We start from the raw sequence: 57671 nt of genomic DNA, 5'->3' as shown, positions 1-57671 counted from the left end.
CCCTCCTCCATTTTTTTTCAACAACGTCTGAGCGATCACTGCTTGCAAAGACTCAGACAGCATTGAACGAACCATCGCTTTTTCCTCTGCTGGAAAAACGTCAATAATACGGTTAATCGTTTTAGTGGCGGAATTAGTATGCAAAGTACCAAATACTAAATGTCCTGTCTCTGCTGCAGTCATTGCCAGACGAATCGTCTCCAAATCACGTAACTCCCCTACCAAAATAACATCAGGATCTTCACGTAATGCAGAACGTAAAGCTGCATTAAAGCTAAGCGTATCCCGATGGACTTCACGCTGATTCAATAAACATTTTTTACTCTGGTGAAGAAACTCTATAGGATCTTCAACGGTTAAGATATGATCATAACGAGTTGAGTTAATGTAATCGATCATCGCAGCCAGGGTTGTACTTTTCCCAGATCCTGTGGGCCCTGTGACCAATACCAATCCTTTGGGATAACTTGCCATTTCTTCGAAAATAGATGGTAGCCCTAAGTCTTTCATACCTAAAATCAGAGAAGGAATAGTACGAAAAACTGCTGCGGCACCTCGTGATTGATTAAATACATTTACCCTGAAACGGGAGAGATTTTCTATTTCAAAAGAAAAATCAACTTCTAAAAACTCTTCAAACTCTTTTCTCTGTCGATCGTTCATTACATCATAAATAATTTTTATCACCTCTTTATGCTCCAGAGGAGGCAAATTGATTTTGCGTAAATCCCCATCAACACGAATCATTGGAGGTAATCCCGCGGACAAATGTAGATCTGAAGATTTATTTTTGACTGAAAATGCCAATAATTCTGCTATATCCATTGATTAATCCATTCTGATTCTTCATGATTGTTTATTAGATTAACTTACTAACCAGCACTCGGCAAATACTGTTTCTTTTGCTATTGTTGAAATTTTTTCATTTACTTTATTAATCATGAGCCTTCATCAAGATCTGAATCGAATACAACAATTAATCACACAAACTGCCTTGGCTTACGACCGAAAACCAGAAGGCGTATTATTACTTGCGGTCAGCAAGCAACAAGGTGTTGATAAAATTCAAGAAGCTTTTCGTCTGGGCGTCAAAGACTTTGGAGAAAGTTATTTCCAAGAGGCACAAAAAAAAATAACCGCCTTGAAGAATTTACCTATCAATTGGCATTTTATTGGTCCAATTCAGAGCAATAAAACCAAGGGAATTGCTACTCTTTTTAGTTGGATTCATAGTATAAGTCGTTTAAAAATTGCCTCTCAACTTAATGAATATCGAACAAAGGACTTAAGTCCACTTAATGTTTGTATACAAGTTAATTTAATCGATGAAAAATCCAAGTCGGGGATACCTCCAGAACATGCAGCTGAGCTAGCCTTGGCTATCAATAAATTACCTAATTTGAAACTCCGAGGTTTAATGACTATTCCTCCACCAATCAACGATCCAGATCTTCAGTACGATGTCTTTATCCGTCTTAATCAACTCATGCAACAACTCAATCAAACCCTTGATTTAAATATGGATACTTTATCTATGGGAATGAGTGATGATCTAATTCCTGCAATCAAAGCAGGGGCTACAATAGTTCGTGTTGGTAGAGCCATTTTTGGTGAGCGACAAAAATCAAGCAACGCGGTATAATTGCAAAAAATAAAGCTCTGTTTACTATTCTGAGAACAATGCGACGCTGTAAGTCCAATGCTGAACACCAGAAAAGAGAATTACAAACAGATCAATTATAAAATTAGGATAGGGGAAAATATGTCAGGTTTTAGCGCTGTAGCACTGTTTCTTGTTTCTTTGGTTTTTTCGCTCCTTATTTTCAGTTTATGGCTCCGTATTGCTTTACGCTATCTACGTGTTAGCGTACTGCATCCAGTAAGCCAGCTTATTTATAAGATTTCAGATCCAATAGTAAATCCAATTCAACAAATAACACAGCAAAAACACCAGCCAGGACAAAAATACGATATCCCTGCTTTGATTACTCTGGCTCTTGTAGAACTACTAAAAATGATTTGTATCAGTTTACTTGCATTACACGGAATAATGCCTTTTTTATATTTACTTATTTATATTATTGCCGATTTAATCATCCAACCCTGCGACATTCTATTTTATGCTATCCTCGTGCGAGTAATAATGAGCTTTGTCAATCCCGGATGGCAAGGACCAATTGCCGATTTTTTACGTTTATTGACTGAACCTATTTTAAAACCAGGTAGAAAATTGATTTCCAATGTTGCGGGGTTCGATTTTTCTCCTTTTATCATTCTGATAATACTAAAAATTATCACTTTATTTATTAGTGCAAGCCTCCCCTGGAGATTGTTATAAAAGCAACTATACTTTATTTAAACGCTGAGGATTAGTGGGGAAAATTATGAAACTGACTCTTTACAGGTACATTAGTTTAGGGTTATTTATTTTACCTTTTAGCCTATTTGCTGACACACAGTCTTATTATTGTCCCCAAAATCATGGTTACATTAATTTAGGGATGACGCCTGATCAAGTTATTGCGGCATGTGGCCAACCCATAAGTCAACAAGAATCCAACCAACCTGTTTTACAGAAGATTCCCATGCAACAACTTATTTATAATAATGCAGGAGCAAGTAATGCTTATGCAGGAGTATGGCAAGTTCCGGGAACAACACCGGCTGGTTCAGGTTCTGCTTACTATAACGTTTGGAGCATTCCTCAACCAAATAGTGGAGCGCAACTCGAAGTAGATGTAGTGAATCAAAAGGTGAAATACATCAAATTAAATGGTTCCAACAGTAATGCCGTTTCTATCTGCAGTGGCGCTAATATTCAACCCGGTGATCCGATACAAAAAGTATATTATTCTTGTGGGAGCCCCACAGTAACTAATAATACTTACATTAATGAAGTAGTACCAACAGCACAAAAACCACAGGTATGGATCTATCAGCCAGGACAATATCAATCTGCTGTTACAATGACCTTTGTAAATGGTAAACTCTATTCCATTCAGTAGCAGTAGCAGTAGCAGTAGCAGTAGCAGTAGCAGTAGCAGTAGCAGAAACTTTAAATGTAAACTAAAACGCAATTGAAGTGTTGTGAGTTTAACTGTATTTTCAGGTTTAAAGCGAAGTTTAAATCTATCCTTTTTTGTCGCAGAGAAGAATCGCTTTGGTGTAGGAAGAAAATAAGATACACTCTCAAAATTTTAGCGCAAGCAACATCCATAATTAATGTTACTTGTTTTTTTAAATAGAGAGGTAAAGCTCCAAATGACTGCAAGCATTGATGAAATCACTATAGCATTTAACGAAGATGGTACAGAAACCACCAAAGAACTTGATAAAAAAGTCTTAAGCAAAGGAGCCTGGACTACAATTATGTTCAAGTATCAAGACTGGGATAATAGCCAGAATGATTTTGGTCCAGTCAAATATTCAATCCGACGGTATCAAAAACGAAATAATCAATACTGGCTAAAATCTAAATTCAACATTTCCAGTACCGAACAAGCACAAAAAATAGTTGAAATTCTTAGTGATTGGCTAAAATAATTTGAATTCAACAAAAAAGTTATGGCGTTATCAAACTTTATCCCATAAATCTTATCTTGGCGAAGTCAGGGATAAGTAGCATTTGAATCTTAAGAAAACTGTTCGATAAAAAAAGAAGTTAATTTTTATATCGAACAGCATATTAAAATAATTTTTCATTTTCCCAAAAAACATACTATAAATTAATAAGCAATACCCTTAAAAATCATATAGAAAATCATCTATTTTTATAATTGACTTTCTTGCCTAATGATGTACTATTTTTTTAAAACATGATAGTTTAGATTGCATATTAACTTTTTAATAAACTTTTAAGGAATAAACATGCTGCGTTTTATAGGATTTTTTGCTCAACCGACCAAAATTGCAATTCAATCAGGTGCTGGTGCAATGGCTACCGCAGCTATTGCATCAGGGATATATCAAGTGGGTACTACAGTGCATAATAAAGTAAAAGAAAAATATGGGCAGACTCAAGGGGATGATTCACCATTAAAGGACTGTTATTTCCCAAAAATTGATTTTACATCACGCTAGGACTAGAAATTATCTTAAATATAAAAGCCTATTGTTTAAAGGTATAGTCCAGGATTAGCTTTTAGCAAAAAACCGGATTTAAATGAGGCTGGGTAGAATCTTCATCAATAAGCATCCCTACCCTCCACAAAAGCAAAAGTGGAGGATTTAAAAACAACATACCAGCTAGAAACTGTATCCTTCACCCGGATTTTTAAAAACCATAAGATCTAATAGTAGCAAAGAAATAGAGTTGCTGAAGTCCTCGAGGTTTATGTCATTGGGTAACGTACTGAATTAAAAAAATTTTTTAAGAGTAAATACATTTGATGTCTAACCTCCTATATCATGTTGAGATGACATAAGAGTGATCTTTGTAAAAAGACGGTGTTTCATGTTTAACACCGCCCTAATCCTTTAATAAAACGAATGTCAGTTACACCCATTCCAAGACAGCATGCGAGCGTTCAAAGTAGGTTTGGACTAGATCTTCAGTTACCAAATCAAGACGAGCTGGACTCCATTTAGGATTTTTATCTTTATCGATTAATAAGGCTCGCACTCCTTCATAAAAATCATTTCCATGCATAAAGTGACTTACGATATCATAATCCATTTGCAAGCATTGGGCTAAAGTTAATCCTTTTGCTTTTTGCAATTGAGCTAAAGTGACTTTCAAACTAAGCGGGGATTTCTTTGCTAAAGTAGCATCAACACCTTTAGCCCATTCCCCTCCATCATTTTGTAAAGATTCACGAATCATTTCAACTGTGGGTTGTGCAAAACAAACATCAATGAGTGGCTGGTTTATTTCTTCTGCAGAAGACACCATAGTAAAATCCTGAAGGCATCGATCCACGCGTTCAAATGCCTCTTTTGATAAGTCTTCATTCATTAATGCGTCAAACAAAACAGGCATTTGTTCTGAAGATACTATTTTTTTGACTAAACCCGCCTTCATCGCATCCATCGCACCTAATCGGTTCCCAGTCAAACCTAGATAAATACCTAGAGATCCAGGACATCGTGTCAATAAATAACTTGCTCCAATATCAGGAAAAAAGCCAATACCCGTTTCAGGCATTGCAAATACCAATCGTTCACTGGCAATTGGATGACTGCCATGCAGGGAAATCCCTACTCCCCCCCCCATAACTATTCCGTCAATTAAAGAAATATAAGGTTTACTAAAATGATGAATAAAGTGATTCAACCGATATTCATGCCAAAAAAATTGCATTTGCTCTGCATCATTTATTTGCCCGGAAAAATAAAGTGAACGTATATCCCCACCAGCACAAAAAGCATTCCCAGATGCCGCACGTACAACTACAGCATGAACAGTATCATCTTCTTTCCAAAGACTTAATTGCCATTGCATTTTAAGGATCATGGTTAACGTCAGGGCATTAAGTGCACCGGGTCTATTTAAAGTAATGACTCCTAATGAACCCTCTTGTGTAAAAAGTACTTCATCAGTCATAATTACTTCCCTTCAAATTTTGCTACTCGTTTCTCTAAAAATGCAGCTACTCCTTCTTTCTTATCCTGGGAAGCGCAAACTTTAGCAAAATGGATTGCTTCTAAGTGTAAGGCATCATCCAAAGACAAATCGTAGCCATGATCAATGACTTCCATAACCCCTGCTATAGCTAGCGGTGCCATACTCAAAATTCCCTGCAATATGTTTTTTCCTTTTTCTAACAAAGCATCAGGCTCAACAACCTCGCTCACTAACCCCCACTGAAATGCCGTTTCAGCATTAATAAATCGGCCGGTTAAACATAAATCTAAAGCGCGTCCTTTGCCGACTAACCGTGCTAAACGTTGTGTCCCACCATATCCAGGAATAACCCCAAGCTTTACTTCAGGCTGGCCAAATTGTGCCTTAATCGAAGCAATTCTCATTGTCGCAGAAATAGCTAACTCGCATCCCCCACCAAATGCAAACCCATTTACTGCTGCTAAGGAGGGTTTTCCCAAAGTCTCCAAAAGTTTAAACACCTCTTGGCCTCGACATGCAAATTCATACCCGGTTTGCGCGGTACATTCAGCGAGTCGGTTAATGTCAGCCCCTGCACAAAAAGCTTTTCCATTCCCGGTGATCATTAATGCTTTAACCTTTGAATTGGTTCTCGCATCACCAAATGACTCCGCTAAAGCATCTAATACTTCGCTACTTAACGCATTTAATTTTTCGGGGCGATTTAAAGTTAACGTTAAAATTCCCTGATTATCTAACTCGTGTTCAATTAAATTCATAAATTCACTCCTTTCTTATTAGCACAAAAAGTGCTCCTCGTCTAAAGTCGCTTTAGCTACAATTTCCCGCATAATTTCATTAGTGCCTTCAAGAATTTGATGAACTCGTAAATCCCTAAAGATTCGCTCAATCTGATAATCACGTAAATAGCCATAACCACCATGTATTTGCATCGCTTTATCACTAATACGAAATGCAACATCCGTAGCAAAACGCTTAGCCATAGCGCAATACATTGGGACATTAGGCTCATTTTTGTCCATAGCATTTGCCGCCCGATAAACCATTAATCGTGCTGCCTCGTAATCAGTAAGCATATCTGCAAAATAAAAACGCAATGCCTGCATTTCCGAAAGAGGTTTTCCAAATTGTTTACGCTCATGCATGTATGCCTGAGTTAATCGCAAACAAGCAAGAGCACCTCCCAAAGAACAGGATGCGATATTAATTCGACCTCCATTTAATGCATTGAGTGCAATTTTGAATCCCATGCCTTCATCACCAACTCGGTTAGCAATTGGTATACGGCAATTCTCAAAATAAACAATGCACGTAGGTTGACTGCGCCAACCCATTTTTTTCTCTAATTTGCCGAAACTCAAACCTGGAGTATCTTTTTCAATAAGCAAACAGCTTATTCCGTGATGCGATTCATCACCAGTTCGGACCATACATAAATATACATCACTCACCGAACCACCCGAAATAAACGCCTTTGAACCATTAAGAACGTAATAATCCCCATCCTTCACTGCTTTAGTTTTTAAAGAAGCAGCATCTGAACCTGATTCAGGTTCAGTCAAGCAATAGCTGGCTAATACTTCCATTGAGGTTAATTTGGGTCCCCATTGAGTTCGTAATTCAGAATGGGCATATCGATCCACTAGAGACGTAACCATATTATGAATCGAAAGATAAGCACTCGTGCTGATACAACCTGTTGCCAATTGTTCAAACAATAAAGCAGAATCCAATCGTGTTAATTGCGCTCCACCAATATCCTCCCGCGCCATCATTCCTGCCATTCCTAAAGCTGCTGCTTCACGTAAAACCGCAATGGGAAAATAATCATGCTCATCCCAATTATCTGCCATAGGCGCTAATTTCTCACGAGCAAAATCAGCCGCCATCTCCCGAAAAGCCAAATGCTCGGCCGTGAATTTAAAATCCATAAAACTATCCTTAGAAAAGTGGTTTCATATATACTATTATTGCGAATTTTCATCATCCGTGAAAGATATATGTTCCAAAAATTACCCAGAACATTTTATGAGCGCGACACAATTATTGTAGCCAAAGCTCTTCTAGGCAAATACCTAATTCATAATATAGATGGAATAGAATATATAGGAAAAATTGTCGAAGTCGAGGCTTATTTGGGACAACATGATCTGGCTTGCCATTCCTCCAAGGGTATTACCCCAAGAACAAAAGTGATGTTTGGTCCCGCAGGCTATGCATATGTTTATTTGATTTATGGGATGTATTATTGCACGAATGTAGTTACCGAAACCGAAGGCACAGGCTCAGCAATATTACTACGTGCCATCGAACCCATTAAAAACATCCAGGGAAAAACACAAGGCCCCGGGTTGTTATCAAAAGCAATGCATATTGATAACAATTTAAACCAACATGATCTAACGAGTGATACTTTTTATATTGCTGATTCAGGTGCCCCTCAAACTTTTACAATTGTTGAAAAATCAAGGATTGGTGTCCATTATGCAAAAGATTGGGCAGAAAAATTACTTCGTTTTTATATAAAAGGGAGTGCTTTTATTTCCAAACCATGATGATATACTGCGCAAAATATGTCGTTGTACTTCTTTGGCGCTTGTAAGAAAAAAATAAGAATAAGCACATGGAAACTATTGTAGCCCCCATTTCTCGTAATACTTTATCAGTACTCAAAGAGTATTTTGGTTTTGACTCCTTTCGTCCCCCTCAAGAGGATATTATTAAAGATGTCATTGCTGGTAATGATGTTCTCGTTTTAATGCCTACTGGCGGGGGAAAATCTTTATGTTATCAAATACCTGCACTGATAAGACCAGGTGTTGGTATCGTTGTTTCCCCATTAATTGCACTCATGGAAGATCAAGTAACTGCACTAAGATTACAGGGAATCCGTGCTGCTTACTACAATTCTTCCTTAACCAGTATCGAAGCAAAAAATGTATTAATTCAGCTACATCATGGTGAGTTAGACTTGCTATACATTGCCCCTGAACGTCTTATAAACATATCTTTTTTAGATCGGTTAAAGGAGTGTAATATCGCTCTATTTGCAATAGACGAAGCACATTGTATCTCCCAATGGGGACATGATTTTCGTCCTGAATACGCCGCTTTAGGTGTATTAAAAACTCACTTTCCTGCTGTTCCCATTGTTGCTTTAACTGCAACCGCAGATCGACAAACTCGCCAGGACATTGTAGCCAAACTTAACTACATACCCAATAAATACATCGCTTCATTCAATCGCCCTAATATTCATTATAAAGTAGTGCCCAAGACTCATGCGTTAAAGCAATTAAATCAGTTTTTAAGTTCCGTAGAGCAGCAATCAGGAATTATTTATTGTGGAACACGTAACAGTGTAGAAAATACAGTCGAAAAATTACAAAAAATGGGTTTCAAGGCGCGTGCTTATCACGCCGGGCTTTCTCATGCCGAACGTAAAGAGGTGCAAACTTTGTTTAGATACGATCGTATCGACATTGTAGTTGCTACAATCGCCTTTGGAATGGGGATTGATAAACCAAATGTCCGTTATGTAGTACATTATGATTTACCTAAAAATATCGAAGCTTATTATCAAGAAACTGGCCGTGCTGGAAGAGATGGATTACCCGCCCAGGCGCTTTTGCTTTATGATGCAGCAGATAGTGCCCGGCTTCGCTCTTGGATTGTAAATAGCCCACTTGAAGAGCAGCGATTTGTCGAAACCAATAAACTAAATCATATGCTCGCTTTTGCCGAAGCATCGCATTGTCGTCGTCAAATTTTGTTACGTTATTTTGATGAGTCCTTTGAGACAAAATGCGACTATTGTGATGTCTGTGATAATCCACCTGTAACCACGGATGCAACCGAAGATGCACAAAAATTTTTATCCTGTATTTATCGATTACGACAAAATTATGGATTAATGCACACCATAGATGTATTACGTGGTAGTACGTCCGATAAAATAAAACAGTACGGTCATGAACAACTAAGCACTTTCAGCATTGGCAAGGACAAATCCATCTATTATTGGAAACAACTTGCCTGGCAACTTATTCATAAAGAGTATTGTATACAAGACATGGATCATTTTAATGTGCTGAAACTAACAGCTAAGGCCATTCCATTGCTAAAAGGTGAGGAAAAGATTTTTTTAACTTTGCCTAATATGGAGCCTAAACCTGATAAAAAGAAAAACAAGGAGCGACGATCACTCCAATCTACACAGAGTCCTTTATTTGAAATGCTACGTGTTTTAAGACGTAAGCTTGCTGACGAAGAGAACAAACCACCTTTTATGATTTTTAGCGATGCAACCCTACATGCAATGACTGAAATAAAACCTCAAAATATGGAACAATTACTCACGGTACCTGGTGTTGGGCAACATAAACTAGCGCGTTATGGAAGCCAGTTCCTCAACGCATGCAACGAACATACTGAATAAAAAAAGAAGCTTAAGGCATTTGTATATTATTAACTAAGGCCTCCCATTGCTGTTAGGGATAAATTTTTTGCCAAAGTAGAATTTGCCGAACCTTCCTGTCGGACTCCCTCTATTTTTCATACGCTGTACTCAATTTACAAGAGATTGAAATCTAGGGATTCAAATTGCCTTTCTCTTATGAAGAAGAAATGATATTTCTGTTTGAAGGAGCTCTCCGGTCTATACCTTTTAATACAATTTTGGCTTTGTTACTGACTTTAGATCTTCTAAAAAAAAAGCATCCCCTCAATTAATTATTTGGATTTTATTGATTATCGCAAACAGCATTATCCGGTGGTTTTTTTGTCACTATGTCTTAATAAAACATTTGTATGCGACTCCTAAGATTTTAACAGTTTTTGTTCTCTTGACTTTTATTATGGGAACTATTTGGGGATCTGGTTATTTACTTATGTTACATGGCATTTCCATCCTTCAAGAATTTATTATTATTTTGGTATGAGGTGGAATGATTGCCAGAGCAATTGCCTCATTATCAGTTTATCTACCGGCTTACTATACCTATATATTGCCTATATTTTTACCTGTAATTACCTATAACTATTTAACATTTGAATCAGATAGAGTCATACTGGCAACTATGTTTTTACTTTTTGTACTCATGCTTGTCATATCTGCAAAAATTAATAATTTATTGTTAAAACGGGTTTTTAGGTTATCAAGAGAAAAGCAAGTATTAATTGATGATTTACATCAATTGTCCCTAACAGACTCCTTAACAGGCCTAGACAACAGGCGTTATTTTGAATCAATTTTAAAAACAGAATGGGGTATAGCACAGCGTAATCATTATTCATTCGTTTTGATATCAATTGACGTAGATAATTTTAAATTAATTAATGATAATTTAGGACACCCTTATGGTGATCATTTTTTAATTTTCATCGCTGAATTATTAAAGAGTACTTTTCGCCGTTCTAATGACTTCATTTGTCGCATTGGAGGAGATGAGTTTTCAGTAATTATCTTCAATCAATCAGTTCAAAAATCTTTGGCTGTCTGTAATTCGTTCATTAATAAATTCAATCAAAATAAACCTCAAGAAGAAGTTATTATGGACAAAATAACTTTAAGTATGGGAGTCGCATGGATAAAATCAAATTATAGTCTTCAAATTGAAAAACTCATTACTTTCGCTGATGATGCTTTGTATAAGGCAAAAAATAAAGGTAAAAATACAGTAGAGGTCATAGGGTTAGATTAAAGTTAGCTCGATATAAAAATAACGTGATTTTTATATCGAGCTGTTTTTATTTAAAAAAAGCTCTCGTATAAATGCTCTCTTAATAACGACATAATTCTCGTAATACGGCTGTTGCATAAGCGCCGGCAGGAAGAATAAAGGACAACTCTACTACATTGTTGTGAATAATGCATTTAAGTTGTTCCACATGCAGAATATTTGCACGCCAAGCTTCCTCTGCTCCAAAAAGCTCTAAACCATTCAACCATGGTTGCCAATTGGCATAAATTTTATTTATTAATTCCAGAGCCTTGCCCTTTACTTTATTTTTGCTTATTCCTGGTAAAGGGCTCGCCGGGGAAATATCTTTATCTTTGATCCTTTGCAACAGCTCCTCACTAGCCTCATCAATAACAAAAATACTATTGGATCCACTAAGCTGCATTACATCACCAGGAAGAGGTGTATTCCAACAACGCTCTATGACACGTTGCGATAAAATTAAATTATAAAGCCATGAACGGGCAGCAGAACTATATATACCCTTTAAAAATCTATCCTTAACTTTACGGCCATGCACCAACATTTCTTCAGCTTTAGATAAATTTCCAGCTTCTCGACCAAATCGTTGCTCACCAAAATAATTTGGAACTCCAAACTCTTTAATCTGCCCGATACGCTGCACTATGTCTTCTAAATGCGATACTTCACGCAAATGTATAATAAATTGATTACCCGTTAAAAAACCCGGTCTTAATTTTTTATGATGGCGAGTACATTCTAAAACTCGCCAGCCTGGAGCAGCATAGTGCTCAATTCCTGGAATGATTTCTCCTGGGGCATGAACACTTAACCATTGTGTCGCTAGTGCCTGCCTGTCCTTTAATCCAGCATAACCAATTGATTTTATTGGCTTATGAACTAATTTTGCTAATGATTTAACAACTTCCTCTGTTGTCAGACCTCTTTTTTCAATTTTAAGCAGAATATGTTCTCCTTGGCCAGTAAATGGACTATCGAAAAACTCATTCACTTGAAAATCTTCGGGAGTATTTTTAAAAACTGCTATGGACTTAGGCAAGCCATTAACTCGTGACCAATCTAATGAATACATCTAAAACAACCTTCTCTTAAAAAAACTATAGCACTAATTGTCTTGCAAAAAGTATATAAATCAAATGATTTTCAGTGCATACTTAAACAATTGTTATTGAATGGATGAATTAACAATGAATGCGACATTTTCTTCCGTAAGAAAGGCTGTATTTCCTGTGGCGGGTTTAGGAACGCGATTTTTACCCGCAACAAAAGCAGCACCTAAAGAAATGTTAACTGTAGTTAATAAACCCTTAATTCAATATGCTGTTGAAGAAGCTTATGATGCTGGCATACGAGAAATGATTTTTGTCACTTGCCATAACAAAACAGCCATTGAAGATCATTTTGATCTCGCCTATCAATTGGAAAATGAGCTAAGAAACCATGATAAAAATGAACTCTTATCTATAGTTCAATCCGTTACTCCTTCGGATATGGAGTGTTTTTATGTCCGTCAGGCAAAACCGCTTGGACTGGGGCATGCCGTTTTATGTGCCGAGAAAATTGTAGGTAATGATGCATTTGCAGTAATTCTGGCTGATGATTTAATGACTGGACAAATACCGGTTATTAAACAGTTGATCCAATTATACGAAACATACGGTCATAGTATTATAGCAGTAGAAAATGTACCAAAAGAATTAACCGAATGTTATGGAATTATTCAAGGTGTCCCGTGGAATAATAACATTTTAAATGTACACCATTTAGTAGAAAAACCGAAGCCAGATCAAGTTTCATCAAATACAGCTATAGTGGGGCGCTATGTTCTTACACCAGCTATTTTTGATAAAATCAGGGCATTACCTCATAAAGAGCATAAAGAAATTCAACTGACTGATGCAATCAATGCCCTGCTCCAAAACGAATCAGTTTTAGCATGTCTGTATGAGGGAAAGCGTTATGATTGTGGTAGCGTACTTGGATTTTTAAAAGCGAACGTAGATTTAGGAAAAATACATCCAATTGAAGGTGAAAGTTTTTCCAAATGGCTTACAACAGAATAATCAATTAATTTTAAATAGGAAAGTTATGGAACAACTCACACAAAAAAAGGCTTGGAAGAGGCTCGAGAAACTTGCAAAAGGAGACAGTATAGGGAATGTTGAAATTGAAAATTACTCTAAATCTGCGGCTCATATTACTCTTGATTACAGTGGGCAACAAGTAAGTTCTTTAATTATGGACGCCCTTTTTGACCTTGCTAATGAATGTCAGCTGTCTGAAAATATAGATGCATTACTGAGTGGAAAACCTATAAACAATACAGAAAATAGACCTGCTTTACACACAGCGCTTCGAGTCCCAGAAAGTGAAATAATATTGGTTAATCAAAAAAATGTCGTTCCTGAAGTCATTAATGCCCGCAAGCAAATGTATGAAATCTCGACTAAAGTCAGAAATAAAGAATGGCTTGGTTATACTGGAAAACCGATCACTGATGTCATTAACATTGGTATTGGTGGTTCAATGCTTGGCCCCTTCTTTTGTATTCATTCGCTCAGCGATTTAGTAACGGATCAAATGCGATTCCATTTTATTTCTGACATAGACCCTCAGGTTTTTCAGCGCATTACAGCAAAGCTTAATCCAGAAACTACGCTTTTTATTATTTCCTCAAAATCATTTACAACTCCAGAAACTTTTGCTCATTACCAACAAGCATTGAAATGGGGGCAGTTGCAGCAACATCATGAAAAACACTTTATTGCAGTTACAGCCAATGTGAAAAAAGCACAAGAAATGGGTTTTAACACCATTATCCCTATATGGGATTGGGTGGGTGGACGTTACTCTTTCTTCTCTGCGATTAATTTGATTTCCTGTATTGCGATTGGTTGCGACCATTTTTCTGAAATCATTAATGGTGCACATGAAATGGATGTACATTTTCGTTCAGCAAATTTTGCCAATAATCTACCTGTATTATTGGCATTACTTGGCATATGGAATATTAATTTTTTAAACACTAATAACTTGCTGTTGATGACTTATACCCAAGATCTACAACATTTCATTTCTTATCTGCAGCAGCTTGATATGGAGAGCAATGGAAAATCGATTAATAAACAAGGGCGAAGAGTAGATTACGCAACTGGCCCTATTATTTGGGGGGGATTAGGTAATCAAGCTCAACATAGTTACTATCAACTTTTATGCCAAGGCACACATAAAGTAACAACTGATTTAATTAGTGTTCAGACTTACAAGGATGATGTAATAAACAAAATCTGTCTTGCCCATAAAGAAGTACTCACCAAAGGAGGAAACCCAACTGATAATCCTCATAGTAACATTCCCGGACAAATGTCAGTAAATCATCTTTCCTTGGCAGATTGCTCACCAAAGACATTAGGCTCTTTAATCTCTTTATACGAACATAAGATTTTTGTACAAGGGATAATCTGGAATATCAATTCATTTGATCAACCTGGGGTTGAAAGCTCAAAAGAAATAATAAGACAAAATAATTGGATTAGCTAAGCCTTAACCAGCTGGGGTTTATGTTATTCCAAATGTAAACCCCAAACAGTTTCTGGTCTGAAACACCATTGTTTCTATTTTGACACCCATGAAATCTTGACATCAACGTGTTCCTCTTGTATCTTTTCAAAAATACAAAATTTTAGGTCAATATGATTAAAAACAAATCTATTTCTATTATAGGCACAGGCCACTTAGGCAGCGCCTTTGTACGTGGCCTTATTAAAAGCGGATACCCAGCAAACTTGCTCACTCTAAGTAATCGTAATACCCGCAAATCGGAGCAACTCGCTAAAGAATTAGATGCTTTATCTACGAAAAGCAATATTAATGCAGTTAAAGATACTGAAATTATAATTCTCGCGGTAAAACCTCAATTTATGCAAGATGTTTGTCAGGAAATTGCCCCAATAATTCAAAATAAAAATCCTGTAATTGTTTCTTTAGCAGGCGTTATAGATATAGAAAGCATTTCTCGGTGGCTTAACAATAACAAACTAGGAGTTATCCGAGTCATGACAAACACCCCTAGCGAATTCTGCAAAGGAACATCAGCTTTATTTGCCAGTCCATCAACCACAGCTGAGCAAAAATTAATGATTGAAGCTCTTTTTAATAATGTGGGATACACGTTTTGGGTAGATCAAGAGTCCATGATAGACACGCTTACAGCTCCTATTGGTTGCGCACCAGCCTATATTTTTCTGTTTTTAGAAGCTTTACAAAATGCCGCTATAAGTAGAGGGATTTCTGCAGAGTTAGCAGAAAAAATTTCATTGGAATCCATATTTGGCGCTGCAGAGTTAGCAAAAAAATCCGGTCGTTCGTTTGCTCAATTACGGGAAAGCGTGACCACACCACAAGGTGTTACTGCATATTCGTTGGAAAAGTTATCTATGGACAATTTTTTTGATATTTTCAAAAAAATTTATACCGATGCTGAAGAACGTATCGAACAAATTTCCCAAACATTACCAACTTGAGGCGAAACGGTCAAAATTTTACGAGATGTGTGACTATAGAGGGAAATCTATTGAAAATAGTCCTCAAAATGGAAGGTTTAGCACGCCTGTTGCTTTTAGACCTTCCGCTTTCGCGGAAGGTGACGAGAAACATTTGTAGATAGAAATGCCACACCCGTTGCAACAGCCTGAGGGCTCAACCATAGCGCTATTTTTACCTATTGAGTGCTAACGAAGAAGAAGGTGCTTCATTGCTTTGAGCTTGAGAAATACTTAATGAAAACAACCGATTAGAATTCTGGACTGAGCGTCTTCTTGTTCTGCCGATGTTTGCAACTTATCAAAAAATCCATCATCAAAGCATCATGTTTAAATAAATGAACGATTATAGTTAGCGTTAATTCAAAAGCTTTATCTACCAGATTAATAAGGCTTGGATTGGCTGAAAAAGGAGGAGCATATTTTTTGGACAGGTAATTGTTAAAGCCTTGCTGTTGTTTTGCGTTGACATTTAGGCTTTGTTTTATTTTAGTATCTTCTTCGCTCAATTCCTTTGTCCCAAATTTCCTTAATAACACTACCATTGTTTGAATTAACTGTTTTTTGAAATGCACCACCATAAATTCATTGATTTCCTCTTTAATGACTTCTTCTGTGACCAATTTCAGTAAGGGATGGTCAAGGACTGACTGAAGAAGCCTGAGTTTAACCCCGGAGAAACAACCAGGGCGATCTCCTTTGAGATCGTCGTATTATTCAAGCTGTCCTTTGTTTTTGCGTCTCCTTTGATCCCAATTATGCGCGCGCCCAATATGAGCCAATTCATCAAAAAATGCTCCAACGAGTTTCCAAAGTGTAGTCATCAATACATGGCTATCCTTATCGATAACCCCTAAATATAAAAGAATAATAAGCGAAAGACATTATTCAAAAGTAGACTAACGCTCGGTATGGGAGCCGTTAGTATAGACATATAGCCATCGATACTTGATTTCTTTTTATATTTACTTAAATATTGTTTTACTAGATCATCGAGCGTACCCATTAATGTAAAAATAAGGTCGCAAACCGAGAACCACCCTTCATAAAATACCATACTTCTTGAGGAATCATGGATGCTAGTGAGTTTTTTACATCATCGTAGCCGAAGAAATTCATTGATGTTAAACCTGAAGTTAATTTAAATATGCACCAATACAACCAAAAATGAAATATAAAAAACCAAGTAGAGATATTATATAGTCATCTTCTTAACCGTATGAGGAAGCATACTTGAAACTTTGACCTCTTACGTGCAAAGAATTCTTTCAAAAGCAGACTGAACGTTCTAAATGACATACATCTTGCATGAAAATGACTCTCGAAATATTTACACAGCCCTACCCCACCTTTTTGAGAGTCATTTTAATGAATCAATTCCAATAAGGATAAATTGCTTATCCAAAATTAGATACTGGCCTAACCCAGGGATGCAACTTTGCCAAACTCGTTGGTAGCTTACTGGCATGATGTTGTGCTTGAACTTTATTTGGATATTCTCCTAAAGTGAGCACATACCAAACACCTTTTGAATTAGTAAAGCGTCTCAATTTAGCATTTTGAGCAAGCAATTTATTCGTCTTACGAAAATGCTCAATGTGCTTTTTATCATGACTGGCAGTTAATTGAATTGTATAGAGATTAGTAACTAATTTAGAGTTGGTTTTTTTTGCGGGAGATTTAGCCAATTTAATTTGTTTCTTCGTTGTGACTTTTTTCGCATCCAAAATATGTTTGGCGGGCATAGGATGTTTTGCAGCAATTATATTTTTTACGGGTAATTTAGGGATAACAACAACCTTATCCACAATTGCCTTGGTATCACTGGGTATCTCATCATCTGACTCGTCAAAAACTTCTTTTGTAGGCAAGGAAGAGTAGACCAATTGCCGAGTAGAAGAATCCTGCCAGGATGCAATATAACTTTCTGGTTTTTCGGGTAATTCGGGTAGCTTCATTGCAATAGTTTGTATCTCTTCGCTATGAGCAGGAGTAGCGATGTTATCTTGAGGAGGTGCAGAATGAAACGCCTGGGATAAATAAAATCCAAAAAAACCAGCAACAAGTACCGTGCCAGCAGCAATTCCTGTCCTTTTTACTTTCTTGAACACGTCTATTTTTTCAGAGGGAGTGCATTGATTTACAAATGCTTCCAGATCATTATTAATTTTGGCCAGATTCCCTTTAGTTAATTGATAAAATTGTTTAATTTGTGCATCACTTAGAGGTTTACTAATTAGATGCGAAGCCATTGCACGCTGTGATACATAAGTTCTCGCCTCGCTTTCATTTAATGTCCCTAATTCTATAGTATGAATGAAACTATCCCCCAAGGAAGCCCCTAAATGATTTAGCGATGCAACAATTGAATAATCTGCGAGAAAACATAAATGAAAAAAACTGTAATTTTCTTGGCTTTTTATTGCAAATAATGCTTCCTGAATTAAAGAATCAGGCAGATACTGCGCATCATCTATCAATAATAATACATGCGACTTTTGCTCATTTATTTGTTTTACTATTGTAATTATATCCGTATTTTCGTCGTAGTTAAGGTGTAATTGAGCTGCAATATCTTTTATAAGGTTTTCTTTATGATAAGGAGGTTTAACCACTATGGAGGCTGATTTGATTTGTTGATCCAAATTATTTTGTAATAAAGTACCAAATGAAGTTTTACCCCCTTCCTTTTCAGATAATACAGTAACAAGTACATTATTAAAAAGAATCAAATGATTAATGAAGTCAATTTTTGCCAACCAAGAACCAGGTTTAAACAATACTTTTGGTTGGTTTTCAGCCTTTTCTGACTGAGTTATTCCCTCTGTCATTTTTATTCTCCTTTTACAGCCGCAACTAGTGCATGATATAAACTATCTTCTGTGATTCTGGCCTCGAGATAACAACTACCAGGATTTTTAATTAAGATAAAGCGTAATCGATTATTTTTAACCTTTTTATCTAATCGCATCAAATCTATAAGTTTTTTCAAGTTTATAGTGCTTGGAATTTTATGTGGCAAACCGGCGCTTGTTAATATTTGTTCAATTTGCGCAACCAACTGTTCATTGATTAATTTCATTTTATAGGACAAAATCGCTGCACAATAGATGCCTATTGCAACTGCTTCGCCATGCAGCCATTGTTGATAATGGGTATATGCCTCTAACGCATGAGCAAAAGTATGGCCAAGATTGAGCAGCGCGCGTTGACCTGATTCTTTCTCATCATTTTGAACAAATTCAGCTTTGATTTTGCAACATGTTGCAATTAATTGAGGTAATTGAGGGTTATTGGCAGTCAATCCCATTTGCAATGCAGCAAACAACTGCTTGTAAAACGCTCCTCCAGCAAGTAGTCCATACTTGATCATCTCAGCAATCCCTGCACGAAACTCTCTTTCTGGAAGCGAGTTTAAGGTAGCCAAATCAATAACCACTGCTTGGGGTTGATAAAAACTACCAATCATGTTTTTTCCTAAAGGATGATTAATTCCAGTTTTACCACCAATTGAAGCGTCGATTTGCGCTAATAAAGTGGTTGGAATTTGTATAAATTTCACCCCTCTTTGGTATGTTGAGGCTGCAAATCCAGCCATATCACCCACCACACCCCCACCTAAAGCTATAAGCGTAGTATCCCTGTGATGTTTGTTTTGTATTAATGCATCATAGATTGCAAATAAGCTTTGTTGATTCTTATGTTGCTCACCATCTTCCAAAATCACCACATCACATTGAATTGCAGCAAAAGCAGCTTGTATCTGTTTTAAATAAAGGGCAGCAATGGTTTGATTTGTAACAATCAAAACCTGTGAAGAAATGACCAATGTTTGCAAAAAATTTAAATTTTGCAAGCCATTTCGACAAATAATTACAGGATATTGATGTTCAGCTAAACAAACATCAACCTGCTCATAAACCTCAAAGTTCGCCATAAATATATTTTATTATATTATTTGCAACTGCTTTTACCGTTAACTTATCAGTTTCAAAACTAACATCAGCTAACTCATTATAAAAGGGCTCTCGCTCATCTCTTAATGATTCTAATCTTCCTTCAAGATCATTGGTTTGCAGTAAAGGACGCTTAGTATCTCGCTTGGTTCTCTCAAATTGTTGTTGTAGTGAAGTCTTTAGATAGATTACGGTTCCACGCCCTGCCAGTGCATTTCTATTTTCAGGAGTGATTACCACACCACCGCCGGTTGCTAAAACAATGTTGGTTTTTTGAGTTAACTCATCAATAACTTTTTGTTCACGACGCCTGAAACCTTCCTCACCTTCAATATCAAAAATCCATGATATATCAGCACCTGCACGTTCCTCTATAACTTCATCCGAATCAAAAAATTCTAACTTGAGCTCCTTTGCCAAAGCACGACCTATTGTGCTTTTACCAGCACCCATAGGCCCGATGAGAAAAATATTTCGTACTTTAACTATGCTCATTTTTTATTACATACCTCTTTAACTTTAAAGTCATTAATTCACAGATTGGGTTCTGAATAACCCTTTTTGACATCAATACAGAGATATCATCATTGCCCAAAAACAGGGGGTTATTGACACTCAATCCTAATTGTACCTCTCGTAGTAAAAATTCTCGAACAGTATTCTACAACAAATGGACATATTTTATAACCATTTACTTTTAATCATTTACTATTATATCACCCTTTTTATCACCTTCTTAAAAAACATAGGCTCCTGGCATCAATTAGATAGTATTTTCTTTAATTATAAATCGAAGCCTCAACTTAATCTCTGAATTAAGCTTGCATTATCTATTTTTCATCAAAACGTACTGGATTTCGCCCCTCAATAGTAGTGATAGATAATGAATTCGTTATTATTTTAGGAGTTATAAAAATAAGTAGCTCATCATTGTGAACACCAATTTGTGTATTTTTAAATAAATTCCCTACTACCGGCAATTGGCCAAAAAAAGGCACGCGAGTAATTGTCTTGCTTTTATCTTGTTGATAAATCCCTCCCAATACAATAGTTTGTCCATTGCTCACTAAAACATTGGTCTGAATTTCTTTAGTTGCAATTGCTGGAACCCCATTATAAGTCTGATTAGGTAATGCAAGATCCTGATTAATCTTTAAATCCATAAGGATTTTGTTATCAGGAGTAATTTGTGGTATTACTTTTAAACTCAAGACTGCCTTTTTAAATGCTACTGCAGTTGCACCACTAGAAGTTGATTGTTGATAAGGAATTTCTTGGCCTGAGTCAATTAATGCAGGCTGCTGGTTTGCTGTAATTAACCTGGGGCTGGAAATTAGCTCTGCGAGTCCTTCACTTTCTAAAGCTGAAAGCTCCAAATCAAGCAATATATTGTCGCCAAGCTGCGCTAAAGCAATTCCTACTGTAGCTGGATTTGCCTTTGTCAAAGGGGCTGCTACCAAATCCAAATTCAATCTGTCCGTAAAAGGTGTAACATCTGCAGGAGCAACCCCTTGCGCCAATTGATTTGCCCCAGCTAGAGTACCGCTTAAATGTTGCGGCTTGGAAACCCCCCAACGTATACCTAAATCCTGGGCAAAATCTTTAGTCACCTCAACAATACGGGCTTCAATCAGTACCTGTTTTACAGGAACATCCAATTCCTTTATTAACTTTCTGACCTCATCTACTCTACTACCACTATCTTGGATCCATATAGTATTCGTACGTGTATCGACACTGACTTTACCTTTGTCGGATAAAAGTGAGTTTTGTCTGTCTTTAATTAAAATTGCGAGATCGGTCGCTTTGGCATAATTAATTTGTATGAGTTCGGAACGTACGGGTTCCAGTCTTTGGATTTTATGTTGGCTCTTAAGTTGCTGCTCCTCCATGTCATTAAACGATTTTTGCGTGTCGATCACCATTACATTTCCATTTTGGCGCTGTGCCAGGCCTTGGGTTTTTAAAATAATATCTAATGCTTGATCCCAGGGAATATTATTTAACCGTAAAGTAATATTCCCTTGAACTCTGTCACTTGCAACAATATTTATCCCTGTGAAATCAGCAAGTAACTGTAATACTGATCGTATGCTGATATTTTGGAAATTTAAAGAAATCCGTCTTCCAGAAAATACCTGTTTCTTAAGTTTTTCCTGTTCAATTTCTTCCTGAGTCAACGGAAATACATCAACCATAAACTGTTTGTTAATCTGATAGATATTGTGACCAAAATATCTATCGCCCATTAAGGTCATACGCGCATTTTTTCCATCCTGTTGCAAGGTAATCAAATTCACCGGACTGCGAAAATCAGAAACATCAAAACGTTTCCTTAAATTTTGCGGCACTTTAGTATTTAAAAATTTAACTATAATTTCCTTGTCATGCTCTTCTACATCAATTGGAATACTGGCGCTCGAAACATCAACAACCGCACGTCCTGCCTGGCGTTCAACTCCTCGAAAATCAAAATGGGTAATTTCATAACTTGTTTTTACTGGACGATTGGTAATCAACATTTCTTTAGGGGCTTGAAATAATTCATTGCTCTTACCATTTAAAATAATCGTATAAACCTTGCCTGAAACTGAGCCTAAATATGGCACAGCGTATTTTAAATCCAAAACAGCTCGAACACGGGCACCAACAGTTACAAGAGTATAGCTAGCCAGAGAACCAAATTTAATTTCCTTCGTTTTCTGCTCAGTGGGTAACTGTAAATTAGTGTCAACAAAATCTATAACAATGCGTGCCGGATTTTCGATTACAAAATTACCTGGTTGTTTTTTAACCGGATAAGCAAATATAAAGTCGATACGTAACTTCTCCTCCGGCAAAGGAATCACCTTTACGGATATCAAAGAGTTATTCTGAGCAAAAGCCAAGCCCAAGCTCATTCCTATCAAGATTAAAAAAACAACTATTCTTTGCACTTATGCTCCTACTTCCCAGTATATAGCTCAATTTTAGTTCTGTGTTTTTCCCATTTTCCTGAGCTTTGAGTTGTCTCGATTAACTCTATCGAATCAGTCTTTATGGACACAATACGACCATAATTTTGTCCCATATAATCACCAATTCGGGCGGGAGTTACTCCCTTGTTAGGTAGCTCAATTAAGGCCCATATTTCATTATCTTGTTTCAAAATACCCACAAATTTTAATGCATCAAGAGGAAAAGCCTCCAAAGGTTGTTTCGGCCTATTTTTATCAGGCGCATTTACATCAACTTCTTTCTTTTGAGAAATAGGCTTGAATGGACTACGCCTATTGCTATTATCTGGAAATTTAAAAGATGGCAAAGGAGCAAATGAAGGAAGCGGCTCAATTTCCCGTGTTTTCCTCTGTTTTACATCATTAATATAGTTTACTAAATCCTCATTATCATCAGTACAAGCAACTAATAATAAAGATATGAAACAGATACAACAAATTCTTTTGTTCATCATTGCGCGCGATATCGATATATTTTAGCGGTAATATTCATCACCAATTCATCCTCTGAAATAACCTTATGATCTTTAGATGTTTCTCCTTCTATACTAAAGTCATGTAAGGTAACAATCCTTCTCATTTCAGCAACTCGACTAATAAACATTGCTAATTGAAAATAAGTCCCTACCACCGAAATTTTTATAGGCAGTTCTATATAAAAATCATGAACTACCTCAGGCTGGGGAGCAAATAGCTCAAACCTTAAACCTGATGCAACTCCTGTCTTGGAAATTTCTTCCAGTAAACCAGGCATTTCATTTTTTTCAGGAAGCTGCGTAAGCACCGAAGCAAAGCGGCCAGTCAAAGTCTTTAGTTGGGCACGATAGGCAGGTAAATTATACAGCTGACGTTGTTTGTTTTCAAAATCAGCTTTTAAAGTTGTTTCTTGCTGTTTTAGCGTATCAAACTGAGTAAAATTATCTTTAATAATAAGCCAATATCCCAGTGCAATAATTAAAAGGCTTGTACCTAAAAGCATACCAATTTTTACTATCAGTGGCCATTGCCCTACATTTTCCAAGGTTAATTCACTGAGATTAATAGTGTTCATCGTATAATCCCCAACTGAAATTGAGGGGCAAGAACAAAATTTAACTTAAATTCATTATTAGCAGGTTCCTGACGGTCTTCCTTCTTAATTTCGCTCAGAACAGGAGAATGGATCCATTCATTAATTTCTATATTTTTCATTAAAATTGAAACATAGGTATTTGATTCAGTATAACCAGTGACTGAAAGAATATCATTTTTTCCTTCTACCTTTGTTAAATAAATACCGGAAGGCATTACATTAATTAATTCATCAAATAAATGAACCATCAAGGTTCTGGTTGATTGCAAATGCTGAACTATAAACATTCTGGAAATGAATAATTCTCGAGTTTTTTTCAAATTTTTAATTTCAATTAACTGGCTATTCATAGCCGCTATTTCATCTTGCAGCATCTGATTTCGAACAAGTTGATTACTTACTAAATCAGAGGCATAAGTATTAATTAAAAACACAATAAATATTGAAAGCGCTATAACTATGAAAAATAACACCATGAACAGCTTTTTTTCTTGCTCCCGCTTTTGTTCTCGCCAAGGAAGAAGATTAATTTGTGTCATAGAGTCACTCTATATTTCTTAATGCTAAACCACAAGCTACCATAAGTGCGGGTGCATCATTATTTATTGCATCCAAATGGATTTTTTTACTTGGGGTCATATATGAAAGTGGATTAGCAATAATAGTTGTTTTTCCTAAACGGTCTTTAACTAAAGCAACTAAGCCTGGTAATTTGGCTAATCCCCCTGCTAATAAAATATGATCCACATCTCCATCTTGGTTTGTAGAATAAAAAAACTGCAAGGTTCTTTTAATCTGTAACAAGATATTTTCTTTAAATGGTTCTAAAACTTCCGTTTCATAGTTAGAAGGTAATTGTTTTTTATCCCTGGCAAGAGCTGCCTCTTCCAAGGTCATTTTATAGCGTTCAGCAATTGATTCAATTAATTGCTTATCACCAAATTTTTCTTCTCGGGAATAAACTAATTTCATTCTATGCAATACAAATAAATGGGTATAACATGCTCCAATATCAATAATCGCAATTGTTTTATCTTTACCAAGTCCTGGTAAATCTAAAGCAATACGTTGTGCTGCTCGCTCCACAGCGTAAGACTCAACATCTACAACCACTGTATCTAAACCCGCAGCCGCCGCTATTCCAACACGTTGGTTCACATTCTCCGCTCGCGAAGCAACGATAAGTACATCGAGTAGATGCGGATTTTTCTGATGCGGACCTAAAACTTCGAAATCAAGATTAATTTCCTCAATTGGATAAGGAATATATTTATCAGCCTCAGTAGCGATAAGCTCCTCCATCTCCTCTTCATTTAAGCCTTCATTAATTTGCACTACTTTACTGATTATCGCAGCATCTGGCACAGCCAAAGCAGCTTGCTTACATGGGGTATGCAATCGGTCAACTATTTTTTTAACACATTGGGAAACTGCATCAAGATCCTTAATAACATTACCATCCATTGCATTGGGTGGTAATATTTCTCGTCCGTAATTCTCTATAACAAGCTCATTATTCTTACCTGAGATTTCTAATATTTTGACTGCCGTGGATGTAATGTCTATTCCGAGAATTGAACGATGCTGAGGTTGTAGTAATTTGAGCATGTTCTTTATTCCTTTGAATCTTCCATACATTCAAACATTCCTTTTAGAGTATAGGTAGATGTTAACGTAACCTATTAAAAAATTACACTATTTACTATTCAATTAAGTTATCACAAATGGTTATCAATTGTCATATTTACTTCGATAACCAACTTGCGCTTCATCAAAACATTTAATATAGTGAAAAACCAACTTGCAAGGGGATTTTACATTTATGCTTTAACAAGGAGATTCGCATGACTCAATTAGAAGATTTAATTTATTCGTTAGCAACAGTCATTGTACGCTATCACGATAGTCAAGCATATACAACTCGATTAGTTTCAGACCCAGACAAAACTAAACTAAAAAGATTATCTCGCCTATGTGCGATTGATATAATAAAAAATCCGGAAGAAAAATTTGATGAAAAACTAACAAGCGTCATTAAAGCATGTACCCCAGGATATCCTGATCGCGAAAAATATCTTACCTTTTTATTAAATGAAATAAGTTTCCTAAAACCAAACCTTAGCCAAAAAACTCCATATACATCTGAAGAATTAGAAGAGATCCAACGACAAATAACTCAATTTTTTATTGATTGTCGACAATTATTAAAGAAATTAAAAACTCAAAACTATGAGATTACTTGTACCTCTATCAAACCTGTTGAAATCAAGGGATTAATTAATACGGCCTATACGGGTGGTTATTTTTGTACATCGGGGGATCTTTTAATCGATGAGACTTTAAACAGATTTAACATATCCAAAGACTCTTCCGATGAGGAAATTATAGAGGCTGCATCAAGTATATGCAGGGAATATCAAAACATCCTATTAATTTCAGAGCTTAAATCCCAAAAATTAGAGTTAAAATCTCAAAAATCAACTTTAGAACTCAAGGTATCTGAATTAGAAGATGTTAATTCTAAATTAGTTCTGCAAAACTCTGGATTAGACGCTCAAAAGAAAACACTAGAACTCGAAGCATCTGAATTGGAGCATGAAAAATCAACACTGACTCAGCAAAAATTGGAGTTAGAGGAGCAAAAATTTTCATTAGAGAGGCAAAAATCTACTTTAGAATCTGATAAGTCCGCATTAACACTCCAAACTTTCAAGCTCACTGAAAAAAATCAAGGACAAGAAATAGCTATTGAAGGATTACGGCGTGATTTGGAAAAAGCCAAAGAGGAATTGCGTCGTAATATGGAAAAACACCAAAAAGATGTACAAAAGCACCAAATAGAATTTGAGCGTTTCAAAAAGCAAAAAATAGAAATGCATCAAGTGCAGGAAAAAACGATTGAAGAATTGCGTCGTGATTTGGAAAATACCCAGGCAGAACTAGAAAAAACACAATTAGAGTTTCAACGTTTTAAAAAGCAAAAAATAGAAACGCATCAAGCCCATGAAAAAACGATTGAGGAGTTGCATCGTGAATTGGAAAATGTTCGAGCAGAACTAGAAAAAACCCAATTAGAATTCGAGAACTTCAAAAAACAAAAAGCGGAAGAATTACCGTTTCCTAAACGCCAATTACCTTCTCTCTACAGTGGTTTAGCTCCATTCTATTTGCTTAATCAGCAAATGGGAAAAGGAACTTTTTTTCAATCTAATTTAGATTCTGAAAAGGATATAAGTATAGTTGAGGATGTTACTTCAAAACCAAACATCGATTAAATAAAGATTGGGCACTTGCTCTGTAGCAAGTATTTCTATGGCGGTTTCGAATCTTGATATTACTTTGTTTCATTGAATTTTTGGATGAAAATTCAATGAAACAGTTAAAATCAGTATAAAATTCTTTCTCTTTTTTGCACAAAACTCGCAATCTTAATGAGATTCACTGTATAATACCCGCCAAATTTCATTTAAAGCATATATAACTCTATGAAAATGGCATACTTCTGGCGTAAGGGTCTATGGGCGCTGATGAGCCTACTTTTTCTTTTATTAATAGTAGGTAGTTTTTTATACCTCTATCTTGAAAGTCAACTTCCTAATGTAGACTCATTAAAAACAGTACAATTACAAGTGCCTTTACAAATATTCAGCAAAGAGGGGTTGCTGATTCAGGAGTATGGCGAAAAAAAACGTATTCCTGTTACTTATGATGAAATTCCACCAATGCTTACTCATGCATTAATAGCCACAGAAGATCAACGTTTTTTTGAGCATCCTGGTGTTGATGTAATGGGCCTTGGTCGTGCTGCAGTTCGCATGATAAAAACAGGAACAAAATCCCAAGGCGGTAGTACAATTACCATGCAAGTAGCACGTAATTTCTTTTTAAGTCGTAAAAAAACATTTTTACGTAAACTTAATGAAATTATGCTCGCCATAAAAATTGATAGAGAATTGAGCAAGGAGAAAATCCTTGAACTTTATCTAAATAGAATTTATTTAGGTAATCGCGCCTATGGTGTCGGTGCTGCAGCAATGGTTTATTTTGGTAAACCACTCAATGAATTAAACTTAGCAGAACTTGCAATGATTGCAGGCCTTCCCCAAGCACCTTCAACACAAAATCCTATTGCCAATCCTCTGGCAGCTAAGAAACGCCGTGACCATGTCCTAGAGCGTTTGTTAGAAGAACGCTATATTAATGAAGAGCAATATCAAAATGCGATTAATCAACCGATTACAGCTAAGTTCCATGGCACACCTATAGAAGTAAAAGCACCTTATGTGGCAGAAATGATTCGTCAATCCTTATATGACAATTTTGGCCCGGATGCTTATACCAAAGGTTATAAAGTTTATACTACTATCGATGGAACACTGCAAAATACAGCCAATAGTGTAGTAGAAAAGAATTTGATTGCTTATGATCATCGCCATGGATATAGAGGACCTATTGCTACGATTGGTGAAAAAGACAGTAAATCCCTGCATGAAATTCAAAAAATTCTAGGAAAATATCCTGAGCTTAATCATCTTTCTCCAGCAGTAGTAACCGAAGTACGAGAAAAAGATGCTACGGCTACGTTACAAAATGGCCGAACTGTACTGATCCCCTGGAAAGGTTTGGCATGGGCACGACCAGCTCTTAAAAATGGCTGGGTAGGAAAAGCCCCTGTAAAAGCCATGCAAGTAGTTGCCGTTGGAGATATTATTTATGTTCATTCAACAAAAGAACATTGGGAATTAGCACAAATTCCTGAAGCAGAATCAGCAATGGTAGCACTTAATCCTAAAAATGGAGCCATAGAAGTTCTAGTGGGCGGATTTAACTTTCAAAAAAGTAAGTTTAACCGAGCCACTCAATCAAGCAGACAACCAGGCTCCAGCTTTAAGCCATTTGTCTATGCCGCTGCATTGAATAATGGTTATACCTTAGCAACGTTAATTAATGACGCTCCCATTGTTGTTGATGATCCAAGCCAACCAAATTTATGGCGTCCGCATAATGTAAACCTGAAATTTAATGGCCCAACTCGCCTAAAAACGGCTTTGGTTCAATCTAAAAACTTAGTATCGATACGTATTCTTGATGACATAGGCATCAATTATACGATAGATTTCCTTACTCGTTTTGGATTTAACAAAAAAGGACTGCCTAAAGGTTTATCACTTGCCTTAGGAAGCTTATCTATTAGCCCTATGGAATTAACCACTGCTTATGCTGTTTTTGCCAACGGTGGCTATAAAATAGAGCCTTATCTTATCGACCACATTACAGACGCAGACGGAAAGATTTTATTGCAAGCAAAACCCACTGTTGTTTGCAACAACTGTGAAAATATGGATCATTCTACTTTGGCGCCTCGAGTACTGCCTGAAGATATTACTTTTTTAATGAATACCGCATTAAAAGATGTGATTCAACATGGCACGGCCCGTGCAGCCAGAGTGCTTAATCGACAAGATATAGCGGGTAAAACAGGAACCACTAATGATCAAGTTGACGCATGGTTTGCGGGTTTTAATGCAGATCTTGTAGTCACGACCTGGATTGGTTTCGATAACCCTAAATCTTTACACGAATATGCCGCGGGACTTGCCCTTCCCTTATGGATTGACTTTATGAAAGTTGCCTTAAAAGGAAAACCTGAAAGCGAAATGAAACAACCTGAGAATGTAGTTGCAGTCCGTATTGATCCCCATAGCGGATTACTAGCTCGGCCTAATCAACCAAATGGTATCATAGAGTATTTTCGTAATAAGGAAGTTCCAGCAGAAGAAGAGCTTGCTCCTGCCTATAATGCAAGCAACGAGCAGCAACAGTTGGCTCCAGTAGAAGATAGTTTATTTTAGCCATGAGCCGTGGAGATATAAGGCCTTGCATGAAGTTATTTATCTCCACATAGAAATTCATACTCTATGCAATCTATCCGCACTTTGTGAGTTGGTTCCCCCCTGGACTGAACACAACTTTTTTTGCTTAAAATTGTATATTCCAAACGTTAATACTCCTTTCAAACCTATTGTGTTAGCATATTATGATTTACTGAAAACCATAAATATGTCCGATGAGTTGATAAATTATAAAGCGAAACAAAAAACAAGTTGGGGGCTTTTTACTCCTCTAGAGTTATTAACTACCCTAGTTGCTCCGAAGTTGATTCAATTTTCTGGTATTAAGGCTCATGCTCATATCTTGGATGTAGGATGTGGGACAGGAGTAACTGCGGTTACCGCTGCTCGTATGGGAGCCCGAGTCTCAGCTCTTGATTTGAGTCCTGCACTATTAGAAAAAGCAGAATTAAATGCACAATTAGCTCAAGTAATTATTGATTTTAAGGAAGGTGATGTAGAACAACTACCTTATCCTGATGCAAGTTTCGATACGGTTTTAAGCCAGTTTGGTCATATGTTTGCTCCCAATGCACAAAAAGCAATTGATGAAATGCTTAGAGTTTTAAAGCCTGGTGGTGTTATAGCATTTACTACTTGGCCTACTGAACATTTTATTGGCCAATTATTTGCGTTAATCAGTAAATATAATCCTCTCCCACACCACATTGATCTGCCAGAAAAATGGGGAGAGCCGGATTACATTAAATATCGGTTAGGTAACCGTATAACAAACGGCTGTTTTGATTATGGTATAATGCATGTACCAACGATGAGTCTGGGACATTATTTGAATTCAATTGAAAAAAACCTGAGCCCCGTGGCGAATCTAGCACAACGCTTTGGAAGCGACTCATGTGAAATGAATAATTTTCGAAATGAAGTCCGTAATATTGCTGAAATTTATTATCACGATAACATCCTTCATCAAGCCTATATAATGTACCGGGCAGCCAAACTTACTTAAATAATGACGAGGAAAGGAATTAAAAGTTAATGAACAATAGCAGTAAATCTTTGCATCCTGTTTTAATTTTAATCTTGCTTCTTTTTTTACTACGAATATTTTTTATGTTCAAATCTAATTTATTAGCTGAAGAAGCATATTATTGGAATTATTCGAACCATCTTGATTTTAGTTTTCTTGATCATCCACCAATGGTTGCTATTTTAATTAAATTAGGAACCTTAATTTTTGATACAAATGAATGGGGAGTGCGCTTTGCGACTATTCCTTGCTGGATTTTAACCTGCTACTTTAGCTTTAAATTAACTACATTAATACGAAAAGAAGCAGGCTTATATGCAGTAGTATTACTATCTATAATGCCATTTTTTTTTATACATTCCCTAATTATTACCCCTGATATCCCTCTGATTCTATGCTGGTCGGCAGCCCTGTATTATCTTTATCAGAGTCTTGTCTTAGATAAATATAGCAGTTGGTATTGGGCAGGAATATGGATTGGTTTAGGACTCCTTTCAAAATATACCATTGTACTGTTAGGATTATCGACACTAATCTATTTGATATTAGATCCTGCATCCCGAAAATGGTTTTTACGTAAAGAGCCTTATTGTTGTGCGTTAATCGCATTAATAATCTTCATACCGGTTATTTATTGGAATGCTACCCATGATTGGGCATCCTTTTTATTCCAAAGTTCGCGACGATTTCATGAGTATTATTCTTTTTCTTTTCATAAATTAATTGGTTTAATTGTGGCGTTTTTAACACCCGCAGGTATCTTTGGTGCGTGGCTGTTATTCTCAAATGAATATTCGAAAAAACTGATAACGTTTAAAACAAAGTATTTTTTGCAAATTTATATTGCCGTACCACTCTTATTTTTTTCCTTTTTTAGTTTATTTCATTTGATAAAAATGAATTGGATTGGCCCCATCTTTTTAGCGATTATACCGTGGCTTGCACTCTTAATAGCTGATAAGCAACAAATACTTGGTATAACTTTTCGTAAAAGTTGGGCTATCACCTCCATCATTACGTTTGTTATTTATAGCAGTATTATTTATTGTATTTTGTCAGATAAGCCGGAAAAAATTAATCATTACTTTTTTGAAAAATTAATTCCCTGGGATAATCTTACCCTGGAAATTAATAACATTGCCCAACAATTAGAAGATAAAAACCATAACGTTCCTATTATCTTACCTCTAGATACTTACAATATTGCAAGCGAGCTTGCTTTTTATCAGAAAAAGTACGTTGAAGAAGGGCAAATACAAGCTTCTTATAAAGTTACTGGTTGGCATATTTTTGGTTTAAATAGCTTGATGTATCAATATTGGGGAAGTATGGATGAGGTTAAGGGTAAAACTTTAATTTTGATTTCCTCCAAAATTTCTTTCTTCTCACATCCACAAGTGAAGAAAAAAACGATCTCTTTAAGTACTATAAAACCTATCAATTATCATGATGATAACGGGCATGAATGGTCAGTTTTTTATTATAAAATTGTTAAGATGGATTAGGGGCTGTTAAACCTTTGAGAAATACTTCTTCTTTATGATTCAACAGCATCCCTTATGATTATCGCCCAGCTAAGGCTACAGCAGCAGGTGTAAACTCATAACCTAAATCGCGAGCAACTGCTTCAAAAGTAATTTTTCCTTGATGAACATTCAATCCATTAAGTAAGTGCTTATCATTTAGTAAGGCTAGCTTCACCCCTTTAGTAACTATACTTAAGACGTAAGGCAAAGTTGCATTATTCAAAGCAAAAGTTGAAGTTCTTGGTACAGCTCCTGGCATATTAGCAACACAGTAATGGACCACATGATCAACAACATATGTTGGTTCCTGATGTGTTGTTGGACGACTTGTTTCAAAACATCCACCTTGGTCGATAGCCACGTCTACTAAAACTGAACCTGGGCGCATTGAGCGAAGCATAGATCGAGTTACCAATTTAGGTGCGGCTGCTCCGGGAACCAAAACTGCCCCAATCACCAAATCAGCCCTCGCAACATATTTTTCTATGCTATCCGCAGTAGAATAAACGGTATTAATCTTGGAACCGAATTGAAAATCTAATTCATTTAAGCGCGCTAAAGAACGATCAAGTACTGTTACTCGCGCCTCCATCCCCATAGCCATACGTACTGCATTAGTACCAACAACGCCACCACCAATAACCACTACATTAGCAGCAGCCACCCCAGGTACGCCACCTAATAATATACCGCTACCACCTTGGGCCATTTCCAAACAATGGGCACCTGCTTGAATAGACATTCGACCAGCAACTTGAGACATAGGGGTTAATAATGGCAAACCGCCGTCATCTTCAGTGACTGTTTCATAAGCAATTGCAGTAACACCAGACTCTTTGAGCATACGTGTTTGATGTGGATCTGGAGCTAAATGCAAATAAGTGAATAAAGTTTGGCCTTCACGAAGACGTTTGCATTCAATAGGCTGAGGCTCTTTTACCTTCACAATTAATTCTGCCCTGGAATACACTTCATCAGCATTCTCAACAACCTCCGCTCCGGCATGCCGATAATCATCATCAGAGATACCAATTCCTAAACCTGCCCCCTTCTCCACAATAACTGAGCTTCCTACCCTTATAATTTCCCTAATACTAGAAGGAACAAGACCCACACGATTTTCTTGAGGTTTAATTTCTTTTGGAACACCTACTAACATACTTTCACCCCTCTAACGATTTTTTAATTGTTCGATTAACTGTGGTACTAATTCAAATAAGTCACCAACCAAACCATAGTCTGCAATTTGGAAAATAGGCGCATCTTCATCCTTATTTATTGCGACAATCACTTTGGAATCTTTCATTCCTGCTAAATGCTGTACAGCACCGGAAATACCGATAGCTATATAAAGCACAGGCGCTACTATTCTGCCAGTTTGTCCTACTTGATAATCATTAGGAACAAAACCCGCATCAACTGCAGCACGTGAGGCTCCTACTGCAGCCCCAAGAACATCAGCTAACTCTTCTATTAACTTAAATTTCTCAGCACTTTGTAACCCTCTACCACCTGAAACAACAATTTTGGCACTTCCTAAATCGGGCCTTTCCGATTTACTTAATTCATGTTTGACAAATAGGGTACGTTCAGCAAGAACCTCTTTATCGATGACTTCAATGTGACAAGCAGCTTGGTTGGCTGTTATCGGAGTAAATGCAGTGGATCTAATTGTCAACACTTTAATAGGATCTAAAACACGTACTGTTTCTATAGCATTACCAGCATAGATTGGATGCTCAAAGGTATTTGCATCAATTATTTTACTGACATCCGAAATTTGGGTTACATCTAATTGAGCAGCAACACGTGGTGCAATATTTTTACCAAAAGTACTGGCAGAAACCAGTATATTATCAAATGAGCGTGCAAATGAAAGCACTAAATCACTGATTTGTTCTGCTACTGGATGCTTATAGCAGGGTTTATCAATACACCAAACGACATGGGCTCCTGCAAAACTTGCAGCTTGTTCCGCTACTGAATTACATTCATGCCCTATCACTAATAAAGTTGGCTTTTCGTCCATCTCTAATGCTGCACTCAAAGCATTGCGAGTAGATGGATGTACTATTTTATTATCATGTTCAACAAGTACTAAAGTGCTCATCACTTCTCCCTATCAAAGCACTTTGGCTTCATGCTGTAATTTATTTAATAACTCTGTGACTGATTCAACTTTCACACCAGCACTGCGGATTGCTGGTGCAGTCACCTTTAATACTTCACTATGCTTTTTAAGTGCTAATCCCATATTTTCTAATTCAATTATATCTAGCGGTTTCTTTTTCGCTTTCATGATATTTGGAAGGCTGGCATATCGCGGTTCATTCAAACGTAAATCGGTACTCACAATAGCAGGCAAATGTATACTTAGGGTTTCCAAGCCCCCATCTATTTCACGTGTTACCTGAAGGGAAGTTCCATTTGGCTCGATTTTGGAAGCATAGGTAGCTTGCGGCCAATTTAATAAAGAAGCTAACATTTGTGGCGTTTGATTACTATCATCATCTATAGCTTGCTTACCCATCAAAACTAAATCTGGTTTTTCATCTTCACTAATCTTTTTTAATATTTTAGCGATATTCAAGCTTTCAAAAGAATCTTGGGTTCGTACCAAAATTGCTCTGTCAACACCTAGAGCTAAAGCATGACGCAGTGTTTCTTGTGAGTTGTCTCCACCAATACTTACCGCAACAACTTCAGTCGCCCAGTTCTTTTCACGCAGACGTAATGCTTCTTCAACAGCAATTTCATCAAATGGATTCATTGCCATTTTGATATTTTGTGTTTCAACTCCGGTATTGTCCGATTTAACTCTAATTTTTACATAAGGATCAATTACACGCTTCACTGCCACGAGAATTTTCATAATTCCTCACTGGATAATCAAAACAAACGCATCTTGCCAGAGATACGGTATCTAATTCAAGGGGAAGTAACAATTTAAACAAAATTTACCGTATTGTCTGTTTATAATTCTACTATGCTGTTCAAAATAGCTTAATTTATTACGCAATGACATTTATTAGCACATGATGAAATAAGCAAACTATTTTGATCCAAATTTGCAAATTGTATCCCGCTCCTCACGATTCGGCAATGTCATCTGATTTGCCATATTGCCCATTAATAAACTGATCACTCGATCTGCTCGATCAATTGCTATTGCAGTATTACCATTGTAAACATGTGAATCTTGTTTCACTAAGACTAATCTTTCAAATGCTTTTTTTATTTTTTCCTCTACTTCTAAATCACCCTCTTTATCGATAACTCGCATGTGGAGTAAAAATGCTTCTAAAGATCGGGATTTTACTCCTCCTGCCCGCCAATTTTTAAAAAATTGCTGATCTAATAATCCAAGGTATGACTCAATAGGGGCTGCAATCATTTTTAGTTCTGGAGTCCTAAAGTTTTCAATAGTACTTTGATTGTGGCTTGCCAGAACTAATTCCTTACATATTGATAGATCGTCAGGTTCTTCATAGGGATGCTTCGTCGTTGAAGAAACAGCAATTAGGGGGGTTAAAAGAGCAGACCCAATCTGTAAACTGGCATCATAAAATTGACGCGTTGCCCAGAAAGTCATTTCGAGTAAACGGACCAATAAAGTTGTTGTCGCCGTTGCCGTCACTGCGCTAATTTTCTGTAATGTTTCACCCAGTTTTTGTAACTCCCTAGATTGACTGCTCCCAAGGTATTGTCCACTTTTTAATAAAGCAAAATAAAGCGCATAAACGGCAAATAACTCTTCTGCAAAAACAAAAGTTCCAAAACTAATAAAGACCATAGGAAGAAACGAGATAAGAGCGCGTAAGCCGGTTGGTTTTATCTTGCCAACCTCATCGAAATAGCTTGTTGACTCTTCTAACAAACCTAAAAGGCTGGCATAAAAATTACGCTCAGTATACGTTCTAGAGCGATTTTTTAACATTTCCAGCCACTTTTTTAAATCTTCACGAGTCGTAATTTCATCAAACTGAATAGGTTTAAAGTCTTGTGGTGAAGTTAGTTTTTCATAACAAAGCATTAATGTTTTGAAACATGCCCCATCATTACGGCCTTCAGACAATTTTTTTTCGAGCCATACAATTTCAGGACTAAATGTACAGCCATGATCCGGATGAAACTGCACTGCCATTGATTTATAATTTTTTCGAATCTTCTTCTTGTCCGGACCATCTTTTAACAGTAGCTTATTGATACATCTAATAAAATCAGCATCTAAACGTAACAGGGTTTCTTTATTCAAATCACCCAAATAACTTTGATTTTTCTCATCATAACTGGCATAAATGCTAACCAGAGTTTTTAATTCCGTTTCTATACTCATCAGCACTCCCTTGCGTTAGTGATGGATTGATACTGTTATGACTCAGATTGCAATTTTACTCCGAACAATACCACCCATTTTTTTGAACCAATTTTCTTTTTAAGATATTCAATAAAATAGCTAACTACTAATAAACTAATATAAAAGGCACTCATCACATCGCTTAAATAATGAAAACATAATAAAATTCTTGATAGAGCCACTAAAAATGCAAGAATAAGTAAAAGATAAAAATAACGCGGAAAAAGCACACCTAATCCTGTAGCTAAACTAACAACTGTGGTTGTGTGCCCTGAAGGAAAAGACCAGTAATTACTGCTCAATTTAAACCAATAAAACCCAAATTCATAACTTGAAAATAATAAATCTGGTCGAGCACGACTTAAAGCGATCTTCAGAATCACGCAAACAAAATTTGCAATAAAAACACAACCTAACAAAAACCAAGATCTTGTTTCGTATAAGGGATTAATTTTAATATAACGAAAATATAATCCTATGATAAAAAATAAGCCAATATAAGCAACCGACTTACCTAAAGCAGTTAATCCCTCTAATAAGGGGACTTTAGTCCCTAGATCTAATTGATGCAAATAAATTGCCAAAGGTCTATCAACAAAATAATAGGCTACAATAACAAAAATTGCATAAAGAAAAATAACCCAAGGTTTTTTCATAAAATCAGCTGTTTTCTCAAATTGTGTCATCAATCAATCCTTATTAGCGTAAATACCAAGGTATTGTAATTACAATAATACGAGGCTCTCTTTCTAAAAAAAGTAACGCACGTAAACCTGTTGCATGGATATTGTGTAACAAATACTCATACCATTTAGGCTCTATTAATTCAGGTATAATAATCGCTATAAGATCATTTTTCCTTTCTTTTCTTACTTTACTTACAAAATTTAATAATGGTTTATAGATACGGCGATATGGTGATTTAATAATTTCAAGTTTAGGCGTTTTTTTATCTGCTTTTTCAGCTGGTATTTCAATTTTTTCATGCCAAAGCTTTTTCAATTCCTGAACATCCTCATAACCTGCATCGATAAAAACAGCCGTAATATCCTCCGAGAGTAACATTCCAAATTGAATTGCTTTTTCGGCGATTAAATCTAAACCTTGTATGGGGATAATAACTATAGGAGGTTTTAATGAATTGAGATTTATCTTAATTGGATTTTTAATTTCATGGGCAATTTTTTTATAATGAAGTTTTATACGATGCATTAAAAATGCTAGTGTCGGTGCTAGAACAATAATGATCCAGGCACCTTCTAAAAATTTTGTAATAATGATAATCAGCAGGGCAATTGCAGTTATCAAGGCACCTAAGGCATTAATCACTAGCTTATAACTTATTTTTTTATTTCCCTGCCGCAACCAATATACTACCATACCACTCTGAGAGAAGAGGAAAGCGCTAAAAGAACCAACAGCAAATAAAGGAATCAGATTATTAGTGATTCCTTTAAAAGCTATCAGTATCACAGCAGAAAAAATTGCCAAAATGACAATTCCAACTGAAAAAACGAGGCGCCTTCCTCGCTCAGCAAAGAAATGAGGTAAAAAATTATCTTCAGCGAGTAAACGGCATATTCTCGGGAATCCAGAAAAACTTGTTTGTGCAGAATAGGCTAGAACAATAAAAATGCTGATAATTGAAATATAATAAAATACACCTTTTCCAGTCGTTGCTTCAACTAATTGAGACAGTATGGTTTGATAACCAGGTTGATTTTGATTCATCGCCATAATCTGATAAGCGGGACAAAGATAGCCAATGAAAATTAAAAATAGAGCAAGCGTGCCCACAATTATGGTTAATGTCCATTGTGCATTTCTCACTGTCGGTTTGCGAAATAACGATACTGCATTACTTACTGCCTCAACTCCAGTCATTGCAGTTAATCCATAAGCTAAGGCGGTTAAACACATCCAAAATGTTAATTTTCCAGTATGGTTTGTTAGTATTCTCGAAGACATATTTGTATGTGTAGTGCCACCGTTACTCCAAACATCGAAGACTCCAATGACTATAGTAATTATCATGCAAATTATAAATATAACTACAGGGATTAAAAAAAGCGTTCCTGTTTCTCGCAGTCCACGCAAGTTAATGACGGTGAGCATCAGTAAAATAGCAAGGCATAACACAAGAGTATAAGGATGTAATGATGGTACTGCTGAGACTATTGCAGCGACTCCAGCCGATATCCCAACCGTAACATTTAATAAATAATCTAGTATTAATGAAATTGCTGCACCTAAACCATATTTCTTGCCCAAGTTTTCACTGGCGACAATATAAGCCCCCCCTTTTTCTGGATAAGCTGCGGCTGTCTGTAAATAAGAAAAATATAAAAACATAAGTACGAGAACAACTATTAGGGAAATAGTAAAAAAATAATGTAGGCCTATTATTCCTGCTGGTAACAAAACCGTGAGTGCTGCTTCAGGGCCATAAGCTGTTGAAGATAGGGAATCAAGTCCTAAAGCAGGAACACCTGTAAAAATAGACAGCTGCTGTTTTTTTTTTGCCTTTAAGGTTAGAGGCTTTCCTAATATTTTATCGAGTAATGACATATCCTTATCACCCCCATTATTTTTAATCTATTGTAACCATTCAATAATCCTTAATCAAAGACTCCTAGTTAGCGTGAGTGATGAATTTTATAAAATCAGGGCTTACCTTGGGTATATTGGGTTGAAAGAATGCGTCGGTATTGACTTGAAGCCTAATAACTGGCTTCGAGATGAGGCAGGTTGCCCGTCCAGCCCACTGCGATTAACTTAAGAGTTTCGTCATTATCGCAAAAGCGGAAATCCCTTTTTAAGGAAACATCGCGACTTGCTCAACGGGTGCCTTAACTTGTGGTGCTAATCTTTTTTCATTAAAAAACCGAGGCTTCCTAGAGTCAGGGCTTAGAGAAGTTAAAATATCCTTTTTCATCGATTCCATCAAACCTGGAGTATCTCTATATCCACCAAGGCAATATCTTTGCCATAATCCATCCAGCTTCATTTCAATAAAACAATGATCTGAATTAACGACAACAGAAACAGGGACTTTGGGGTATAAATGTTTCATTTCTTCTTTAAATGCAATAGCCCTTAAGCGACAGCTTGCAATACCTAATTTTCGCGCTTCATTAAGATAATCATGACCAGTGTGGATGCTGACTCCGATAGAATCACGTAATTTTCCATGATCTTTGCCAAATTTTAGGTATTTCATCAATAGACGATGGATTTCTAGATGCTCTGGTTTTTTTGTAAAAGTATTAAATATAGGATTTGCCCTATAATTTTTGGACATACGCAGCAATAAATGAACTGTGGCATCTATAGGAGCGGCCTTGGGTTTAACTAATCGAATATAATAGAGGTGATTTTCTTTAGAGTATTTTATTTCAAAATCATCTTTTTTTAATCCTTTAATGGCAATATCCAACAATTTTTCATTCGGATCCAAGGACGGTAGCGCTTGCCAGTCACTGGTAAGACATATACTCTTTCCTCCTTCAAATAATGTCAATTTTGATTCTTGTTTTCTAATTTTTATTAAATCTTTTGTTATTCCCTGAGCATGGAACTTATACTTACAATGAACTAGATTTTCAGTGGCGTTCATTCCTAATAATTCGAAATATTGGAATGGAGAAGATGGTGTCTGATTAATAGTTAAATCAGAATATACTTCATTACGGTAATACTTACTTGATGGGTTCAAAGTGATTAAATCAACAGATTTAAATATAGGTTTTCTGTATTGGGATTGGGAAACAGAGGCCTTAGTATCGATACCGCTTTGAAATGTTTTTTGTTTCGCATTCATCTGTTCCGCGATACGCACTTTGAGTTGTTGCAGTCCGGTGAGCTCTACTTGGTTATTCTCGATATTTGCAATCTCAATATCAATAATATCTTGCTTGGCTTGACCCAAATGATAATCATCAAGTTTTGTTGCAAATAAGGGAGCAACATGATCAAGTTTGACTTCAAGCGGTTCGTGATCCTCTACGAGATTTTGACATGCTTTATAGTCAAGAAACTGTAATTTTGATGTATCTAATTTTTGCTTTTTTGCCTGTTGAGCCAACATAGTTCTAGTTGCTGGCATAAGCTTGGAAGTTAACAAATCGTCAAAATCCTCGCCATTAATCGCTTTTTGCAAAGATCCATTATTCATTTTAACCAGCTGTCCATTCTCCCAGGTATATAAAGAATGCCCCGCGGCAAGTAAGTCGATCATATGTTCAAGTAAAAGCTCGCGTTTATTTGTTGACCAACTAGCGAATGACCAATCCGCAAAAATATATATATGGCTTTTTTCAGAGGAATCAGGATGCTCAATCACTTTTTCTTGAGTATTATGGTTCTCTGTAATGCCTAAGGAAGGTTTGTATTTTAGTTTCTCTGCCATGTCACGAATATCACCATCAAAAATACCTTGAGTTCGTGCAAATGCGCGTACATTAGAATATGAAGTTGCAGGAAACCACGCTCCTAAAAATCCAGTTTTTCTTTGCAGTGTAGGAAGTAACGTTGCAATAAGCTCTAAACCAGTATCAACCTGCAAATTCACGGGATATGTTTGAAATTTAGGCTCTCGGAAAGGCAACAGAAGCTTTTTCAAATCAGATGCTTTATTCCTGTCAGCTTCATTAGCCCACCACTTAGATTCAATTCGTATAATTTCATTATCAACCACCTCTAGCAAAGTACCCATTAGCTTTCGGCCTGAGGAAGGTAAAATCTGCAAGGTAAATGGTGGGAGTAATTGTTCTTGTGCTGCAATCAGATCTTCAAAATCATCGCATTGTTGTTGATTAACCGGACCTTCTCCCTGCATTTTTCTTTTTGTAGCCTCCCTAAGGCCTGCCTCTAAAGCTTTGGGTAATACATGTCTACCACGATCGACCAAATTAGGATCTACTTGATTCAGAACTTGTATTAGATTACGAGAACAATAAGTAGCTTCTGAAGGGGGATTTTTTTCCCTGTCTTTCTTATCTTGTCCTGACCACTTAAAAAATGATTTAATGAGAACCCAAAGACTTGTACGCACTTTCCCTTGCGCATGAAGTTTTTCGGTCAGCTTTACTTGCTCTAAATAAGCATCAAGAAATTGTTGTCTGATTTTACTGTCAGTATGCTTAAAAAGTAATAAACTTGAATTAACTACAGGTAGAATGTCAGCTTGACCTGTAGCACGCCATAAAGTGACAAGGAGTTGGATTAAGCGCTTTTTATTCTCTTTGGATGCGGTAAGAAGTCGTTCGATAAGCTCATCTTTATCCTCTATCCCCTTCATGCTTTTAGCCGATCGCTTCATCCAGCGAGGACCAGTTGCCAGAGCTTCTTTTAGTCGATTAAGAGACAGTTCTTTACTACAGTAATTTAAAAGCAGTACAGATAATTCTTCCACCGTTTTTTCTTGCAGGATTTTAATAAATGAGTCAGCGGGCAAGGAGAGTTTTCGCTCAAAGTTATTACAAATTACCCCATATTTATTCTTTCCAGTGCAAACAAAGACAGAGATGACTTCTCTATGTCCATGTTTGCTCCGAGATGTTGTTAATGATTGTGCTGCCTGCTTGAATAGGGCCAAGGGCTTTTTGCTATTAGAAACTACAAACAAAATATCACCTGGATCAATAGCGCAGTCACTCATCACTAACATGATGGCTCTCCTGATAAATTAATTACCGATGACCATGGAAGTGACTATGTGCATATGGATGCCCATGATGATGGCTATTAGAAGACAGTAAAGAAGTCTCACTAGTAACTACTGATGTAATAAGAGTAGCTAGATCATCATCATTTACTCCAGGTTGTTCCATCCCTTTAGTAATTTCATCGATTGAATCATTAGAATAATCGACTTCTTTTAATCGAGATGCCATATCTGCTGGTTTGGAAAATGATACAGCAGCGATTTCTCCCACATGCTGCTTCAGCAGGGAAAGATAAGAGTCTTTTTTACTTTGTAACTCTGAAGTATTAGGAGAGGTTGCTTTAACTGACTTATATCTTTTTACAACAGAATCAACATACTTAATTGCATCTGGATTATCTCGTAGAGATTCACTTTTGCTTTTTTCAGCCAGTATTTCATATTGGGTTGACAGAGCCCCCACTTTACCCAAAGCATCTTTCATTTCAGATGATAATTGATTTAACAATGGCATTTTCTCTCCTAGACTAGTTAAATTTGGCTCGCATTCTATCACCGCAAGATCAATCAATCAACTTATTGAATTTTATTTGAACTTATTGGCTTGAGGCACTTTATTTTATTGTAAAAATTAAATAAATTTCTGATTTTTCTTTGTCTTGCGGATGTTTCATTCTACCCCTCTGGAATCATGGGGACGTATTGTGGATATGTCGTCCTGATTAGCCGCCGCCCCCTCCTCAATCTAAGATTTTAAAAAACAATATCAATGATGAGCATATTTTGACCTATTTTTTACTTGTTATTTGAAGTCACTATTCGTTAGAATCAGAGTACTTTGATTATGAGTCATTTTTAATGTTGGAATTTACTTTAATTCAAAAAATATGTATTTGGGCTATTCCTATTTTGCTTGCAATTACCTTACATGAAGCAGCTCATGCTTACGTAGCCTTTCGATGTGGGGATACCACTGCAAAAATGTTTGGTCGTTTAAGCTTAAATCCTATACGCCATATTGACCCTATAGGTACATTGCTCATTCCTTTGTTAGTCGGTATTTTGACTCAATTTAATTTTGTAATTGGATATGCCAAACCAGTTCCCATTAACTGGAGGCAATTTCGCCACCCTCGCCGGGACATGATTTTTGTTACTCTGGCAGGGCCTTTTGCAAACATACTTATGGCTTTTTTATGGGCTGGATGTTATAAAATTTCACTAATGCTTAATCCAGGCTCCTCGATGCCTGTACTTTTTCTTTATGCTACAGCTCAAGCTGGGATATTGATCAACCTGATTTTAGCGACTTTAAATTTGCTTCCTATTCCTCCCTTAGATGGCAGCAGAGTAGTAAGTAGTCTTTTGCCTCCTAAACAAGCCATCGCCTATGAAAAAATTGAACCTTACGGATTTTTTATTCTAATACTTTTAGTATTTACTGGGGCCCTGAGTATCATATTGACACCATTGATCAATTTGGGTTTAGTTGCATTAAGTGCTGTTTTTAATATATGAACATTTTAGCCGATGCGACCCTTCCCGGACTAGAACAAGCGTTTCCTAAGCCTTTTAACCTAATACGTTATAACCATGCTAATGAACTTGCTCACTTACTCGTTGGACAGGATGTACTTCTTTGTCGTTCTACACTTAAAGTAAATCGAGCGTTATTAGAAAATCATTCGATAAGGTATGTTGCTACCGCAAGTTCAGGCACTGATCATCTCGATCACGCCTGGTTAAACTCAAAACAGATTCAAATCATAGATGCGAAAGGGTCAAATGCTCGCGCTGTTGCTGATTATGTTGTTGCCTGTCTTGCCTTTCTGGAGCAACACCATTTTATTCAAGGCTATAATGCGGGTGTAATTGGTTTGGGTAAGGTCGGAACCCAAGTCTCTACACGATTGCAAGCGGCAGGTTTTCAAGTATTGCACTATGATCCCTTGAAAGCCATGCGAGAAACAAATATTTTTCAAAGTTGTTCTCTTGAGGATTTGTATCAAACTGATCTCATCTGTATTCATGCAGAACTACATGACAATCAACCCTTCCCCAGTCGTCAGTTAATCAATCAAAACTTCCTAAATAAATTAAAGCCTGGGGCTATTATTATTAACGCCGCACGAGGTGGAATTGTCGATGAAAATGCCCTGCTTAATGATCCAAAGGCCTTGATTTATTGTACTGATGTATATCTAAATGAGCCAACTATTGATAACCGTATTATTGAGAAAGCGGTACTTTGTACGCCACACATAGCAGGCCACAGTATTGAAGCAAAATATGCTGCTGTAGCTATGGTTAGCGCATCTTTACACCAAATTGCGAAGTTGCCCATACCTCAATTTTTCACCCCTCAGATGATAAAAACCATTCATGTGAAAAAAAATAAATTATGGTATGAATCAGTGTTATCCCTTTATAACCCCATTGAAGAAACATTGAATTTAAAAAAAGCTGCAGATATAAAATCGGCGTTTATAGAATTACGTAAACATCATCAAAACCGTCATGATTTTTGTCAGTATTCTATGGAATCGCTTGGTGATGAGAAAACGAAACTCTTATTGGGTATGTGAACCAATAAAGAGTGCGCCATAATTGTATTTAATGTCATTAAAGTTAACTTAGTTCATTGTAAATCAGCAAATCAAATGATAACCTCTACCCGGTTTTATAAAAATAAAGGAGTATTTATAATGTCTTTAGGAACAAAGTTAGCCTCTTTTACAGCCGCATTAATTTGTGCTGGATCTACTTTTGCCCAAGATGTGGTATGTCCTGATCTCAGTGAAATCCAAAAAATAGGAATTAATAAAGCAACCATAGTTGATCGAGGTTATTATATAGGTTATGCAAACAACCATTACAACACTGATTCAAATTGGAGCTTCGCCATTGGACCAGTAAAAGCACACTCAGAGAACGAAACTATAGAAAGAACTAATAGTATTTTAGCAAAAATGACTGGTATAGGCGTGCCTGATTCATATAATAATGATGTAATTTGCGTTTATGAATCTGGTGAAAGGGACGTTTTGGCGATCGCTATCACAGGATCTTATGAAATATCACCAATGAAATTAAAACAATTGATGTATCAAGCACATTAAGAATCAATGCCTGAGCGAAATTCGCTGTAGAATCGCTCAGGCGCAATCAAAAGCACACGTATGATTATTTATTTCGGGATTAAACTTCTTACTACATCTTGATCAGAAAATTGATGTTTCACAGTACCAATCTGTTGATATGATTCATGCCCTTTTCCTGCAATTAGAATAACGTCGTTTTCATCTGCTTTATCTAAAGCATAAGCAATTGCTTCCTCACGATTTACCAATTGAATTACTTTAGTAGATAGGGCAATACCCTTTGAAATTTCATTGATAATTATTTGTGGCTCTTCGGTGCGTGGATTATCACTTGTAATAACAATTTCATCCGCCAGCTTATCAGCAACCTTCCCCATAATAGGTCTTTTGGTTTTATCCCTATCACCGCCACAACCAAATACTACCCATAAACGCCCTTTTTTCAATTGATTTAAAGTCATTAAAGCGTTCTCTAAAGCATCAGGCGTATGAGCATAATCAACCAAAACATACGGGGAATGGGCAACAATTTCCATACGTCCTGGTGCGGCTTTTAATTGGGCCATTACATCAACTACTTGTTCAGGGATATAATTAGCGGCCAATAAACTACTAAATATTGCCAGGCTATTATAAATATTAAATTGCCCTAAAGATTTTATTTTTATGTGATGCTTCCCCCAAGGCGAGTGTACTTCAATCTCCGTGCCATAAATATCCATAGACCAGTTTTTAGCTCTAACATCACAATCCTGATGTATTCCATAAGTTAATTTTTTTACTTGCGGTTTAATTGCAGCAGCCATAATCTTATGATAGGCATCATCTTGATTGATAATTGCCCACTCCAGGGACTCTCTGGCGAATAATAATGACTTTGCCCTGGCATAGTTTTCCATACTATGATGATAATCTAAATGATCTAAAGTTAAGTTAGTAAATATAGCTTGATTAAATTCAAGGGCATCAACGCGATGTTGTGCCAGTGCATGAGAGGACACCTCCATACATACTTGCCGCATATCCTGACTCTTATATTGATGCAATAATTTCTGTAAACACAAAGAGTCGGGAGTTGTATTATCCACCAGTCGCAATTCATTCACATTACCTTGACCAATAGTACCTATATAGGCAGCTTTTTGACCTAGTAAATGATGTGCTTGAGCAAGTTGATAGGCAATTGTTGTTTTTCCATTAGTACCTGTTACTCCGGTTATGTTTAAAAAACATGCTGGATTATCATAAAACTGTTTTGCAATATTAGGAAGTTGTGTTGATAACTCTGGTACGGGAATACAAGGAACAGATTCAGGGAGTACGCAGTTTAAAGGAAAATCAGCCGGATCATAAGCAACTGCAACCGCTCCAGAACTAACCGCATTATCTATAAATAAACGACCATCAGCTGCAGCACCTGCATAGGCTATAAACAAATCTCCTGGATGAATTCGGCGGCTGTCATTTTCCAGCCCCGTAATCAGACAATCCATTATCGATTGTTTCATCCAAGGTTTCAATAATTGTGAGAGTTTCATTAATGTTCCTAATTGTTATATAACCAGCATCTTAATCCAGAAATCCCACTCCATCATTGGAGCCTTAGGACATGCCACGGGACATCGACTGGGAGGGTTCAAGTCAAAAGCAGCGCTCTTAGTCCAATCGATTCGAAAATAAAGATTCGATTGTTTATCCATCCACGTAGTCTTTCTAAGAATGATGAGGGGCTATTTTTTATACAGCACTGTGCCACTGTTGTAAATAAATTCTCGCCTGCGCGGATCAGATCCAATTTACCCCACTAACTCATCCGTAGGTATATTAAACAGCCTCAATGCCCCTGACATGACTTTTGTAAACAAAGGAGCAGCAACAGCGGCAGCATAATATCCTTTTCGGGAGGGTTCATGGATTATAACAACCACAACAAATTTAGGTTTTGAAACAGGTGCAATACCTACAAAACTAGCGGTATATTTTTTATCCTTATATCCATCTTTTCCTGCTACGCGCGCTGTTCCGGTTTTCCCGGCTACACGATACCCAGGTACTTTTGCAGCTCGACCCGTCCCATCCTTCATAACCGCTTCCATCATATTTAGAACCTGTTGTGCTGTTTCCGGTTTTATGACTTGTACTCCAGGAGTGGGAGGATCATTATGCAGCAAAGTCACTGGAATCAGTTTTCCTTGATTTGCAAAAATCATATTGGCCTTTGCCAATTGTAATGCGGTAACAGACAGTCCATAACCAAAACTTAAAGTGGCCAAAACGAAAGGATTAGCATCTTTGGCGTTAACAATTCCACCTTCACTTTCGCCAGGATAGGTACTTTCTGTGCGTTGGCCAAAACCACAACGTTGCAATAGACCGATTAGTTGTTCTGGAGGGCTTGCCAAAACCATTTTTGTTACCCCGACATTACTCGAGTGTTGTAATACCCCCGTCACATCCAAAACACCATAATTATGGATGTCACGTACCGCATGGCCATGAACAACCATCCAGCTAGGATTTGTATCTATAATAGTTGAAGGTTTAAACAATCCCGTTTCTAAGGCACTTGCTATACTGAACGTTTTGATTACGGAACCTGGCTCAAATGTATCTGTAACCGCCCTATTTCTGTAAGTATCTTTGTCATAACGACCACGTGAATTTGGATTATAGGAAGGGACATTAGCCATGGCTAAAATTTCACCGTTTTCAGTGTCGACGACAACTACAGAACCGGATTTTGCAGCAAACTCTTCTACAGTTTTGCCCAACTCACTGTACGCTAAATACTGCAATCGCCTATCAATACTTAAAGTCATATCACGTCCAGGGCGTGGCTCTTTAATTACTCCTAATTCGTCAATAATTCGACCCAAACGATCTTTAATTACTCTCTTTTTACCCACAACACCTTTTAACCAGTCTTGATAAGCTAGCTCTATGCCCTCTAACCCCTGATCATCGACGTTTGTAAAACCCACCAACTGCGAAATGCTGTCGGAATCAGGATAATAACGTTTAAATTCTTTTTGAAAATTAACACCCGGAATCTTAAGTGCCTTTATTTGCTTCGCTAAAGGAGGTGGTAATTGTCTTTGTAAGTAAACAAACTCTAATTCTTTATTTTCAGCGTCTACTATTTTGCGGCTTAATTGCTGGGGAGTAAAATTTAAATACGCTGCCAATGACATAAATTGCTCTTTGTCTGGCGCAAACTCCTTGGGATTAACCCAGACTGACTCTACAGGGGTACTAATTGCCAAAGGAGTACCATTCCTATCCATGATCATCCCTCTATGAGCCGGAATATCTACTACCCGTAAACTTCGCGCATTACCCTGGCCTTGAAGAAATTGTCGATGAAGAACGGTTAAATCAACCATTCGCAAAACCAAAATAACTAAAAGCAACGAAAAGAAAGCAGATACAATGATAAGTCGATTAAGATGGGTTGATTTTTTCATGGATATCTACCATTTATTACCAGTAGCAATGGTACTCGTTTGCAACAAAAACTTCTACTGCTGAGCTTGCAACCAGTAACTATTTTTAGATGTTGGTAAAACCATTTGTAACTTATCACTAGCTAAATCTGCTACCCGGGCTGGAGTAGCCAAGCTCGCTTGCTCCAGAAGCAATTGGCCCCATTGCAACTGTAAATAGTGGGTAAACTGTTCTTGTTGCTCTACTTGATTTAAAGTTACACGGTATGAATTAGTACTGTAAACAACAGCCAATGCACTTATCAATACAGATATTAATAAAATAATCAGCATGTATAATGATTTAGACATATGTATATCTGCCAATTGACCATGAAATAAAGTACCCTCTTGGTTGATCACTTTCGCTGCAGCGTTCATGCTAATTTCTCCCCTATTCTAAGTACTGCACTTCGAGCCCTGACGTTCTCACTTATTTCATTTTGTTGCGGCATTATGGCTTTACCTATTCTTTTAAAATTTGTTTTTAATTCTTTATAACGTATAGGTACCTCAGGAGGTGGTTTAGCGCCTTCTTCTTTATTTTTCATAAACTGTTTGACAATTCGATCTTCAAGGGAGTGAAAACTAATCACTACCAATCTGCCTTTAGGCGCCAAAACATGTATGCATTGCTCCAAACAGCGCTCTAAATCATTGAGTTCTTGATTGACATAAATCCGAATTGCTTGAAATACCCGAGTTGCAGGATGTTTGTGTTTTTCCCATTTGGGATTTGCTTCTTTTACAATTTCTGCTAATTGCAAAGTTGTAGTAATCGGGGCTATATTTCGTGCTGTAACAATTGCTTTTGCTATTCTTCCAGCAAAGCGTTCTTCCCCATAAAGTTTGAAAACAGAGGTCATTTCATCGGTTTCAGCTTCGTTAACAAAACGTGCTGCACTCATTGGTTGAGATCTATCCATACGCATGTCCAATGGACCTTGCTGCATAAAACTAAACCCCCTTTCAGGATTGTCTAGTTGTGGTGAAGAAACCCCTAGATCAAGTAAAATTCCATCTACCATTCCCAATACACCCGCTTCAGTTGCAAATTGTTCGATTTTTGCATAGGAGCCTTGAAATATGTGAAACCGTTTATCTTGGTCAAAATGCTCCTTGGCGTACATGATGGCATCCAAGTCTTTATCTATAGCGTACAAACGACCTTCTTCATTTAAAAAACGCAAAATCTCCTTGCTATGGCCGCCTCGTCCAAAAGTGCCATCAAAATAAATACCATCGCTTTTGATAGCTAAGCCTGTTATTGATTCGTGTAATAATACGGATTGATGTGTTGCCATATTTGTTTCCATTACAAAGAAAACGTTTTCATTTCATCGGGTAAACCAGAAGTTCCAGAGCTTTCCTCAGCCAACCATTGTTCCCGCCGAGTTTCCCAAATATCTTTATTCCAGACTTCAAATTTATTACCTTGGCCTATCATCACTACATCTTTTTCCAACTGCGCGTAATTTCTCAAAACTGTTGGCAGCAACACGCGTCCATTTGTATCTACTTCGACATCAGTTGCATGACCAATCAATAAACGTTGTATTCTTCGTGCAGCGGCATTAAAACTAGGTAGTTTTTGCAAATTATTTTCAATGATTTGCCACTGAGCTGCTGTATACAGCAATAAGCATGTTTCTTCGGTATCAATAGTCACTACTAAAGGAATTTTTTCATCAGCCCCCAATGCCGCTCGATAACGCGTTGGAATGGCCAAGCGTCCTTTTGTATCGATAGTAATGGCATTGATTCCCCGAAACATGCTTTTCTGTATGTGAAGGTTTTTATTCCTCCACAATTCTCCACTTTTTTATTATTTTACTCCACTTTTATACACTATAGAAACACATTTCTCCATGCGTCAAGATAAAAAATTGCTTTTTAAGTAATTTATTTAATGAAATTAAAATAAGCGATTAAAAAAAAATCTATATAGTAAAATAATGAGCAAATTCAAAATATTAAATAAAAGTGGGTTTTAAATAGCGGATTTAAAAAAGGGTAGATTATAGGATTTAAAGTAATTAACTATGTATTTGTTTATGTATTTGTTTTCGGGAAAGCTTCCTTGCCTTCTTAAGAACCAGGAAAACAACTTATCAAAATCAATTATTCATCAATGCAGCTAAGCGTATTCCTTGAAGTACCAGATCTGGAACTAAATGATCGTATAGGCCTTGCTTCTCGAATAATGACGCAAATCCTCCAGTAGCTAAAACCAGCGTCTTTTCTGCACCAAAAACCTCTTGGGTCATACGTTCAATCAGCTCACGACAAGCTCCAAGAACACCATAATAAACGCCAGACTGTATGCTCTCAATCGTTGATCGTCCTATTGAGTTCTCAATTTTTATTATCTCCACTGCTGGCAATTTGGCAGTATTTTTTGATAAAGCATCTACAGAAAGTCTAACTCCGGGTAAAATGGCTCCTCCCATATAGGCTTTTTGTGCACTAATCACACAAATAGTAGTTGCCGTACCAAAATCAATAACAACCACATTTTGATTGGGATAAAGATGGGTAGTGGCAATTGCATTGGCAATTCTATCGGCCCCAACTTCCACAGGATTACGGTACTTGATATTTAATCCTGTTTTAACTCCTGCTTGTAATAAAAAGGGTTCTATAGAAAAATACTTGACACAGGCCGAGCGCAAAGAATAGTCGATTTGAGGAACAACAGAACAAATACCGATTTGTTTAATTGATTCTGGTAAACAATTATTTTCTCGCAAGACACTTTTTAAAAAAATACCCAATTCATCTGACGTACTTATCTTAGATGTATGGCGAAAACGCAACTTTATCTCATCGCCATCAAAAACACCGCCATAAATATGTGAGTTTCCAACATCAATACATAGAATCATAACTTAATCAGATCCGATTTAAAAAAATATGATAGTAAATGCCAGATCGGTTATTAGCAAGTTGTTCGTGTTAAAAATCAGTAGAGTCCATGCAAATTCACCACAAAAAAATATGAATAAATAGGGTGTCAGAATTAGGGAAGTTCAGCTTGTGATGTGTCAATAAGTGTTTCTGCTTTTTTAAAAATAAAAAAGCCCTGCATTTGCAGGGCAATAGGAGATAACCATGTTATTAATTTAGTGTATTAATAGGGTTTTACAATTACCGTTGTTCCTATATCAGCAAAATCTTCATTTAGCCATTTTGCGGCACTCGGCAAAACCCGAATGCAGCCATGGCTTGCGTTGTAATTGGGTACTTCGTATGCAGCATGGATAGAATATCCTCCATGGAAATGCATGCAATATGGCATTCTCGCCCCTCCATGAGTTTCAAGAGGATAAATACTAGAGGTACAATCCTCACCTTTCTTGGAGTAAATACTAAAGGTTCCTGTAACTGTATGGCAGGGCTTGCCTTCATCTTCACAAAAGTCCTTACCCCCGGAAGCACTGCCAGTGTTCACCCGATTCCCATCTTTATCGTAAGCGGCCCATGCCGTTGCTTTTGGATCAAATACGATAACTTTTTTTCCAGTTGCTTCTCTTTTCACTGGAAAATAATTAGCCCCTTTCTGATCAGCACCCATGCTCATTGTATAGTGAGTATAACCTGCGTCATCCACAATAGGCACTGATCGATCCATAGAAGCACAAGATGCAGCTAATGCACATACTGGAACTAACACGAGATATTTTTTCACTTTATTTCTCCCTCTTGTTTATCTTATTTATCGGGAGTTTTAAAAATAGGTTTAGGTTTTTTTGTAATTTTTTTTGCTTTTTTGTGTTTTTTATGAACTAATGTAGAGGTAAATCATTCTTGTTCAGAATGTTTAGGTAGCATGTATTGAATCGCTAACATGAGCTGGTTATCAGTGCATTCAAAGCATCCACCTCTAGGGGGCATTGCATTCAAACCTTCGTTTGTATGTTTAAAAAGAATGCTTATCCCTTGCTTTAAGCGCGTTTCCCAATCGTCCTTTTCACCAATTCTTGGCGCACCTATAGAAATTAAAGGCTTTTTTGCATGACAATTCACACAGAAATGGTTATAAATTTGTTCTCCTTCATTTTTAGTTCCATTAATTGATTTTAAAAATTCCTGTGGGTGGTGGCTTTCAGCATACGCTGATATCTGGAAAATCAACAAAACTACTATATAAAAACCGAAACGAATCACCATTTATACTCCTCAAATTGACATATCTGATTTTCAACAAAAATGAGCATACTAAGTGTTTTACTATTTTTTGCAAGTAGGGATGGTTTTGATAAATGATTGCATCCCGGAAAAGTTCTAATGCGCGTTATAGATAAGTGTTTTATGAACTCCAGAATCTATCGGTTTTCGTTCAAACTGGGATAATGATATACTTTCTATACTTGGTCTTGTTACAAATAAAGAATCATTCCCCCAAAAAACTCAGAACAATCAAGTAGAAAGAAATTTGAGAAAGCATTAACATGTAAAGAAATCAATAAAATATCTAAAGTTTTTTTAAAGAAAGCCGATAAATATAAAAGTCGAAATGCTTGAGGATAAATTATGTTTAATCCAATCAGTGATATAGATTCTGTGAAAACAATAGAAATAGAGGAACATTTAAAGAAAATACATGAAGATGTTAATAATCTAGCAGATGCCCCCTCATCACATGTCAGTATCCATCAAACCTCCAAACAAATTGAAGCAATAAAAAACTCCCTAAAAGAAATTTCAGAAATAAATGAAGCTCGTGTTTTATATTTTAAGGCTGAAATCGCACTAGGCAATTATCAGGTTGATAGCGATAAAATTGCAGAGAAGATGTTAAAAGAACCCATCCTCGTTGATTAAAAATGAAAAAAAACAATGGATTGCGTATCGGATAAAGCCATGTAGCATGTTATCTTGACATTGAGAATATTCTAAATGTTGAGTTATTTTTTTAAAAAAAGCTCGTGATCCTTTATCCCTCACAAAGGTTTAAAGGAGACTTAAAATCAATTGGTCAGGTTGATCTCGAAGCGATAGGTAAAGTTATACCAAACAGAAGCAATTAGAATGGTAGACGTTTAGCTGTTTTCTATGAATGACAGGGGAATCACTTTATATTCCCCTGTCATTTGCAACACTGACAGCAAGATCACTGCATGCGGAGAGCGCCATCCAGACGTATCACTTCCCCATTCATCATTTCATTTTCGATAATATGAGCGACCAAAGCTGCAAACTCGCTGGGTTTTCCAAAACGTTTAGGAAAAGTCATTGTTGTCATCAAGTTATCTTGTACTTCTTGGGGCATATTTAGCAACATTGGTGTAGCGATCAAACCCGGTGCAATAGTGTTTACACGAATTGCAAACTGGGCTAACTCACGGGCTGCAGGGAGAGTCATAGCAACAACCCCACCTTTCGAAGCACTATAAGCAGCTTGGCCAATTTGGCCTTCAAATGCAGCAATCGAAGCAGTGTTAATGATCACGCCTCGCTCCAGAGATTTACTTTCCAACTCCAGGCGGCTCATTGCATGGGCAGCTACCCTCATTACATTAAAAGTACCAATAAGATTCACATCGATGACTTGCTTAAAAGCAGCCAATGGCATGGGGCCATCTCTCCCAACAATACGCTTGGCAGGTGCAATTCCAGCACAATTAACACAAACTCGAGGCACGCCTAATTGTTCTATAGTCTGTTGCATTGCTTTTTCTGCAGATTCATCAAGAGTGACATCACAACTAATAAATAAATCTGCTTCACTTTGTTCATCAACTTGTTTATCCCAAACAACAACACGCATCCCTCGCTGCTGAAGGTATTGTACACAAGCTTTCCCCATTCCCGAAGCACCGCCAGCAATTAAAACAACTTGATTTAAAAAATTCACTGTCTACTCTCCATGAATTGAAATACCCAGGCAAAACAAAAATTTGTTGTTTTAAAGCATACTTTATTTTAGATTTTTTTCACCTGGTAATCTATTTAACTAAAAAATTCTTTACTTAATATCTTAAACTCGGGAGTACCTGCCTTTTTTAGCCATTCAAAAAATACCATTTCAGAAGTAACTAATTGAACTCCTTCTTGTTTCATTCTTTTTAACCCATATTTCATATTTTGTTCACCACGACAGCTTACCGCATCAACAACAACAAAAACATCATAACCTTCACTTCTCATTTCCAGTGCAGTTTGCAAAACACAAACATGGGTTTCAATACCGATAAGGATGAGCTGCTTTTTTTGAAATTGCTTTAAACGCTCTGTATATTTTGACTCCCCCATGCAAGAAAAGGATATTTTATCAATACATGCTTGTTGATTAAAATAGGGATGAAATTGCTTAAGCGTTGAACCAAGACCCTGGGGGTATTGTTCGCTAACCAGAACAGGAATTTCTAGTCTTAGTGCTAATTTTAATAACCATTCACAACGGTTTATTAATGCTTCACTATTAAGTACAGCTGGCGTTAATTTTTCTTGTACATCAATTAATAATAAAAGTGAATCGTCTTTATTTAATAACATCCCTATTCTCCCTAGTATCAAATCATAATTCAGCACGCAAAAATTCGTATTATCTCGCCCATTATGACTTTGTTGTTTTATGCAAGTTGGATATGAAAATAAACATTATTTTTTATATCGAACTGAATTAATTTAGAATTAGATCCCATAAAATAGCTACACATTTTATGGGATAACGTTCATTTAGCAACGTAAAGATATAGAAATACCTTGACGTCGAACCACGTTGTTTATGTCTGAATTCCAGCTACATCAATTGTTCTCATCGTTACATCCATTTGTTTGTTGCCGCGCTGAATAGACACGGTTACTCGTTCACCTACTTTGATTTCAGTGAGCATGTTGTACAAAACATCATAGTTTCGAACTGCGTGGCCGTTTAATGCTACAATAATATCACCTAACTGGATACGACCCCAAGCATCTTTGTGAGTACCATGCAAATTCGCTTTACTCGCGGGTGTGTTTGGTAAAACATCGGCAATCAATATCCCTTTATGTATTCCTAATCGACGAGCAATACTCGCTGGAACACTTTGAATACCGATTCCAGATAACACAACACGACCATTCCTGATAATTTGCGTCACAATACGCTCAATATCATCAGCAGGGACAGCAAAACCAATTCCCGCAGATGAACCTGAATTAGAATAAATCATGGTGTTCATACCAATTAATTGCCCTGCACTATTTAATAATGGACCGCCTGAATTACCCGGGTTAATTGGTGTATCCGTTTGAATCATATTGTGAATCGTCACTCCACCAATACCTGGAACTTTTCTTCCTAATGCAGAAATAACTCCTTTAGATAAACTATGATCGAGACCAAAAGGATTACCTATTGCGATCGCCTTTTGTCCCACCATCAGATCATTAAGATGTACTATTTCAAATGGCTTAAATCCTTTAAGCAAGGCTAGTGCTTGGGGTGAATCAATCTTTAACACAGCAATATCTTTACGTGGCTCTGCAGCAACTACTTTTGCGGGTACCGTCAACTTGTCTAAAGTAACTGCCAACTTGTCAGCCCCTTTTATCACATGATAGTTTGTGACTATATAACCACTGTTATTCCAAACAATACCAGAACCCGCCCCCGCAGGTATTTCCATCTTTTTTAAAGATTGATTAGTTACAGTTGCTAACCGATGAACGTAAACCACTTTAGGCGATGCCTCATGGAAAACGGTCACTGTGTTTTGCTCATCTGGAAGTAGCGAGTTCAAATTTAAACTGTATCCTGGAGACGTTAGAATGAAACATAAAACAAAAGAAATAAATCCCAAAAAACGCTTTCTTGCCATTAATATACCTCCTCCAATTAGCTCAAAATCCTGCATTCCTCAAAAATGCAGGGGAATTGTAATATATACCAACAAAAATGTCACTAATTGACTCAGAAGAATAATTTTAACTCAAATACTGATTGATGTTTGGATACCAAGAAATTTAGTGATCCCCTCTACTTTTACAGAGGAGATGATGAAACAACGCGAGACTGTAAATCTCATTATGATTTCTAATGATCGGGGCCACCTATAAAGCGCCGCATGCAATTTATAGATGTAAATGTATTAATTGAGTATGTATTTCAATAGAAAAATAATGATTAAATACCTGGAATGAATCAATATTTGGCCATTGTTCAGGCGCATCTAATATATACTTCATTGCAGTTGCAGATATTGAAAAAAAGTTCTTTTGGATAAAAGGTTTTATTTCAGTCAAATTCGAAAAATCCCTGACTAAAACTGTTGTATTTTTTTCTAACTGATTTAATTGTATTTTTTCAACAACATCTTGCAAACCCTCTTGTCTTTTTTCTGATGAATTAATCCAATTCAACAATGCTAAACGTGGTTGAATCAATAATAATTGATGTCCTTTTTCAATGGCGGGCTCCATTAAAAGAATATGATGATGTAATTCAAATTTAAAACAACAAAGAAAATCAAGAAAATTGATGTTTATTTGGTTTTGTACCCTGTCGCCTAACCAACGAAAAACTTCATGACCAAACATAATTGAAAAATGTTCTTCTATTTGATCAAGAATAGGTTTATCAGCATGATGTTTTTCAAAAGCATATGCAGTATTATCAATTTGTAACAATCTTAAATCAGGTAATTTAATCCCGGGTAACTTTGACGTGAGAAATGATAAGAAAGCGGCCGTAGGTTTTAATACAACTATTTCATACTGACTCTGGCGCATATATCTCTCCTTGATTGGGTTACTCATCCTAAAAACAAAAGGCCCTCATTTAACGTAAGTTTCAGTGAAAAATTTGAATAATCATCTTTAGC

53 protein-coding genes (1 of these 53 cut by a window edge) are annotated in these 57671 nt (G+C 36.7%); 19 read left to right on the top strand and 34 right to left on the bottom strand.

The window, feature by feature from the left end:
- Positions 1 to 825, bottom strand: partial view of a type IV pilus twitching motility protein PilT gene (locus tag EKG34_RS04445; protein WP_003632448.1) — the 5' portion only. The gene continues 210 nt to the left of window position 1, outside the view; 825 of the gene's 1035 nt are visible here — the first part of the coding sequence; it begins with the start codon at positions 823 to 825; its stop codon lies beyond the left edge, outside the window.
- Positions 826 to 940: 115 nt separating this feature from the next.
- Between EKG34_RS04445 and EKG34_RS04440 the strand changes: the two genes are divergently transcribed.
- From EKG34_RS04440 to EKG34_RS04420, 5 genes are all read left to right on the top strand, one after another.
- On the top strand, positions 941 to 1642 hold the full coding sequence (locus tag EKG34_RS04440) for a YggS family pyridoxal phosphate-dependent enzyme (protein WP_003632449.1): 702 nt from the start codon (positions 941 to 943) through the stop codon (positions 1640 to 1642).
- Positions 1643 to 1762: 120 nt separating this feature from the next.
- On the top strand, positions 1763 to 2338 hold the full coding sequence (locus EKG34_RS04435) for a YggT family protein (protein ID WP_003632450.1): 576 nt from the start codon (positions 1763 to 1765) through the stop codon (positions 2336 to 2338).
- Positions 2339 to 2384: 46 nt separating this feature from the next.
- Entirely contained in the window at positions 2385 to 3005 is a 621-nt protein-coding gene (locus tag EKG34_RS04430; RefSeq protein ID WP_003632451.1) for a DUF2845 domain-containing protein, read from the top strand.
- A gap of 256 nt (positions 3006 to 3261) precedes the next feature.
- The gene (locus tag EKG34_RS04425) at positions 3262 to 3543 is read left to right on the top strand and encodes a hypothetical protein (protein WP_012978921.1); all 282 of its coding nucleotides are present in this window, start codon (positions 3262 to 3264) and stop codon (positions 3541 to 3543) included.
- A 324-nt stretch (positions 3544 to 3867) separates the two neighbouring features.
- Positions 3868 to 4080, top strand: coding sequence for a hypothetical protein (locus tag EKG34_RS04420; RefSeq protein ID WP_012978920.1), 213 nt, complete (start codon positions 3868 to 3870; stop codon positions 4078 to 4080).
- Positions 4081 to 4495: 415 nt separating this feature from the next.
- On the opposite strand, the gene EKG34_RS04415 is transcribed toward EKG34_RS04420, so the two are convergent.
- Genes EKG34_RS04415 through EKG34_RS04405 form a run of 3 tightly spaced genes read right to left on the bottom strand, consistent with a single transcriptional unit; the run spans position 4496 to position 7494 of the window.
- Complete coding sequence (locus tag EKG34_RS04415) at positions 4496 to 5542, bottom strand: enoyl-CoA hydratase/isomerase family protein (RefSeq protein ID WP_012978919.1); 1047 nt, start codon at positions 5540 to 5542, stop codon at positions 4496 to 4498.
- A 2-nt stretch (positions 5543 to 5544) separates the two neighbouring features.
- Entirely contained in the window at positions 5545 to 6321 is a 777-nt protein-coding gene (locus EKG34_RS04410; protein WP_003632456.1) for an enoyl-CoA hydratase/isomerase family protein, read from the bottom strand.
- Positions 6322 to 6339: 18 nt separating this feature from the next.
- Complete coding sequence (locus EKG34_RS04405; RefSeq protein WP_003632457.1) at positions 6340 to 7494, bottom strand: acyl-CoA dehydrogenase family protein; 1155 nt, start codon at positions 7492 to 7494, stop codon at positions 6340 to 6342.
- Between the two features lie 69 nt (positions 7495 to 7563).
- On the opposite strand from EKG34_RS04405, the gene EKG34_RS04400 reads away from it, so the two are divergent.
- The 3 genes from EKG34_RS04400 (at position 7564) to EKG34_RS04390 (ending at position 11265) form a co-directional block, all read left to right on the top strand.
- Positions 7564 to 8118, top strand: a complete 555-nt coding sequence (locus EKG34_RS04400; protein ID WP_012978918.1) for a DNA-3-methyladenine glycosylase — start codon at positions 7564 to 7566, stop codon at positions 8116 to 8118.
- Positions 8119 to 8186: 68 nt separating this feature from the next.
- Complete coding sequence (gene recQ / locus EKG34_RS04395) at positions 8187 to 10001, top strand: DNA helicase RecQ (protein ID WP_003632459.1); 1815 nt, start codon at positions 8187 to 8189, stop codon at positions 9999 to 10001.
- A 508-nt stretch (positions 10002 to 10509) separates the two neighbouring features.
- Complete coding sequence (locus EKG34_RS04390; protein ID WP_012978916.1) at positions 10510 to 11265, top strand: GGDEF domain-containing protein; 756 nt, start codon at positions 10510 to 10512, stop codon at positions 11263 to 11265.
- A 79-nt stretch (positions 11266 to 11344) separates the two neighbouring features.
- Here EKG34_RS04390 and truD read toward each other — a convergent pair whose 3' ends face one another.
- Positions 11345 to 12358, bottom strand: coding sequence for a tRNA pseudouridine(13) synthase TruD (gene truD, locus EKG34_RS04385; protein WP_003632461.1), 1014 nt, complete (start codon positions 12356 to 12358; stop codon positions 11345 to 11347).
- Positions 12359 to 12473: 115 nt separating this feature from the next.
- Here truD and galU point away from each other — a divergent pair, with 115 nt between their 5' ends.
- From galU to proC, 3 genes are all read left to right on the top strand, one after another.
- Positions 12474 to 13349, top strand: a complete 876-nt coding sequence (gene galU / locus EKG34_RS04380) for a UTP--glucose-1-phosphate uridylyltransferase GalU (RefSeq protein ID WP_003632462.1) — start codon at positions 12474 to 12476, stop codon at positions 13347 to 13349.
- 25 nt (positions 13350 to 13374) lie between these two features.
- Positions 13375 to 14826: a glucose-6-phosphate isomerase gene (gene pgi / locus EKG34_RS04375; RefSeq protein ID WP_012978915.1), complete on the top strand. Its 1452-nt coding sequence runs from the start codon at positions 13375 to 13377 to the stop codon at positions 14824 to 14826.
- Positions 14827 to 14978: 152 nt separating this feature from the next.
- The gene (gene proC / locus EKG34_RS04370; RefSeq protein WP_012978914.1) at positions 14979 to 15809 is read left to right on the top strand and encodes a pyrroline-5-carboxylate reductase; all 831 of its coding nucleotides are present in this window, start codon (positions 14979 to 14981) and stop codon (positions 15807 to 15809) included.
- Between the two features lie 269 nt (positions 15810 to 16078).
- On the opposite strand, the gene EKG34_RS04365 is transcribed toward proC, so the two are convergent.
- The 9 genes from EKG34_RS04365 to pilM all read right to left on the bottom strand — a co-directional run bounded on the left by EKG34_RS04365 (position 16079) and on the right by pilM (position 25459).
- A complete protein-coding gene (locus tag EKG34_RS04365) occupies positions 16079 to 16408 on the bottom strand; it encodes a hypothetical protein (protein ID WP_003632466.1) in 330 nt (109 codons plus the stop codon).
- Between the two features lie 816 nt (positions 16409 to 17224).
- A complete protein-coding gene (locus tag EKG34_RS04360; RefSeq protein ID WP_012978912.1) occupies positions 17225 to 18658 on the bottom strand; it encodes an SPOR domain-containing protein in 1434 nt (477 codons plus the stop codon).
- A gap of 2 nt (positions 18659 to 18660) precedes the next feature.
- A complete protein-coding gene (aroB, locus tag EKG34_RS04355; RefSeq protein WP_003632468.1) occupies positions 18661 to 19764 on the bottom strand; it encodes a 3-dehydroquinate synthase in 1104 nt (367 codons plus the stop codon).
- The gene (aroK, locus tag EKG34_RS04350; RefSeq protein WP_003632469.1) at positions 19751 to 20278 is read right to left on the bottom strand and encodes a shikimate kinase AroK; all 528 of its coding nucleotides are present in this window, start codon (positions 20276 to 20278) and stop codon (positions 19751 to 19753) included. The genes aroB and aroK overlap by 14 nt, the downstream gene beginning before the upstream one ends.
- 335 nt (positions 20279 to 20613) lie before the next feature.
- The gene (locus EKG34_RS04345) at positions 20614 to 22719 is read right to left on the bottom strand and encodes a type IV pilus secretin PilQ (protein ID WP_012978911.1); all 2106 of its coding nucleotides are present in this window, start codon (positions 22717 to 22719) and stop codon (positions 20614 to 20616) included.
- Between the two features lie 8 nt (positions 22720 to 22727).
- Entirely contained in the window at positions 22728 to 23234 is a 507-nt protein-coding gene (locus tag EKG34_RS04340) for a pilus assembly protein PilP (RefSeq protein WP_003632471.1), read from the bottom strand.
- Complete coding sequence (locus tag EKG34_RS04335; protein ID WP_012978910.1) at positions 23231 to 23830, bottom strand: type IV pilus inner membrane component PilO; 600 nt, start codon at positions 23828 to 23830, stop codon at positions 23231 to 23233. Before EKG34_RS04335 ends, EKG34_RS04340 begins: the two co-directional genes overlap by 4 nt.
- Positions 23827 to 24390: a PilN domain-containing protein gene (locus EKG34_RS04330; protein WP_003632473.1), complete on the bottom strand. Its 564-nt coding sequence runs from the start codon at positions 24388 to 24390 to the stop codon at positions 23827 to 23829. The genes EKG34_RS04335 and EKG34_RS04330 overlap by 4 nt, the downstream gene beginning before the upstream one ends.
- Before the next feature lie 4 nt (positions 24391 to 24394).
- Positions 24395 to 25459, bottom strand: coding sequence for a type IV pilus assembly protein PilM (pilM, locus tag EKG34_RS04325; protein WP_003632474.1), 1065 nt, complete (start codon positions 25457 to 25459; stop codon positions 24395 to 24397).
- 236 nt (positions 25460 to 25695) lie between these two features.
- On the opposite strand from pilM, the gene EKG34_RS04320 reads away from it, so the two are divergent.
- The 4 genes from EKG34_RS04320 to EKG34_RS04305 all read left to right on the top strand — a co-directional run bounded on the left by EKG34_RS04320 (position 25696) and on the right by EKG34_RS04305 (position 32235).
- Entirely contained in the window at positions 25696 to 27126 is a 1431-nt protein-coding gene (locus EKG34_RS04320) for a coiled-coil domain-containing protein (RefSeq protein ID WP_080619813.1), read from the top strand.
- A 210-nt stretch (positions 27127 to 27336) separates the two neighbouring features.
- On the top strand, positions 27337 to 29703 hold the full coding sequence (locus EKG34_RS04315; RefSeq protein ID WP_012978909.1) for a penicillin-binding protein 1A: 2367 nt from the start codon (positions 27337 to 27339) through the stop codon (positions 29701 to 29703).
- 208 nt (positions 29704 to 29911) lie between these two features.
- Positions 29912 to 30709, top strand: a complete 798-nt coding sequence (locus EKG34_RS04310; RefSeq protein WP_003632478.1) for a class I SAM-dependent methyltransferase — start codon at positions 29912 to 29914, stop codon at positions 30707 to 30709.
- 29 nt (positions 30710 to 30738) lie between these two features.
- A complete protein-coding gene (locus tag EKG34_RS04305) occupies positions 30739 to 32235 on the top strand; it encodes a glycosyltransferase family 39 protein (protein WP_012978907.1) in 1497 nt (498 codons plus the stop codon).
- Positions 32236 to 32293: 58 nt separating this feature from the next.
- Here EKG34_RS04305 and ald read toward each other — a convergent pair whose 3' ends face one another.
- From ald to EKG34_RS04265, 8 genes are all read right to left on the bottom strand, one after another.
- The gene (gene ald, locus EKG34_RS04300) at positions 32294 to 33415 is read right to left on the bottom strand and encodes an alanine dehydrogenase (RefSeq protein WP_003632481.1); all 1122 of its coding nucleotides are present in this window, start codon (positions 33413 to 33415) and stop codon (positions 32294 to 32296) included.
- 12 nt (positions 33416 to 33427) lie between these two features.
- The gene (locus EKG34_RS04295; RefSeq protein WP_003632482.1) at positions 33428 to 34366 is read right to left on the bottom strand and encodes an electron transfer flavoprotein subunit alpha/FixB family protein; all 939 of its coding nucleotides are present in this window, start codon (positions 34364 to 34366) and stop codon (positions 33428 to 33430) included.
- Positions 34367 to 34378: 12 nt separating this feature from the next.
- Positions 34379 to 35128: an electron transfer flavoprotein subunit beta/FixA family protein gene (locus EKG34_RS04290; protein WP_003632483.1), complete on the bottom strand. Its 750-nt coding sequence runs from the start codon at positions 35126 to 35128 to the stop codon at positions 34379 to 34381.
- Between the two features lie 180 nt (positions 35129 to 35308).
- Positions 35309 to 36592, bottom strand: a complete 1284-nt coding sequence (locus EKG34_RS04285) for a hypothetical protein (RefSeq protein WP_012978906.1) — start codon at positions 36590 to 36592, stop codon at positions 35309 to 35311.
- Positions 36593 to 36627: 35 nt separating this feature from the next.
- A complete protein-coding gene (locus EKG34_RS04280; protein WP_003632487.1) occupies positions 36628 to 37299 on the bottom strand; it encodes a phosphatase PAP2 family protein in 672 nt (223 codons plus the stop codon).
- Positions 37300 to 37312: 13 nt separating this feature from the next.
- Positions 37313 to 39181, bottom strand: coding sequence for an APC family permease (locus tag EKG34_RS04275; protein ID WP_012978905.1), 1869 nt, complete (start codon positions 39179 to 39181; stop codon positions 37313 to 37315).
- 247 nt (positions 39182 to 39428) lie between these two features.
- Positions 39429 to 42281, bottom strand: a complete 2853-nt coding sequence (locus EKG34_RS04270) for a hypothetical protein (RefSeq protein WP_003632489.1) — start codon at positions 42279 to 42281, stop codon at positions 39429 to 39431.
- 22 nt (positions 42282 to 42303) lie between these two features.
- Positions 42304 to 42792, bottom strand: coding sequence for a hypothetical protein (locus EKG34_RS04265; RefSeq protein WP_003632490.1), 489 nt, complete (start codon positions 42790 to 42792; stop codon positions 42304 to 42306).
- A gap of 344 nt (positions 42793 to 43136) precedes the next feature.
- Between EKG34_RS04265 and EKG34_RS04260 the strand changes: the two genes are divergently transcribed.
- The 3 genes from EKG34_RS04260 to EKG34_RS04250 all read left to right on the top strand — a co-directional run bounded on the left by EKG34_RS04260 (position 43137) and on the right by EKG34_RS04250 (position 45397).
- Positions 43137 to 43796 (top strand): site-2 protease family protein, encoded by a 660-nt coding sequence (locus EKG34_RS04260; RefSeq protein ID WP_003632491.1) that lies wholly within the window; start codon positions 43137 to 43139, stop codon positions 43794 to 43796.
- Positions 43793 to 44863 carry a 4-phosphoerythronate dehydrogenase gene (locus tag EKG34_RS04255; RefSeq protein ID WP_003632492.1) on the top strand — a complete coding sequence of 357 codons (1071 nt, stop codon included), beginning with the start codon at positions 43793 to 43795 and terminating at the stop codon, positions 44861 to 44863. Before EKG34_RS04260 ends, EKG34_RS04255 begins: the two co-directional genes overlap by 4 nt.
- 120 nt (positions 44864 to 44983) lie before the next feature.
- Positions 44984 to 45397, top strand: coding sequence for a DUF4949 domain-containing protein (locus EKG34_RS04250; RefSeq protein ID WP_003632493.1), 414 nt, complete (start codon positions 44984 to 44986; stop codon positions 45395 to 45397).
- A 68-nt stretch (positions 45398 to 45465) separates the two neighbouring features.
- On the opposite strand, the gene EKG34_RS04245 is transcribed toward EKG34_RS04250, so the two are convergent.
- The 8 genes from EKG34_RS04245 to EKG34_RS04210 form a co-directional block, all read right to left on the bottom strand.
- Positions 45466 to 46917 (bottom strand): UDP-N-acetylmuramoyl-L-alanyl-D-glutamate--2,6-diaminopimelate ligase, encoded by a 1452-nt coding sequence (locus EKG34_RS04245; protein ID WP_003632494.1) that lies wholly within the window; start codon positions 46915 to 46917, stop codon positions 45466 to 45468.
- Positions 46918 to 47175: 258 nt separating this feature from the next.
- Complete coding sequence (locus EKG34_RS04240; protein WP_003632495.1) at positions 47176 to 48843, bottom strand: peptidoglycan D,D-transpeptidase FtsI family protein; 1668 nt, start codon at positions 48841 to 48843, stop codon at positions 47176 to 47178.
- Between the two features lie 54 nt (positions 48844 to 48897).
- The gene (gene ftsL, locus EKG34_RS04235; RefSeq protein ID WP_003632496.1) at positions 48898 to 49242 is read right to left on the bottom strand and encodes a cell division protein FtsL; all 345 of its coding nucleotides are present in this window, start codon (positions 49240 to 49242) and stop codon (positions 48898 to 48900) included.
- On the bottom strand, positions 49239 to 50165 hold the full coding sequence (gene rsmH, locus EKG34_RS04230) for a 16S rRNA (cytosine(1402)-N(4))-methyltransferase RsmH (protein ID WP_003632498.1): 927 nt from the start codon (positions 50163 to 50165) through the stop codon (positions 49239 to 49241). Before rsmH ends, ftsL begins: the two co-directional genes overlap by 4 nt.
- An 11-nt stretch (positions 50166 to 50176) precedes the next feature.
- Positions 50177 to 50635, bottom strand: a complete 459-nt coding sequence (gene mraZ, locus EKG34_RS04225) for a division/cell wall cluster transcriptional repressor MraZ (RefSeq protein ID WP_012978904.1) — start codon at positions 50633 to 50635, stop codon at positions 50177 to 50179.
- A 343-nt stretch (positions 50636 to 50978) separates the two neighbouring features.
- Positions 50979 to 51746 (bottom strand): type III pantothenate kinase, encoded by a 768-nt coding sequence (locus EKG34_RS04220; protein ID WP_003632500.1) that lies wholly within the window; start codon positions 51744 to 51746, stop codon positions 50979 to 50981.
- 245 nt (positions 51747 to 51991) lie between these two features.
- A complete protein-coding gene (locus EKG34_RS04215) occupies positions 51992 to 52549 on the bottom strand; it encodes a L,D-transpeptidase (protein WP_003632501.1) in 558 nt (185 codons plus the stop codon).
- Between the two features lie 113 nt (positions 52550 to 52662).
- The gene (locus tag EKG34_RS04210; protein ID WP_003632502.1) at positions 52663 to 53031 is read right to left on the bottom strand and encodes a c-type cytochrome; all 369 of its coding nucleotides are present in this window, start codon (positions 53029 to 53031) and stop codon (positions 52663 to 52665) included.
- 363 nt (positions 53032 to 53394) lie between these two features.
- Between EKG34_RS04210 and flgM the strand changes: the two genes are divergently transcribed.
- The gene (flgM, locus tag EKG34_RS04205; protein ID WP_003632503.1) at positions 53395 to 53685 is read left to right on the top strand and encodes a flagellar biosynthesis anti-sigma factor FlgM; all 291 of its coding nucleotides are present in this window, start codon (positions 53395 to 53397) and stop codon (positions 53683 to 53685) included.
- Between the two features lie 289 nt (positions 53686 to 53974).
- Here the strand turns inward: flgM and EKG34_RS04200 are convergent, their stop codons facing one another.
- The 4 genes from EKG34_RS04200 to EKG34_RS04185 form a co-directional block, all read right to left on the bottom strand.
- The gene (locus EKG34_RS04200) at positions 53975 to 54718 is read right to left on the bottom strand and encodes an SDR family NAD(P)-dependent oxidoreductase (protein ID WP_003632504.1); all 744 of its coding nucleotides are present in this window, start codon (positions 54716 to 54718) and stop codon (positions 53975 to 53977) included.
- 95 nt (positions 54719 to 54813) lie between these two features.
- Complete coding sequence (locus EKG34_RS04195) at positions 54814 to 55359, bottom strand: hydrolase (protein ID WP_003632505.1); 546 nt, start codon at positions 55357 to 55359, stop codon at positions 54814 to 54816.
- A 230-nt stretch (positions 55360 to 55589) separates the two neighbouring features.
- Positions 55590 to 56669, bottom strand: a complete 1080-nt coding sequence (locus tag EKG34_RS04190) for a S1C family serine protease (RefSeq protein WP_012978903.1) — start codon at positions 56667 to 56669, stop codon at positions 55590 to 55592.
- A gap of 253 nt (positions 56670 to 56922) precedes the next feature.
- Positions 56923 to 57579 (bottom strand): hypothetical protein, encoded by a 657-nt coding sequence (locus EKG34_RS04185; protein WP_003632510.1) that lies wholly within the window; start codon positions 57577 to 57579, stop codon positions 56923 to 56925.
- Positions 57580 to 57671: the final 92 nt, after the last annotated feature.

This window comes from Legionella longbeachae, assembly GCF_004283175.1.
Taxonomy (GTDB): Bacteria; Pseudomonadota; Gammaproteobacteria; order Legionellales; family Legionellaceae; genus Legionella; species Legionella longbeachae.
Note: the sequence above shows the minus strand (reverse complement) of the source record. Positions and strands in the feature narration are given on the sequence as shown.

Bases quoted from the DNA above. Each gene is read 5' to 3' on its own strand.
- EKG34_RS04440 (WP_003632449.1), top strand. From the start codon at position 941: ATGAGCCTTCATCAAGATCTGAATCGAATACAACAATTAATCACACAA.
- EKG34_RS04435 (WP_003632450.1), top strand. From the start codon at position 1,763: ATGTCAGGTTTTAGCGCTGTAGCACTGTTTCTTGTTTCTTTGGTTTTT.
- EKG34_RS04430 (WP_003632451.1), top strand. From the start codon at position 2,385: ATGAAACTGACTCTTTACAGGTACATTAGTTTAGGGTTATTTATTTTA.
- EKG34_RS04425 (WP_012978921.1), top strand. From the start codon at position 3,262: ATGACTGCAAGCATTGATGAAATCACTATAGCATTTAACGAAGATGGT.
- EKG34_RS04420 (WP_012978920.1), top strand. From the start codon at position 3,868: ATGCTGCGTTTTATAGGATTTTTTGCTCAACCGACCAAAATTGCAATT.
- EKG34_RS04415 (WP_012978919.1), bottom strand. From the start codon at position 5,542: ATGACTGATGAAGTACTTTTTACACAAGAGGGTTCATTAGGAGTCATT.
- EKG34_RS04410 (WP_003632456.1), bottom strand. From the start codon at position 6,321: ATGAATTTAATTGAACACGAGTTAGATAATCAGGGAATTTTAACGTTA.
- EKG34_RS04405 (WP_003632457.1), bottom strand. From the start codon at position 7,494: ATGGATTTTAAATTCACGGCCGAGCATTTGGCTTTTCGGGAGATGGCG.
- EKG34_RS04400 (WP_012978918.1), top strand. From the start codon at position 7,564: ATGTTCCAAAAATTACCCAGAACATTTTATGAGCGCGACACAATTATT.
- recQ (WP_003632459.1), top strand. From the start codon at position 8,187: ATGGAAACTATTGTAGCCCCCATTTCTCGTAATACTTTATCAGTACTC.
- EKG34_RS04390 (WP_012978916.1), top strand. From the start codon at position 10,510: ATGATTGCCAGAGCAATTGCCTCATTATCAGTTTATCTACCGGCTTAC.
- truD (WP_003632461.1), bottom strand. From the start codon at position 12,358: ATGTATTCATTAGATTGGTCACGAGTTAATGGCTTGCCTAAGTCCATA.
- galU (WP_003632462.1), top strand. From the start codon at position 12,474: ATGAATGCGACATTTTCTTCCGTAAGAAAGGCTGTATTTCCTGTGGCG.
- pgi (WP_012978915.1), top strand. From the start codon at position 13,375: ATGGAACAACTCACACAAAAAAAGGCTTGGAAGAGGCTCGAGAAACTT.
- proC (WP_012978914.1), top strand. From the start codon at position 14,979: ATGATTAAAAACAAATCTATTTCTATTATAGGCACAGGCCACTTAGGC.
- EKG34_RS04365 (WP_003632466.1), bottom strand. From the start codon at position 16,408: ATGGTGGTGCATTTCAAAAAACAGTTAATTCAAACAATGGTAGTGTTA.
- EKG34_RS04360 (WP_012978912.1), bottom strand. From the start codon at position 18,658: ATGACAGAGGGAATAACTCAGTCAGAAAAGGCTGAAAACCAACCAAAA.
- aroB (WP_003632468.1), bottom strand. From the start codon at position 19,764: ATGGCGAACTTTGAGGTTTATGAGCAGGTTGATGTTTGTTTAGCTGAA.
- aroK (WP_003632469.1), bottom strand. From the start codon at position 20,278: ATGAGCATAGTTAAAGTACGAAATATTTTTCTCATCGGGCCTATGGGT.
- EKG34_RS04340 (WP_003632471.1), bottom strand. From the start codon at position 23,234: ATGATGAACAAAAGAATTTGTTGTATCTGTTTCATATCTTTATTATTA.
- EKG34_RS04335 (WP_012978910.1), bottom strand. From the start codon at position 23,830: ATGAACACTATTAATCTCAGTGAATTAACCTTGGAAAATGTAGGGCAA.
- EKG34_RS04330 (WP_003632473.1), bottom strand. From the start codon at position 24,390: ATGACACAAATTAATCTTCTTCCTTGGCGAGAACAAAAGCGGGAGCAA.
- pilM (WP_003632474.1), bottom strand. From the start codon at position 25,459: ATGCTCAAATTACTACAACCTCAGCATCGTTCAATTCTCGGAATAGAC.
- EKG34_RS04320 (WP_080619813.1), top strand. From the start codon at position 25,696: ATGACTCAATTAGAAGATTTAATTTATTCGTTAGCAACAGTCATTGTA.
- EKG34_RS04315 (WP_012978909.1), top strand. From the start codon at position 27,337: ATGAAAATGGCATACTTCTGGCGTAAGGGTCTATGGGCGCTGATGAGC.
- EKG34_RS04310 (WP_003632478.1), top strand. From the start codon at position 29,912: ATGTCCGATGAGTTGATAAATTATAAAGCGAAACAAAAAACAAGTTGG.
- EKG34_RS04305 (WP_012978907.1), top strand. From the start codon at position 30,739: ATGAACAATAGCAGTAAATCTTTGCATCCTGTTTTAATTTTAATCTTG.
- ald (WP_003632481.1), bottom strand. From the start codon at position 33,415: ATGTTAGTAGGTGTTCCAAAAGAAATTAAACCTCAAGAAAATCGTGTG.
- EKG34_RS04295 (WP_003632482.1), bottom strand. From the start codon at position 34,366: ATGAGCACTTTAGTACTTGTTGAACATGATAATAAAATAGTACATCCA.
- EKG34_RS04290 (WP_003632483.1), bottom strand. From the start codon at position 35,128: ATGAAAATTCTCGTGGCAGTGAAGCGTGTAATTGATCCTTATGTAAAA.
- EKG34_RS04285 (WP_012978906.1), bottom strand. From the start codon at position 36,592: ATGAGTATAGAAACGGAATTAAAAACTCTGGTTAGCATTTATGCCAGT.
- EKG34_RS04280 (WP_003632487.1), bottom strand. From the start codon at position 37,299: ATGACACAATTTGAGAAAACAGCTGATTTTATGAAAAAACCTTGGGTT.
- EKG34_RS04275 (WP_012978905.1), bottom strand. From the start codon at position 39,181: ATGTCATTACTCGATAAAATATTAGGAAAGCCTCTAACCTTAAAGGCA.
- EKG34_RS04270 (WP_003632489.1), bottom strand. From the start codon at position 42,281: ATGTTAGTGATGAGTGACTGCGCTATTGATCCAGGTGATATTTTGTTT.
- EKG34_RS04265 (WP_003632490.1), bottom strand. From the start codon at position 42,792: ATGCCATTGTTAAATCAATTATCATCTGAAATGAAAGATGCTTTGGGT.
- EKG34_RS04260 (WP_003632491.1), top strand. From the start codon at position 43,137: ATGTTGGAATTTACTTTAATTCAAAAAATATGTATTTGGGCTATTCCT.
- EKG34_RS04255 (WP_003632492.1), top strand. From the start codon at position 43,793: ATGAACATTTTAGCCGATGCGACCCTTCCCGGACTAGAACAAGCGTTT.
- EKG34_RS04250 (WP_003632493.1), top strand. From the start codon at position 44,984: ATGTCTTTAGGAACAAAGTTAGCCTCTTTTACAGCCGCATTAATTTGT.
- EKG34_RS04245 (WP_003632494.1), bottom strand. From the start codon at position 46,917: ATGAAACTCTCACAATTATTGAAACCTTGGATGAAACAATCGATAATG.
- EKG34_RS04240 (WP_003632495.1), bottom strand. From the start codon at position 48,843: ATGAAAAAATCAACCCATCTTAATCGACTTATCATTGTATCTGCTTTC.
- ftsL (WP_003632496.1), bottom strand. From the start codon at position 49,242: ATGAACGCTGCAGCGAAAGTGATCAACCAAGAGGGTACTTTATTTCAT.
- rsmH (WP_003632498.1), bottom strand. From the start codon at position 50,165: ATGGCAACACATCAATCCGTATTATTACACGAATCAATAACAGGCTTA.
- mraZ (WP_012978904.1), bottom strand. From the start codon at position 50,635: ATGTTTCGGGGAATCAATGCCATTACTATCGATACAAAAGGACGCTTG.
- EKG34_RS04220 (WP_003632500.1), bottom strand. From the start codon at position 51,746: ATGATTCTATGTATTGATGTTGGAAACTCACATATTTATGGCGGTGTT.
- EKG34_RS04210 (WP_003632502.1), bottom strand. From the start codon at position 53,031: ATGGTGATTCGTTTCGGTTTTTATATAGTAGTTTTGTTGATTTTCCAG.
- flgM (WP_003632503.1), top strand. From the start codon at position 53,395: ATGTTTAATCCAATCAGTGATATAGATTCTGTGAAAACAATAGAAATA.
- EKG34_RS04195 (WP_003632505.1), bottom strand. From the start codon at position 55,359: ATGTTATTAAATAAAGACGATTCACTTTTATTATTAATTGATGTACAA.
- EKG34_RS04190 (WP_012978903.1), bottom strand. From the start codon at position 56,669: ATGGCAAGAAAGCGTTTTTTGGGATTTATTTCTTTTGTTTTATGTTTC.
- EKG34_RS04185 (WP_003632510.1), bottom strand. From the start codon at position 57,579: ATGCGCCAGAGTCAGTATGAAATAGTTGTATTAAAACCTACGGCCGCT.